56 protein-coding genes, 5 pseudogenes and 1 other annotated feature (1 of these 62 running past the window's edge) are annotated in these 56,585 nt (G+C 60.7%); of the genes and pseudogenes, 38 read left to right on the forward strand and 23 right to left on the reverse strand.

Translation table 11 applies throughout. From position 1 onward, the window contains the following. The 11 genes from ASG62_RS27385 to ASG62_RS12225 form a co-directional block, all read left to right on the forward strand. The coding region (locus ASG62_RS27385) for a hypothetical protein (protein WP_210168394.1) at window positions 1-416 on the forward strand (416 nt) is incomplete at its 5' end. Between the two features lie 34 nt (window positions 417-450). Next, window positions 451-717 carry a hypothetical protein gene (locus tag ASG62_RS12190; protein WP_056696006.1) on the forward strand — a complete coding sequence of 89 codons (267 nt, stop codon included), beginning with the start codon at window positions 451-453 and terminating at the stop codon, window positions 715-717. Window positions 718-762: 45 nt separating this feature from the next. Beyond that, a complete protein-coding gene (locus ASG62_RS26445) occupies window positions 763-1,395 on the forward strand; it encodes a hypothetical protein (RefSeq protein WP_156382099.1) in 633 nt (210 codons plus the stop codon). 448 nt (window positions 1,396-1,843) lie between these two features. Then, entirely contained in the window at window positions 1,844-2,875 is a 1,032-nt protein-coding gene (locus ASG62_RS12195; RefSeq protein ID WP_056696012.1) for an IS110 family transposase, read from the forward strand. 378 nt (window positions 2,876-3,253) lie between these two features. Next, complete coding sequence (locus tag ASG62_RS26450; protein WP_156382100.1) at window positions 3,254-3,709, forward strand: hypothetical protein; 456 nt, start codon at window positions 3,254-3,256, stop codon at window positions 3,707-3,709. 40 nt (window positions 3,710-3,749) lie between these two features. Then, window positions 3,750-4,214 carry a hypothetical protein gene (locus ASG62_RS12200; RefSeq protein ID WP_056696004.1) on the forward strand — a complete coding sequence of 155 codons (465 nt, stop codon included), beginning with the start codon at window positions 3,750-3,752 and terminating at the stop codon, window positions 4,212-4,214. Between the two features lie 28 nt (window positions 4,215-4,242). After that, a complete protein-coding gene (locus ASG62_RS12205) occupies window positions 4,243-4,467 on the forward strand; it encodes a hypothetical protein (RefSeq protein WP_057180411.1) in 225 nt (74 codons plus the stop codon). A gap of 1,027 nt (window positions 4,468-5,494) precedes the next feature. After that, window positions 5,495-6,127 carry a hypothetical protein gene (locus ASG62_RS26455; RefSeq protein ID WP_156382101.1) on the forward strand — a complete coding sequence of 211 codons (633 nt, stop codon included), beginning with the start codon at window positions 5,495-5,497 and terminating at the stop codon, window positions 6,125-6,127. A 427-nt stretch (window positions 6,128-6,554) separates the two neighbouring features. Further along, window positions 6,555-7,786, forward strand: a protein-coding gene (locus ASG62_RS12215) for an IS3 family transposase (RefSeq protein WP_156382102.1) whose coding sequence is annotated in 2 segments (ribosomal slippage) — window positions 6,555-6,846 and window positions 6,846-7,786 — 1,233 coding nt in all. Because the reading frame shifts where the segments join, the coding sequence is not laid out codon by codon here. After that, window positions 6,839-6,955, forward strand: a sequence feature (AL1L pseudoknot). It overlaps the preceding gene by 117 nt. A gap of 102 nt (window positions 7,787-7,888) precedes the next feature. Continuing rightward, window positions 7,889-8,230, forward strand: a complete 342-nt coding sequence (locus ASG62_RS12220) for a type II toxin-antitoxin system RelE/ParE family toxin (RefSeq protein WP_413814200.1) — start codon at window positions 7,889-7,891, stop codon at window positions 8,228-8,230. Then, window positions 8,227-8,508 (forward strand): helix-turn-helix domain-containing protein, encoded by a 282-nt coding sequence (locus tag ASG62_RS12225; protein ID WP_056695994.1) that lies wholly within the window; start codon window positions 8,227-8,229, stop codon window positions 8,506-8,508. The genes ASG62_RS12220 and ASG62_RS12225 overlap by 4 nt, the downstream gene beginning before the upstream one ends. A gap of 168 nt (window positions 8,509-8,676) precedes the next feature. Here ASG62_RS12225 and ASG62_RS27205 read toward each other — a convergent pair whose 3' ends face one another. From ASG62_RS27205 to ASG62_RS12235, 3 genes are all read right to left on the reverse strand, one after another. Next, complete coding sequence (locus ASG62_RS27205; RefSeq protein ID WP_164470480.1) at window positions 8,677-8,847, reverse strand: hypothetical protein; 171 nt, start codon at window positions 8,845-8,847, stop codon at window positions 8,677-8,679. Window positions 8,848-8,991: 144 nt separating this feature from the next. After that, the gene (locus ASG62_RS27575; protein ID WP_156382103.1) at window positions 8,992-9,288 is read right to left on the reverse strand and encodes an excalibur calcium-binding domain-containing protein; all 297 of its coding nucleotides are present in this window, start codon (window positions 9,286-9,288) and stop codon (window positions 8,992-8,994) included. Between the two features lie 27 nt (window positions 9,289-9,315). Further along, complete coding sequence (locus ASG62_RS12235; protein WP_082537306.1) at window positions 9,316-10,041, reverse strand: thermonuclease family protein; 726 nt, start codon at window positions 10,039-10,041, stop codon at window positions 9,316-9,318. Between the two features lie 193 nt (window positions 10,042-10,234). On the opposite strand from ASG62_RS12235, the gene ASG62_RS26465 reads away from it, so the two are divergent. The 4 genes from ASG62_RS26465 to ASG62_RS12245 all read left to right on the forward strand — a co-directional run bounded on the left by ASG62_RS26465 (window position 10,235) and on the right by ASG62_RS12245 (window position 13,809). Continuing rightward, window positions 10,235-10,390: a hypothetical protein gene (locus ASG62_RS26465; RefSeq protein WP_156382104.1), complete on the forward strand. Its 156-nt coding sequence runs from the start codon at window positions 10,235-10,237 to the stop codon at window positions 10,388-10,390. Between the two features lie 339 nt (window positions 10,391-10,729). Continuing rightward, on the forward strand, window positions 10,730-10,882 hold the full coding sequence (locus tag ASG62_RS25540) for a DUF1127 domain-containing protein (protein WP_413814201.1): 153 nt from the start codon (window positions 10,730-10,732) through the stop codon (window positions 10,880-10,882). Window positions 10,883-11,064: 182 nt separating this feature from the next. Continuing rightward, window positions 11,065-11,367, forward strand: coding sequence for a DUF1294 domain-containing protein (locus tag ASG62_RS12240; protein WP_413814203.1), 303 nt, complete (start codon window positions 11,065-11,067; stop codon window positions 11,365-11,367). A gap of 117 nt (window positions 11,368-11,484) precedes the next feature. Further along, window positions 11,485-13,809, forward strand: a complete 2,325-nt coding sequence (locus ASG62_RS12245; RefSeq protein WP_056695992.1) for a hypothetical protein — start codon at window positions 11,485-11,487, stop codon at window positions 13,807-13,809. A gap of 237 nt (window positions 13,810-14,046) precedes the next feature. Here the strand turns inward: ASG62_RS12245 and ASG62_RS12250 are convergent, their stop codons facing one another. From ASG62_RS12250 to repA, 3 genes are all read right to left on the reverse strand, one after another. Beyond that, window positions 14,047-14,823: a helix-turn-helix domain-containing protein gene (locus ASG62_RS12250; RefSeq protein WP_244488601.1), complete on the reverse strand. Its 777-nt coding sequence runs from the start codon at window positions 14,821-14,823 to the stop codon at window positions 14,047-14,049. Between the two features lie 561 nt (window positions 14,824-15,384). After that, window positions 15,385-16,419, reverse strand: coding sequence for a plasmid partitioning protein RepB (repB, locus tag ASG62_RS12255; protein WP_056695990.1), 1,035 nt, complete (start codon window positions 16,417-16,419; stop codon window positions 15,385-15,387). Then, window positions 16,416-17,627 carry a plasmid partitioning protein RepA gene (repA, locus tag ASG62_RS12260; RefSeq protein ID WP_056695989.1) on the reverse strand — a complete coding sequence of 404 codons (1,212 nt, stop codon included), beginning with the start codon at window positions 17,625-17,627 and terminating at the stop codon, window positions 16,416-16,418. Before repA ends, repB begins: the two co-directional genes overlap by 4 nt. Before the next feature lie 325 nt (window positions 17,628-17,952). Between repA and ASG62_RS28030 the strand changes: the two are divergent. Together ASG62_RS28030 and ASG62_RS25550 are read left to right on the forward strand one after the other, a co-directional pair. Beyond that, window positions 17,953-18,537, forward strand: a pseudogene (locus ASG62_RS28030) (transposase); the annotation flags it as partial. 967 nt (window positions 18,538-19,504) lie between these two features. Then, window positions 19,505-20,219 (forward strand): annotated as a pseudogene (locus tag ASG62_RS25550) (IS5 family transposase). Between the two features lie 1,195 nt (window positions 20,220-21,414). Here ASG62_RS25550 and ASG62_RS12275 read toward each other — a convergent pair. Further along, window positions 21,415-22,230 (reverse strand): annotated as a pseudogene (locus tag ASG62_RS12275) (oxidoreductase). A gap of 53 nt (window positions 22,231-22,283) precedes the next feature. Here ASG62_RS12275 and ASG62_RS12280 point away from each other — a divergent pair. Together ASG62_RS12280 and ASG62_RS26470 are read left to right on the forward strand one after the other, a co-directional pair. Further along, window positions 22,284-22,916, forward strand: a complete 633-nt coding sequence (locus tag ASG62_RS12280) for a TetR/AcrR family transcriptional regulator (protein WP_320409376.1) — start codon at window positions 22,284-22,286, stop codon at window positions 22,914-22,916. Between the two features lie 368 nt (window positions 22,917-23,284). Continuing rightward, the gene (locus tag ASG62_RS26470) at window positions 23,285-23,716 is read left to right on the forward strand and encodes a hypothetical protein (protein ID WP_156382105.1); all 432 of its coding nucleotides are present in this window, start codon (window positions 23,285-23,287) and stop codon (window positions 23,714-23,716) included. Window positions 23,717-23,778: 62 nt separating this feature from the next. Here ASG62_RS26470 and ASG62_RS26475 read toward each other — a convergent pair whose 3' ends face one another. The 5 genes from ASG62_RS26475 to ASG62_RS25555 all read right to left on the reverse strand — a co-directional run bounded on the left by ASG62_RS26475 (window position 23,779) and on the right by ASG62_RS25555 (window position 26,562). Beyond that, on the reverse strand, window positions 23,779-24,156 hold the full coding sequence (locus ASG62_RS26475) for a hypothetical protein (RefSeq protein ID WP_156382106.1): 378 nt from the start codon (window positions 24,154-24,156) through the stop codon (window positions 23,779-23,781). Between the two features lie 42 nt (window positions 24,157-24,198). Further along, window positions 24,199-24,852 carry an acyl-homoserine-lactone synthase gene (locus ASG62_RS12285; RefSeq protein ID WP_056695985.1) on the reverse strand — a complete coding sequence of 218 codons (654 nt, stop codon included), beginning with the start codon at window positions 24,850-24,852 and terminating at the stop codon, window positions 24,199-24,201. Window positions 24,853-24,931: 79 nt separating this feature from the next. Beyond that, on the reverse strand, window positions 24,932-25,672 hold the full coding sequence (locus tag ASG62_RS12290; RefSeq protein WP_056695984.1) for a helix-turn-helix transcriptional regulator: 741 nt from the start codon (window positions 25,670-25,672) through the stop codon (window positions 24,932-24,934). A gap of 48 nt (window positions 25,673-25,720) precedes the next feature. Further along, window positions 25,721-25,984, reverse strand: a complete 264-nt coding sequence (locus ASG62_RS12295; RefSeq protein ID WP_244487613.1) for a helix-turn-helix domain-containing protein — start codon at window positions 25,982-25,984, stop codon at window positions 25,721-25,723. A 290-nt stretch (window positions 25,985-26,274) separates the two neighbouring features. Next, window positions 26,275-26,562 (reverse strand): MarR family transcriptional regulator, encoded by a 288-nt coding sequence (locus ASG62_RS25555; RefSeq protein ID WP_320409377.1) that lies wholly within the window; start codon window positions 26,560-26,562, stop codon window positions 26,275-26,277. 155 nt (window positions 26,563-26,717) lie between these two features. On the opposite strand from ASG62_RS25555, the gene ASG62_RS25560 reads away from it, so the two are divergent. The 12 genes from ASG62_RS25560 (at window position 26,718) to virB11 (ending at window position 36,929) form a co-directional block, all read left to right on the forward strand. Further along, a complete protein-coding gene (locus tag ASG62_RS25560; protein WP_082537302.1) occupies window positions 26,718-27,245 on the forward strand; it encodes a hypothetical protein in 528 nt (175 codons plus the stop codon). A 3-nt stretch (window positions 27,246-27,248) separates the two neighbouring features. Continuing rightward, on the forward strand, window positions 27,249-27,932 hold the full coding sequence (locus ASG62_RS12300; RefSeq protein ID WP_056695980.1) for a lytic transglycosylase domain-containing protein: 684 nt from the start codon (window positions 27,249-27,251) through the stop codon (window positions 27,930-27,932). A 28-nt stretch (window positions 27,933-27,960) separates the two neighbouring features. After that, window positions 27,961-28,263, forward strand: coding sequence for a TrbC/VirB2 family protein (locus ASG62_RS12305; protein WP_056695978.1), 303 nt, complete (start codon window positions 27,961-27,963; stop codon window positions 28,261-28,263). 3 nt (window positions 28,264-28,266) lie between these two features. After that, entirely contained in the window at window positions 28,267-28,605 is a 339-nt protein-coding gene (locus ASG62_RS12310; protein ID WP_056695976.1) for a type IV secretion system protein VirB3, read from the forward strand. Beyond that, complete coding sequence (locus tag ASG62_RS12315) at window positions 28,577-30,964, forward strand: VirB4 family type IV secretion/conjugal transfer ATPase (protein ID WP_413814202.1); 2,388 nt, start codon at window positions 28,577-28,579, stop codon at window positions 30,962-30,964. Before ASG62_RS12310 ends, ASG62_RS12315 begins: the two co-directional genes overlap by 29 nt. 8 nt (window positions 30,965-30,972) lie before the next feature. After that, on the forward strand, window positions 30,973-31,668 hold the full coding sequence (gene virB5, locus ASG62_RS12320; RefSeq protein WP_056695971.1) for a P-type DNA transfer protein VirB5: 696 nt from the start codon (window positions 30,973-30,975) through the stop codon (window positions 31,666-31,668). Beyond that, window positions 31,665-31,907, forward strand: a complete 243-nt coding sequence (locus ASG62_RS12325; protein ID WP_056695969.1) for an EexN family lipoprotein — start codon at window positions 31,665-31,667, stop codon at window positions 31,905-31,907. The genes virB5 and ASG62_RS12325 overlap by 4 nt, the downstream gene beginning before the upstream one ends. A 2-nt stretch (window positions 31,908-31,909) precedes the next feature. Continuing rightward, window positions 31,910-32,851, forward strand: coding sequence for a type IV secretion system protein (locus ASG62_RS12330; RefSeq protein WP_056695967.1), 942 nt, complete (start codon window positions 31,910-31,912; stop codon window positions 32,849-32,851). Between the two features lie 341 nt (window positions 32,852-33,192). Continuing rightward, complete coding sequence (locus ASG62_RS12335) at window positions 33,193-33,864, forward strand: virB8 family protein (RefSeq protein WP_056695965.1); 672 nt, start codon at window positions 33,193-33,195, stop codon at window positions 33,862-33,864. Further along, the gene (gene virB9, locus ASG62_RS12340) at window positions 33,861-34,721 is read left to right on the forward strand and encodes a P-type conjugative transfer protein VirB9 (protein WP_056695963.1); all 861 of its coding nucleotides are present in this window, start codon (window positions 33,861-33,863) and stop codon (window positions 34,719-34,721) included. Before ASG62_RS12335 ends, virB9 begins: the two co-directional genes overlap by 4 nt. A gap of 10 nt (window positions 34,722-34,731) precedes the next feature. Beyond that, entirely contained in the window at window positions 34,732-35,913 is a 1,182-nt protein-coding gene (gene virB10 / locus ASG62_RS12345) for a type IV secretion system protein VirB10 (protein WP_056695959.1), read from the forward strand. Continuing rightward, entirely contained in the window at window positions 35,910-36,929 is a 1,020-nt protein-coding gene (gene virB11, locus ASG62_RS12350; protein WP_056695957.1) for a P-type DNA transfer ATPase VirB11, read from the forward strand. Before virB10 ends, virB11 begins: the two co-directional genes overlap by 4 nt. A 13-nt stretch (window positions 36,930-36,942) precedes the next feature. Here virB11 and ASG62_RS12355 read toward each other — a convergent pair whose 3' ends face one another. The 6 genes from ASG62_RS12355 to ASG62_RS12380 form a co-directional block, all read right to left on the reverse strand. Next, complete coding sequence (locus tag ASG62_RS12355) at window positions 36,943-37,242, reverse strand: hypothetical protein (RefSeq protein ID WP_056695956.1); 300 nt, start codon at window positions 37,240-37,242, stop codon at window positions 36,943-36,945. A 77-nt stretch (window positions 37,243-37,319) separates the two neighbouring features. Beyond that, complete coding sequence (locus tag ASG62_RS12360; protein ID WP_056695955.1) at window positions 37,320-37,637, reverse strand: AzlD domain-containing protein; 318 nt, start codon at window positions 37,635-37,637, stop codon at window positions 37,320-37,322. Then, complete coding sequence (locus tag ASG62_RS12365; RefSeq protein ID WP_056695953.1) at window positions 37,634-38,374, reverse strand: AzlC family ABC transporter permease; 741 nt, start codon at window positions 38,372-38,374, stop codon at window positions 37,634-37,636. Before ASG62_RS12365 ends, ASG62_RS12360 begins: the two co-directional genes overlap by 4 nt. After that, a complete protein-coding gene (locus ASG62_RS12370; RefSeq protein WP_056695952.1) occupies window positions 38,371-39,231 on the reverse strand; it encodes a class I SAM-dependent methyltransferase in 861 nt (286 codons plus the stop codon). Before ASG62_RS12370 ends, ASG62_RS12365 begins: the two co-directional genes overlap by 4 nt. Further along, window positions 39,212-40,096, reverse strand: coding sequence for a pyridoxal-phosphate dependent enzyme (locus tag ASG62_RS12375; RefSeq protein ID WP_056695950.1), 885 nt, complete (start codon window positions 40,094-40,096; stop codon window positions 39,212-39,214). The genes ASG62_RS12370 and ASG62_RS12375 overlap by 20 nt, the downstream gene beginning before the upstream one ends. Then, window positions 40,087-40,833, reverse strand: a complete 747-nt coding sequence (locus ASG62_RS12380) for a serine O-acetyltransferase (RefSeq protein ID WP_056695949.1) — start codon at window positions 40,831-40,833, stop codon at window positions 40,087-40,089. Before ASG62_RS12380 ends, ASG62_RS12375 begins: the two co-directional genes overlap by 10 nt. 147 nt (window positions 40,834-40,980) lie before the next feature. On the opposite strand from ASG62_RS12380, the gene ASG62_RS12385 reads away from it, so the two are divergent. From ASG62_RS12385 to ASG62_RS12400, 5 genes and pseudogenes are all read left to right on the forward strand, one after another. After that, window positions 40,981-41,811 carry an AraC family transcriptional regulator gene (locus ASG62_RS12385; RefSeq protein WP_200944722.1) on the forward strand — a complete coding sequence of 277 codons (831 nt, stop codon included), beginning with the start codon at window positions 40,981-40,983 and terminating at the stop codon, window positions 41,809-41,811. 193 nt (window positions 41,812-42,004) lie between these two features. After that, a pseudogene (locus ASG62_RS26480) lies at window positions 42,005-42,190 on the forward strand (DDE-type integrase/transposase/recombinase); the annotation flags it as partial. Window positions 42,191-42,859: 669 nt separating this feature from the next. Further along, window positions 42,860-44,776, forward strand: a complete 1,917-nt coding sequence (locus ASG62_RS12395) for a methyl-accepting chemotaxis protein (protein ID WP_056695944.1) — start codon at window positions 42,860-42,862, stop codon at window positions 44,774-44,776. Between the two features lie 381 nt (window positions 44,777-45,157). Next, complete coding sequence (locus ASG62_RS25570) at window positions 45,158-45,322, forward strand: HD domain-containing phosphohydrolase (protein WP_274532617.1); 165 nt, start codon at window positions 45,158-45,160, stop codon at window positions 45,320-45,322. Window positions 45,323-45,420: 98 nt separating this feature from the next. Beyond that, window positions 45,421-45,717: pseudogene (locus ASG62_RS12400) on the forward strand (IS66 family transposase); the annotation flags it as partial. A 25-nt stretch (window positions 45,718-45,742) separates the two neighbouring features. Here ASG62_RS12400 and tnpC read toward each other — a convergent pair. From tnpC to ASG62_RS12425, 4 genes are all read right to left on the reverse strand, one after another. Continuing rightward, window positions 45,743-47,302, reverse strand: coding sequence for an IS66 family transposase (gene tnpC, locus ASG62_RS12405; protein WP_056695940.1), 1,560 nt, complete (start codon window positions 47,300-47,302; stop codon window positions 45,743-45,745). A 55-nt stretch (window positions 47,303-47,357) separates the two neighbouring features. Next, entirely contained in the window at window positions 47,358-47,714 is a 357-nt protein-coding gene (gene tnpB, locus ASG62_RS12410) for an IS66 family insertion sequence element accessory protein TnpB (RefSeq protein WP_056695939.1), read from the reverse strand. A 471-nt stretch (window positions 47,715-48,185) separates the two neighbouring features. Beyond that, complete coding sequence (locus ASG62_RS12415; RefSeq protein WP_156382107.1) at window positions 48,186-51,911, reverse strand: hypothetical protein; 3,726 nt, start codon at window positions 51,909-51,911, stop codon at window positions 48,186-48,188. A gap of 82 nt (window positions 51,912-51,993) precedes the next feature. Further along, window positions 51,994-53,007, reverse strand: a complete 1,014-nt coding sequence (locus ASG62_RS12425) for a hypothetical protein (RefSeq protein WP_056695933.1) — start codon at window positions 53,005-53,007, stop codon at window positions 51,994-51,996. 181 nt (window positions 53,008-53,188) lie between these two features. Here ASG62_RS12425 and ASG62_RS12430 point away from each other — a divergent pair, with 181 nt between their 5' ends. Both ASG62_RS12430 and ASG62_RS12435 read left to right on the forward strand, forming a co-directional pair. Next, entirely contained in the window at window positions 53,189-54,580 is a 1,392-nt protein-coding gene (locus tag ASG62_RS12430) for a DUF4365 domain-containing protein (protein ID WP_056695931.1), read from the forward strand. After that, on the forward strand, window positions 54,577-56,040 hold the full coding sequence (locus tag ASG62_RS12435) for an argonaute/piwi family protein (RefSeq protein ID WP_056695929.1): 1,464 nt from the start codon (window positions 54,577-54,579) through the stop codon (window positions 56,038-56,040). The genes ASG62_RS12430 and ASG62_RS12435 overlap by 4 nt, the downstream gene beginning before the upstream one ends. 17 nt (window positions 56,041-56,057) lie before the next feature. On the opposite strand, the gene ASG62_RS12440 is transcribed toward ASG62_RS12435, so the two are convergent. Continuing rightward, on the reverse strand, window positions 56,058-56,585 hold the 3' end of the coding sequence (locus ASG62_RS12440; RefSeq protein WP_056695927.1) for a hypothetical protein. Its footprint extends 558 nt past the window's final position; the window shows 528 of its 1,086 coding nt (coding positions 559-1,086); its start codon lies off the right edge, out of view; the stop codon is at window positions 56,058-56,060.

Here is a 56,585-nt window from a genome sequence, read left to right on the forward strand (position 1 = left end):
GCCAGAACAGCGGCGTCGATCTTCTCCTCATCGATATCCATGCTCGCAAACTTATCATGCAAACCACGCAAACGCCGCGGTCTTCATCGGATGCGTACGCAGCTAACGGCCCCTTCCATCATTTAAGTCGCAGCGGGCACCTTCTGTGTGACTTGTTCGCCCGTGCCGTTAGATTCCGCCACAACGTACCCAGAACCGCATATCGTCGCGTGATCGTCTTCGTAATCCATTCGTGGCAAGCTGTAACGATGAGCAATGCCTTTTTTTACATTCTTGAAACGATCATTAACGGCTTTCCGCCTGGTGGTATGAAGCCAAGCCCTCGAATGGCTATCGCGAACAAGATTGCGAACTATCTTGCGCTAGGCCTTGTCGCGGCGGTTGGTGTTTGGATCGCATATGCAGCAATCAGCTAGCAGTGGGCGAATACCTGTATAAAGGGTCATCAACATGAAGGCGATCTGGCGGGCGTTGGGCTTTCTTTTCGGAGGTCTCATGATGTCGATGATTATCGTCGCGATACTCGGCGCCTTCATTGCGCTGTTTGGCGGAATGTTTGGCCTTGAAAAGCTTCGGTCGTTGGGTGCGAGCCTCGCAGGAGGGGGAGCGGCTGCATTCTTTCTCATCATATTGTCGCCGTTAGGCAGAGTGCTCTCTTTTGCTCTCCTAGCATTCAAGTCAGCTGCACGTGAAGAGCAGAAGACGGCGAAACACTAACGTCGTGGATGGATTAGCGTTTGACCAATCGTTGTCGGAGAGCCAATGAGCGAACGTTTTGCAGAAAAATTGTTCTACTGCGTCGCGTGGGGGGCTCCCCTTTTCGCTGCGCTATGGTTGCTTCCAGAACCCGTATACAACCTAGCTTCTCGTGCCTACTACGCGTCAGTTTGGGAACCTGCTGAAGCTCAGGTTATCGCGGTTGACCGCGACACACGCTGCGAACCTAGGTATCGAACGACCGGAAGGCGACACTGGACCATCACACTTGACCGGGTAAGCTGCAAAGAAGCCAAAGCGATTGAGGCAGCCAAACCCGACCGCGACTGGTTTAAGACCCGGGTTATTCCCTTTGCGCTAGTTGAGCTCCGCCTTGCCGATGTACGCTCACAACACAGTTTCGATTACGACGAAATTGACTGGCCCGTAAAGATAGGTGATTTCATACCTGTTGCCGTCGATCCTGCTAATCGAAACAATTTCATACCGCAATCGACAACAGCTTACGTTAAAAGGCTACAGGATCTCAGCAAGATGCTGGCATGGATGTTCCTGTGTTGCAGCGTCGTTGGTTCGTTCGGTATCTACGGTTTATTCCGGGCACGGGAGAGCCGCGTCAGACAGGATGAACGCTATCGGCAGATCGTAGCGGACGAGGTCAATGGTAATTACCGTTGATAACAGCGTGGGATAATGGTAAGAGAACTTCAATTTGACGCTAGATGACATACATCAGGCCGTTGTAATGAGCTTAGGATTGTCGGCAGCGTTCGTAGCCTACTACTATGATTTGTATAACGTAAATAGAAAGTATCATTGGGACTTCTCGCCCGACGCAAAAGCATCTCGCGGGTACAACATATTTTTCTCCCTGCTATTTACAGCGACTTTTGTCTTTTGGTTGCCGTTCATTTTTTGATTTAGGTTCCATAATGAGATTTTATGCCATCGTAGTACCGCAAGCGTCATTTTGACCGACAATGTCAGCTTCAGGGTGGTCTGGCAGCGGTCGCCCGCGTTGTGGGCAGGTCGACAGCAGAAGGGCGACCTAGGGTGATGGGGTGGACGCCCCCGACGGCATCGTTGTGCCAGAATGGGGTGTTTTAACCATTTACAGGAGGCGTCCGTGTCCGAGGTTACTACGATCGGCCTGGATATCGCGAAGACCGTGTTCCATGCCCATGGCGCCGACGAGCGCGGCCGCGGCGTGTTGTCCAAGCGCCTGACGCGGCCAAAGCTGCTGGCCTTTTTTGCCGCGCAGCCACGCTGCATCGTGGCGCTGGAGGCATGCGGCGGGGCCCACCATTGGGCTCGCGAGCTGACGGCACTGGGCCATGAGGTTCGGCTGATCCCGCCTGCCTACGTGAAGCCGTTCGTGAAGCGGCACAAGAACGACGCGGTGGATGCCGAGGCGATCTGCGAGGCGGCGCAGCGACCAACCATGCGCTTCGTGGCCGTCAAGAGCGAGGAGCAGCAGGCATCGGCGCTCGTGTTCCGGACCAGGGACCTCCTCGTTCGCCAGCGCACCCAGCTCATCAATGCCATTCGCGGTCACCTGACCGAGTATGGCTGGGTTGCGCCGAAGGGGCCTGCCTACGTCTCGATGCTGAGTGATCTGCTCGACGACGAGCTGGGGGCCTCCTTGCCGCCGGCAGCAGTCTCAATGTTCCGCGTCATGCTCGACCTCCTCGCCGATCTTGACGAGCGCATCACCGCTCTCGACAAGGAGATCGCCCAGCGCGTCCGCGAGCAGGAGACGGCGCGGCGGTTGATGACCATTCCCGGGATCGGGCCGATCACGGCGACGGCGCTGATGGCCCTGGCACCAGCAGCCGAAACGTTTGCCAAGGGGCGCGACTTCGCTGCCTGGCTCGGACTGACGCCGTCGCAGCACTCGACAGGCGGCAAGCAGAAGCTCGGCGCAACCTCTAAAATGGGCGAGCGAACGCTGCGGCGCCTTCTGATCATTGGGGCTAGCGCCGTGATCATCCAGGCCACGCGGCGCGGGACCGCGAAGGGATCGTGGCTGGAACAGATGCTGGCGCGCAAGCCGCGCATGCTGGTGACGGTGGCGCTGGCCAACAAGATGGCGCGTATCGTCTGGGCCCTTCTGGCAAAGGGCGGAACTTACCGAGCTCCGATGGCGGTCGCGGCGTAAGCCGGGGTCGTCGTCAGAGGCCGTCGGGACGCGAGGTCGGTCGAAGGAGAGCATGGCACAACAGTCGGCGAGACGGGGCCGGAAGAACCAGTGCTTTCCACCGTGCCATCGAGCACGCTCTGGGTGTTTTGGTTCCGGTCCGCGAACTCCCATACGGGCCCGCAGCGATACGCTGCATCAGAGGCCGGACAGATGGCAGCATCCGACATCGTGCCAACTCTACAGAAACCACTTGCGCCCAAGGGGGCGTCCACAGATGGAAAGCGGATGGTCGGCTTTGTGATAGGTATCCACGAAACCCGACACTAACGAACGGGTAATCTTCATAGCGGAGGATCGACCCCTCTCTATCAGATCGTCTTCTGACCCGCGGTTTCGATGTCAAGATTCTCAGGATACAATGAACTGTTCGGCGTAACCGATGAGGCAGCTATAAGCTCTGGTTTCATATTCTTTGGACTAGCTGGACTTGCTTTATCGCTTCGCATGGCTGTCGTGGTAAGGCGTCTTAAGCTATCTGAACAAGTGATAGGCAACGTAAAGGACTTTACGTTAAACTGTATATCTCCAACGGTAACATACACTTCACTTATCGTTGAGGTTAAGATGGCAGATGGAACGGTCAAGACAATTTCGGACGGCCGCAATATCGGAGGGCAGTTATTTTCAATAGGCCAACCGGTACCTATACTTCATCACGTTGCCAGTGGACAGTTGTTTTTGGTTCTCAACGATAAGCTAGAAAAAAGGCTTCAGAAGATGGCGATTGGGTACATTATAGGCAGCGCCCTTGCTTTTGCTCTAGGGCTGGGCGCATTCTACCGTGTCTTTTGACTATTTTGCCCATCGGGTTTGCACGTTGTGAAACCTAAATATGATTGGACTGCTGATCGCCCGCTTTCAGGCGAGCTTTCCTCGGTTAACACTGATAGTTCACAGCTTGGCTGTGGCGCTGACCGGGATCGCACTTTGTAAGGGCTGGTTCTCAGGAGATGTAAGCTCTTACAGATTGTCTGCGAAGCTCGACAGCGAACCTTTTGCGTTTTTGTTTGTCTTCCTTGGGACTCTGGCGATCGAGTGCATGCTGATCGGCTCTCTGCTGCTATCTATCTGTCCGGAGCGGCACCTCCGGCGTTTGCACCCAAAGCTAGCGGAGTTCAAGAGAAGGCGACAGCAGCGGATTAAGCAAAGACTCGGTTGTCTCAACGCCGAAGATATCGAACGCAGAGCATTCGACGAACCGCCTAGACTCATCATACCGCCGCAGAGGGGCATGCAGGTCACGGAGATTTATTCAGCTGAAAAGGCGCCAGCAAAGCCGGAAATAGAAAAGCGGTGAACCTATGATATGCCGGAATTTCCAAAGAATGGTTGTCTTCTATACTGCCTATGCAGTGAGCTTGGCTGCCGGGGTCCTGCAAATTTATCCCGCTGTCGTAAGTGGCATAGCGGAGTGGCCAAAGCAAAAGCTCATTAGCTTTTCAGAAACGCCGGTAGCGTTCATGGTTGCCTTGGCAATTTATAGTTTTGCGCCCTTAGCTGTGTCGTTCTTTACGTTCTGGAAAGCCGAGACGATCCGGCTTCGCCCGTGACACGACCGGCGCGAAGAGACCGGCGAATGTCAGCTTCCGCTTCAATCAGAAGGCCATCGGTCGGCTGTGAAGGGTCGACAGCGGATAGACCGCTTTCAGGCGGTCGCATCGTCAGCGCAGATCGGCTCGACCAAGCGTAGTTTCCGGTCACTGAATGACTTACGCGCCTATGGTCACCTCTCGTGTCTCTGCAGAGGCCGTTCGCTTCGCGATCTTAGCGACCGTCGCCCGCGAACACCCGAAGGCCTGCTGAACCGCTGTCCATGACGAGCCGCCCTTGAGCATGCCGGCGAAGCCGGCGTTGCGCCTGGTGTCCTCAGGGCGCCCCTTATAGACCCCAGCAGCTTTGGCCCGCTCCTGGCCCCGCGGCGGCTGGTGGCGTCTGGAACAGAGTAGAAGTTGCAGCCGACGCTGACCATGCCCTCGCGGCGGATGCGCCGCTTGAGCTTCAGGACCGATCGGAACGGGGCCAGCGCCTTCAGCCCACGCTAGATGTATTTGCGCAACGACTTGCGGTCGGCTCCCGTCGTCTTAAGCGATTGCCGAAACCGACCGGCCCTGCCGATGCAGCTACGGGATCACCATCTCCTCGCGCTTGATCACCGAAATCCATCTCCCTACCATCGGAAGAAGCATCGGCGAGTACCCCCTGCCGGTCTTCCACTACGAAAGCCATGATCAGCTTCGTGCGTTTCGCGTGGCTCAACCCACTCATCACCTTCTACGTCTGCTGCTTTCGCCGCCGTCGCTTCGTGGCAGGCCACTACGTTGGCTGCTCGCGCGGCACTCCCCCACTCCGTGGGCTCGTTGGTCCGCCACACTCACTGACTTCCAGTTTTGGGTTTGGTCGTTGGCTTGTCAGCCAACTCCTCGACCTTGTAGTCGTCCGGTGACGGGGAGCGCGGCGAACAAGCTGGGCCCCACGGCGCCCGTGTAGCAAGCATCTTAATATGAACGTGCATGTGTTCAAAATGACGCAGAAAGCCAGCTCATCCCGCTATTACGTTAGGTAAAACGGGAGGCCCATATGATCAGCTTGGCTAAGATTGGCGCGGGCGCGCTCTACGCTTCTGTAACGTTCGCACTGTCAGCTTGTGCAACACGGCCTATGCTGGAGAATGTTGTTCCCTACACCACCATCGATATCTCAACCAAAATCAGATGCGACGCAAGGCAGGCTCTTCTAACTCAGCTGCACGACTACTTCAAAAACTATCAAAACGTGGCGAGGACGACCAACCAGCCGTTAATCGATCGCCAAATATACGAGTTGGTTGAGAGCAAAGCGTTGGCTGTCAAAGACGTGCCTCTTAGTTCGCTGCCGCCAGAGCCACGAGAAAAGTTAGAAAGATTTCGGCAGGGCGCAATAATATATGACTTTGCATTTGACATTCATGAGCAGAATAATATTGATGCATCCGTGGGATACAATGATTGCTTCAATCTGAGTCGTGCATTTGGAACAGTTAGCGCTTCCTCGGATAGCACACGCAGAAACAAGCGCATGTTTAGACTTGAGGATAACTTTGAAACACTCATTCGAAATCTTCCTATAGAGTGTTTCAAGATAGATGCGGTAAAAGCAAACTCCAAAAAGAAGGGAAGCGCATACCCTATCGCCGATGATTTGAACCTCGCCGAAGCCATCGGCTCCTTCTAGTATCTTACAGACTACAGTAATCTGATTGCTCTCAGTGATAATGTTATCACCGCCAAAGGAGGCTCTGATAGCAAGTACAGCTGGCATGTTGATGAAATCACGTTCACGACTAAGCTAACAGGCACGATAAATCCGCAGTTTGAAGATACCGGGCGTATCGAGACGTTTAGGCTTGCTCCGGTGGGGGTCACCGCCACAAGCCTACGAGAAGACATTCATAGACTGGTGTTTGCGTTGGCAATGCCGGCCCGCAATACAAAGGGTGGGACATTTTCTGGTTCATCGATTGCCGCTCAAGGCGCAGCTGACACAGCCATAGTTCTCGGCGACGACAGGGTTTCACAACGTCAGCTGCGGGCTCTGGTCCGCTAAGTGTCTGAAACGCGCCGGGTTTGCCGGAGGCTCCCACTCTTGAGAGTATGGAGCCATGACAGCCAAGACGACGACGAAGTTTTCTCCCGAGGTGCGCGAGCGCGCCGTGCGGATGGTCCTCGACCATCAGGGCGAGCACGCCTCGCAATGGGCGGCGATCGGATCGATTGCGCCGAAGATCGGGTGCAGCGCGGAGACGCTGCGCGGCTGGGTCCGCCAAGCTGAGCGCGATCAGGGTCTTCGAGGCGGCACGACCAGCGAGGAGCGCGATCGGATTAAAGCTTTGGAGCGTGAGAACCGCGAACTACGCCAAGCGAACGAGATCCTTCGTAAGGCGTCGGCTTATTTTGCGGCGGCGGAGCTCGACCGCCCATTCAAACGATGAAGGCGTTCATCGACGACCATCGCGGCGTCTACGGGGTCGAGCCGATCTGCAAAGTGCTGCCGATCGCCCCCTCGACTTACCGTGAGTATGCCGCCCGGCGGGCAGACCCGAGCCGTGCGCCGGTTCGCGAACGCCGTGACGCCGGTCTTCGCGGCGACATCCGCCGCGTCTTCGAGGCGAACTTCGAGGTCTACGGAGTGCGCAAGGTCTGGCGGCAGATGAAGCGCGAAGGGATCGACGTCGCCCGTTGCACGGTGGCACGCCTCATGCGCCAGATGGGCTTGAAGGGTGCGGTGCGCGGGAGAACAGTGCGCACCACGGTCAGCCATCCCGCCGCCCCGTGTCTGCTGGATCGGGTCAACCGCCAGTTCAAGGCGCCATGCCCGAACGCCCTCTGGGTCTCGGACTTCACCTACGTCGCCACCTGGGCCGGCTTCGTCTACGTCGCCTTTGTGATCGACGTCTTCGCCCGGCGCATCGTCGGCTGGCGAGTGTCGCGCTCGGCCAGAACGGACTTCGTCCTCGATGCCCTGGAACAGGCGCTTCACGATCGAAGGCCTATCCGGAAGGGAGGTCTCGTTCATCACAGTGATCGCGGCGTCCAATACGTCTCGATCAAATACACCGAGCGCCTCGCCGACGCCGGCATCGAACCATCGGTCGGAAGTGTAGGCGATTCCTACGACAACGCCCTCGCCGAGACGATCAACGGCCTCTACAAGACCGAAGTGATCCATCGGCGTGGACCATGGCGAAGCTGCGAGGCCGTCGAGTTCGCCACCCTCGAATGGGTCGACTGGTTCAACAACCGCCAGCTCCTCGAGCCCATTGGAAACATTCCGCCAGCCGAGGCCGAAGAACACTACTACGCACAGCTCGAGGCGATGAAGATCGCCGCGTAGGACTCAATCCAACCAGCCTCCGGCAAACCCGGCGCGTTTCACTTTCCCTTCTGCGCTCTGCCCGGTGGAAGCAGTCCGGTTGCAACATATACAAAACTTTGTATGATGCGCCATGCCGAAGGATCTGGAATTTCGTGGAAGTGCTTTGGCCGATCTATGCGCCTTCCCTCTCTGATCCGCCGGGAAGCGGGCTATCAGCTCGATAAGGTCCAGAACGGCCTGGAGCCGGACGACTGGAAGCCGATGACGACGATCGGCTCAGGCGTTCAGGAAATCCGGATACGGGACGAGGCCGGCGCGTTCCGGGTGATCTACGTCGCCAAGTTCGTCGGCACCGTCTACGTCCTGCACTGCTTCCAGAAGAAGACGCAGAAGACAGGAAAACAGGACCTGGACCTCGCCTCGAAACGCTATCGCGATCTCGCACAGGAGCTTGAGCAATGAGCGGGCAGACCTTCACCAGCGTTTGGGACGCGATCGAGCCGACGCCGCAGGAAGCCGAGAACATGAAGCTGCGCTCGTCGCTGATGATAGCGTTGGAGCAGCACATTCGAGCTCAGGCCTGGACGCAGGGACAGGCAGCCAAGCGCCTCGGCGTCACCCAGCCGCGCATTTCCGATCTGCTGCGCGGCAAAATCAACCTTTTCAGCCTCGACATGCTCGTGAACATGGCCGTGAGCGCGGGTCTCCATGTCGAAATGCGGGTGCAGGACGCGGCCTGACGGCCAAGCGCTTTCGTGCAAGGAGCCATGGCTAATTGTTACGACGGAGCTCACATCTCCAGGCCGTAGCCGAACCGATGGCGGTACCGTAGAACTGCGATAGGCGGGAGGGCCCCGCCTATCAGTTTCGTTCAGTCACTGACTTTTCAGCAGCGACAATAGTTTGATTTAGCAGATGCCGCCGCGGCCGCCGGGCTTACAGCCGGATGCACGGTCGCCGCAGCGCGAGCCGTCGGAAGCGCGATCGGAAGAGTTCGTGCAAGCCTTCGCCGAAGGCACGATGGCGAAAGGCGAAAGCGCAAAGGCAGCCGTGAGGATGGCAGCGGTCAGGAGCTTCATGGTGGCGGATCCAGTCAGGGAGTCCACAGTCGTAGGCCGCTGCGGTGCTTTCATGAAGCACAAACTCGGGTTGCGTAACATTCGACTTTAGCGAGTTTCTTCATAAGGCTGCAGACACATGCCGAAAGGCAACAGATTGCCTCTTCAGCAGCCGATACGTGCGCGGATCTCGTCGACCTGGGCCTTTGATCGGCAGACGGTCTCACATGGGATGCCGTCGTTGTCGCGATCGGCGCCGGCATAGCCATCACACCACATCTGGACGGCTTCCTCGCAAGTCGACGCGGTCTTGCAGCTCCGGCGCTGGGCGACTTGGAACTCGCCTTCGACAAGCAAGCGCTCGAGCGCGTTCGGCTGGCTTTCCCGTGCGCGGGACAGCTCAGCGAAGGCCGGGTTGGGCAAGGCCGCCAGCGCGGCCCCGATAATGATCGTTCGAAGCATTCTCATTCCCCCTCTGTTTGATGGTCTTCAGCCGCGCACAGCGCGCCAGCCGGCGGCGACTGCCTCGGCCTCGCTGCAAAACCAGCGCTCCCCGTCAGCCTCGTCGATCTTCGTCTTGGCGTAGGAACGGCTCCCCGGCAGGTGATAGATCTTGCCGCTCTTGCTGATGTTGCCCTTGATCTGGCAGCCGCTTGGTCCCTTGGCGGGTTGCTCTTCCGAGGCAAGGCGCTCGCCGCGGCGCCACTCCGCCGGCGGCACGAAGGTTCCGGTCCACATGCCGGCCTTTGCACGCTTTGCAGCGGCTTCCTCGTCGCTGTAGCGGCCGTCACTATACTGCTTGTATTCGACAGCCCAGCCGGCTCGGACGAGCTCCGCGTTCAGCACCTTGCCGTTCGACTGACATTCGGCAACGATCCGTCCATAGCGGTCCCGGTCCTCTTCCTGGCACGTTACACGACCATTTCGGCCGATAAGTGAGGCCAAGGCATCCGCGGCGCGCGAGCCGCACAGGTAGCGCTTGCCGCTGGCGTCGTTGCAGGTCTGGCCGCTTTCGGGCGTGTCGACACCATAGAGCCGGATCCGCTCCTTCGTGCCCTCGACGGCGATCGTGTCTCCGTCAACGACCGTCGCGCGTCCCGCAATCTCATCCGCGGCAGCCAGCGAGCTGAGGTTGGCAGACATGCCGAGAGCGAGAACGATCGTGACAGATCGGGCAGCGATAGCGGCCCGTCGCAGCGTGTGGAGTTGGCGCATTCGAAGGGCTCGTCACGTCCAGCGTTTCTTGCCAACCGCTAAACCTTAGCGCGCAATTCCACACAACCCTACGAAGGTCGGAGTGCACCGGAGTTTTTCGTCAGCCGAACGTGTAACGGCTTCCAGCTCCAACTATTTGATAGCTCGCGATCCCGCTTGTCATCCTGCCTGCTCACGCAAAAAGGAAAACAAAATGACAGAAGCGAAGGCTCGAATGGCTGCCTACATTGCACAGGAGGCCGCTGCCTTGGTCGAGATCGCGCGGAAGGGTAATGCCCCCATGCTGGCCTATCTCGCAGGAATGCTCGCCGCCGAAGCCGCGGAGTTGGTGAAGAGGAGAAAACCGTAGCTTAAAGGCGCCTAGCCGGCCGCCGTCCAAAAGCCAGTTGCGACGAGCGCTCAGCCGGCGACGGCGGCCAAGGTCAAAGCTGAAGGCGGCGGGATGCAGATCATTCGTCCGCCGGAAGATGCTGTTTCAGAAAGTCGGGCAACGAGCGTCGCTGCAGGCCAGAGCGCCGACAGTTTGCATGAACTCGACGCAGGTCTGTCCCCCCTTGCGGACATAGCGAAAACCACCATGCCTGCCATGCGGTCTTAGCGCTCCTCCCGAAGGCGGGGAGATCGTAAATGGAGCTTGTCGAAACGACAGACGTAACGAGCCGCTCCCACCGACGAGGAGCGCTGAAAGATGGACACGATGAACCTCTCCCGCACCCTTCGCACCTGGCGCCAATATCGCGACACCGTTTCCGAACTGAACGGTCTTTCGCAGCGCGAACTGTCCGACCTCGGCATCTCGCGTTCGGAGATTCCGGCCATCGCCCGTCAGGCGACCCGCTGAATTTCAAAGTTTCGCTTCGATCGATTTCCTCCCATAGGTCGAAGCGGATCAGCCTCGCGGTTCCTCCCACCGCTGCAGGCACAAGATGACGCCCTGACCGGTCCTCCCCCGGTCAGGGCGTTTTCGTTTGGGAATCGCGTGGTCGCTGGTAACCGGCAATCTCACTGGCGGGCTATGTCCTCATCGTCAACGTCCTCGCCTATGGAGCCATGGTTCTGGATAAGGCAAAGGCCTCCAGAGGCTTGCGGCGTATTCCCGAGCGAACGCTTTTGAGGCTGGCCTTGGTGGGAGGAAGCGCCGGAACCGTGCTGGCCCAGCGGATGGTCCGTCACAAGACGCGCAAGGAGCCGTTCCGCTCGCAGCTCATTCGCATCATCGCCCTTCAGATCGTTGCCATCATCGCCTTGAGCATCGCGATGATCGTCGTGGAATTGCCGGAAGCCCTCTGGAACTCCATCGTTTCTCTGACGCGCGGCGGTTCGTAACCCTCACTGAAGAAACACCTTTCTTCGGTGGAAAGGACAACCAGCCGGACCTTTGCGATCGGCAGGGCGCCCCGAATTTGTCAGGAGCACGCCGTTCATCAACCGAACGAGGCCTTCATGAACGCATCCGCCTACCGCCTGACATCGCAGCGCATCGACCTCTACTGCAAGGTTCGGCTTGCCGATCTCCTGCCCCCGGACGACCTTGACCGCCTTCGCCATTACCTCGACGATTGCCTGACCCGGAGCCTCTTCCCACCCTATCGCGGACGGGCGATCGACACCGCCCTGATCGCCGACGCCGCCGGCATCGAGCCTCGCGTGCTTGCCTCGGCTCGAGCACAGATCCAACCCATCTGCGACGCCATCTGCCGGGCCTTAGCGGATCAGCCGCTTACCTCCCCTACTCGCAAACAAGAACACCGACGCCGAACATCACCGGCACATAGGACGGCAACGACGGCTGATCGCGCGGGATCGTCGGCAACAAGGGCCAAGCCTGGTCCAAAGCCTTGGTCGATCGAGGAGCATCCCGAACCGCTGTGGAGCGAATGGGAGGATCCCGAGGAACTCGCTGACGCGCTGGCGCTGCACATCACGCGCCACGGCGAGACCATCGGCCGCCTCGCGCGGGCGATCACCGCCACCGGGGTCTTCCTGGACCGGATTACTCTGGACAAATGGGTGAAGGGCACCTCCTCCCCGAGCTCGATCACCAGCCTCCAGGCCCTCGACCGGATCGAGCACCGCTATCGCCTTCCGACTGGAAGCCTGCGCGCAAAGCTGCCTCGGTCGGGACGAGCTACCCGCGGTAACGTCCTCGACGACATTCCCCGCCCCGAGCGGCGACGCCTGGCCTGGCACCTGCCGGAGGATTTCAGCAGGCGGCCGATCGCCGAGCAGGAGGAGATCCTCGCCTGGGTGCGTACCACCATCATCAGCGGAACCACCGACTACCGCCGCTATCAGGCCGCTGCCCAGCGTCAGCGTTTTGCCGTGCGCTTCGTCGGCCTCGACGGCGCTAAACGCCGGACCAAAAGGGCGGCGGCATCGCCGACCTCCAGCCCTCTCCATCCACGCTTTGCACTGGCAGCCAATGCCAACGACGAGGACACCGAACCCGGCATGGTGGTGGATGCCCCTGCCCGTCTTCGGCGCGAGATGACGGATCTCCTGCGCTTCAAGACCGCGACCCTCACCGCCTTCGGCCTTCGTCGCTCCGGCGTCTGGAACCCTGAGACGGCCTCGCAGAAGGTGGAGCATTTCGGGCTGATGTTCGGGGCCTTCGCCGCCTCGCCGACCGGCGAGATCCGCGGTCATGGCGTCGATCTCTGCGCCCTCACCTTCGCCATGCTGCTCTTTCCCCGGGTCTGGGACTGGTACCTGCAATGGCGCGAGGAACGGCGCGGCTTCTACACACGCTGGGAGCTCGACCTCCTCGCCGTCGGCCTGTCCCTCCTGCAAAAGGAAACGGGCTGGATCCGGCAGATGCCGCCCCTCGGCGACCATCTCGTGCCGATCCCCGGTCTTGTCACCGAAGACGACATCGCCACCGCCCGTGCCGACTGGAACGCGGCCTGCGATGCCATGCATGGTCATGCCCGCCATCGCTCGCGCGAGATCTCCCGCGTTGTCCGGATTCACCGCGATCCCTTCGAGCCGATCCTGCCCGTGCTCGAGGCCAAAAGCCCCGTCGGCGAGTACCGCAAGATCACCGAGGAGATCGTCCGCCGCATGCCGGACGAGCGGCGCTATCCCAAAGCTGCCGCCGAAGCGGTCCGCTCGTTCCTGATCCTGCGGCTCGGCCTCCACACCGGTCTTCGCCAGAAGAACCTGCGCGAACTGCTCCTGTGCCCGCCCGGACGCATCCCCACCTCCGAGCGCACGCTCGAGGAGCGCAAGCGCGGCGAGCTGCGCTGGAGCACGCGCGACGGCGGCTGGGAGATCCTGATCCCGTCCGTCGCCTTCAAGAACGCCAACTCGTCCTTCTTCGGGTCGAAGCCCTTTCGCCTGATCCTGCCCGATCTCGGCGATCTCTATGCCATGATCAATGCCTGGATCGATCGCCACCGTGCCCGGCTGCTCGGGCCAGCCGAGGATCCCGGCACCTTCTTCGTCAAATCGGTGAAGCAAACCAGCGCCAACGCGGCCTATGATCAGAACACGTTCTTCGAGGCCTGGCGCCTGACGATCCAGCGCTATGGGATCTACAATCCCTACACGGATCGCGGCGCGATCGTCGGCCTCCTGCCCCATGGCCCGCACAATGTGCGCGACGTGCTGGCGACCCATATTCTGAAGCAGACCGGGTCCTACGAGCAGGCGAGCTACGCGATCCAGGACACGCCGGAGATGGTGGCCCAGCATTACGGTCGCTTCCTGCCCCAGGACAAGGCTGAGATCGCCGCGCGGATTCTGAACCAGGTCTGGGAAGCGGCCTGACGCGAGCCGAGCCATGATGGCTTCCTGACGAAAGCGCTTGGCGGCAACACCGATCGTCGCCGGGCGCCGGCGAAAGGGCATTGAGGCGCGATCGGCCGCCATTCTGGCAACGACCGAATAAAATCAGGCGAGCGACGGAATCCCTACCAGCGCACCCCCTCGTTTCAGCGCCCTGGAGGCTGCTGGAGCGGGGTCTATCGAGGCCGCCACTTTGGCGCAGACGGGATCAGGAGGGCACTAGCCGGCGCCCACCAGACCATTCTTGGCCGCTTTGAACCGTCTGAAGGGATGATATTGATGGATCTGGTTTTTGAGTGACAGTTTTGTCACCCCATGATTTCCAAGGACACGACCGATGAAGGCGGTGTCGATAGCTGCCGGCGTTTCGGCGAGCCAGGCGGCAAGGCCCTTGAGGTCCTCGTAGAAGGGGGTGGTCTTTTCGGTAATAGTGACGACGAGGCCGGTGTGAAGCCCCCTCCCCGTCTTGCGGATCGCGGTCTTGATGTAGCCGAAGCGCTCGAGGTCGACGATGTAGCGCCGGATCGTGCGCGCTGAACGGCTCATGACGGCCGCCAGCGTCGCCTTGGCGAACTCGGTCGATCTCCCCTTGCCGCAGCGGGCGCGCAGCACCTGCAGGAAGCTCTTGGCGTTCGGCGTCAGGCGATCGTCGCGCGCGGCCGTGGTCGCCATCTCAGGGGCGTACTGACGGCTGTCGTTCGGCGCGGGGCGCGAATGCCGAGGGCGCACCGATGGCTTGAGGGCTGCTGGAACGGCGACAAGAGGTTTTGGGACGCCGACCAGCGCCGAGCGCCGCTGCGCCTCGGCGACGGAGATCAGACCCTCGCGCTGCTCGCGCCAGATGGCGGCCCGTGCCGCGAAATCGGGATGAGGACCCGCGCCGGCGAACTGCGCGTCCGTTGAGAACAGATCAGCCGGGGGCGTTGCGTCGGCCGAGTAGGCGACGCTCAGGTGGGTCCGCATACCTCCAGGCATGCGGGTTCGTTCGGTCGCCATGGTGCTCCTTGCGCGAGGCAAAAGAAGGCCGTGGCGGGAAGCCGCGTTTCACTTGACGATGTGGTTGAAAGGGCCTAATTCTGAGGTTGCTAGACGACTAGAACAAGGCTCCAGGCGGCTCCCGCTTCGGGGCCTTTTCTTTGCTTATCGCTTCTCCGTTGGAATGATGGATGGATCCGGCACCAGCCGAGACCTCGATTGGGTCTCATGGCAGGCGTCGGCATAACGGGGAATGGCACCGTCGTTTCAACCAAAGACACACGACGACAATTACGGGCGAGCCTAAGGCTCGGCTTCCGCTCCGATCGCAGCGCCGCTTCCGCGTCTCCTTGTTCCAGAACGGCGTGAGCACGTCTTTGTAACGCAGAGCGCAGGTCCGTCTTCTGTTGGTCAGCCGTTTTCATCCCGATCCCGTGTCGGGGCATAAGAAATCACCCGCCGAAAGGCGTCCGCGTCTTGCAGAGCCCGCTGGAAAATGCGATTCTCGAGTTGCTACACGACGAGAAGGGCTTCCGGGACGGACTGTTTCGGGGGCCTTTTTCTTACACCACTCGGTTCCCCTTAATCTTGTTGCGTTGAACGACCGGACGAAGCGTCCGATGACGGTTGCACACCGCTGGCGGCGGCATAGTCTTCGTAGAGAGCCGGCAACCGCTCCGCGAGAAACTCGGCGAAGGCTGGACCGAGCTCTCGGTCGATCACCAATCTTGCATCTTGGCCGCCCGAGAAAAGCGACGCGATGCGTCGGCCGGAGACAGCGAGCACCGAACGCTCGGCTGCTCCTGCTTTTACGGTCTTGGCTGCAGCATTCAGGATCGCGACGAAGCGCAGGTCCGAGGATGGCTCGGTACGATCAGTATCCGTGATCACGCGGTGGACGCGACCGAGAGCCCCTTGCCCTTTCAAGGTTTCGGACAGCGCCTGCCATCGTCCCCGCCCGACCTTCGGAGCCCGCCCGATGTAGCGCAGAACATCCGCTGGAATGGCGTTTGCGATTGCGATGAGCTTCGACGCCTCAGCTTTGTCCACGCTGAGAGCCTGCTGAACGACATGTCGGCTTTGGCCCCGAGCTTCCAGACGTGCAGCGAAGACGGCACGCTCTATAAAGGTTAGGTCTTGGCGAGCGGAGTTCTCGATACCCTGCGCCAGCGCCAGAGCCTCATCATCTAGTGAACGCACGATAGCACGCACCGGGCGCTCCAAAGCCCGCGCCGCACGAACGCGCCTGTGTCCGAAGGCGACCTGAAAGCGAGCCTCGTCAAGGGGGTGGACGCGCAGGAGAACGGGAACCTCCTGCCCGTTCTCCGCGATGGACGTTTTGAGACGCTCGAAGGAAGATGGGTCGTCGGCGTCGTCAAATCGATCCGCGAAGGGCGATGCGTCGATGTCAGCAGGATCTACCTCGACGATGCGCAACCCATCCTGCAGGCTTTGCCGCAGGGTCTCGTTCTCGCGCTCGACTTGGCTGAAGCTCTCCTTCATCGAACGAACAGAGCCAGCGGCGACGCGGGTGACGCGGGAGTTGTCAGCTGACAACTCCGTCTCGGCTGGGCGGGTGGCAAAAATGGAGGCGACCGATTTCGAACGCTTGTTCATCTCTCCCAGACCTTTCCGATCAGGCCCTCGATTTCGGAATTGACTGCATTCAGGCTCTCCAGAGCCCGGTCGTAGGCTGCCCGCCCGACCGAACCCCGATCCAACTCGAAGAGGGATTGCTTCGTCAGACCGGCATTGGCGATCGCAGTTGACTTCCAGGCTGTCGCATCCAGGACATCGCTTGCAAAGAGCCCGCGAAGAAGGGCAACGATTTGTGCCTCTGGTACGTCGTTAGGATCATGGCGTGTCACGACATATCGAACGAAGTCGAAGTCGAGCGTCCCGCCGGCTTCCTCGATGACGGCCATAAGGTCTGCCGTCATCAAAAGGAACTGGCTCATCGAAGCGACATCCACCATTTGCGGATGGATAGTTACCAGCATTGCCGTCGCGGCGTTTAAGGCGCCGACGGTCAAAAAGCCCAGTTGGGGAGGACAGTCGATTACAACGACATCGTAATCCGCCTCCACATCAGCAATTGCCCCAGAGACCCGGCGGAAGAACATGTCCCGTCCCCGTCCGCCTTGCAGCATGGCGCGGGGCGTCTCGTGCTCGAACTCCATGAGTTCGAGATTTCCTGGGACGAGATCGATCCCGTCGAAGTAGGTCTTCTTGATCACTTCGCTGACGGGACGGCGGTCGCCATCGTAACGAATTGCGCCGTAGAGCGTCTCGTTCTCTCCGATATCGAATTCTGGCTGATAGCCGAACATAGCAGACAAAGACGCCTGCGGATCAAGATCGATCGCCAGGACCCGGTAACCGTGCAGCGCAAGATATTGCGCAAGATAAAGAGAAGACGTTGTCTTGGCCGAGCCGCCCTTGAAATTTGCAACGGCGACGACCTGCAACTTTTCACCGGCACGTCTTCGTGGCAAAAAGCTTACGGCCTCCTTTGGCCGGTGAGTTGAGAGGAACTTTCTAAGCTCATTTACTTGGCCAAGCGTGTAGGATCTCCGCCCACCAGATGACAGGTTCGGCGCTGGGCCGAGGCCGTCCAAAGACAGTTGACGGAGATATCCGTCGGAGACACCTAGAAAACGAGCGGCTTCCCCCGACGAAAATGAACGCAGACTCTTTTGAGCCTCAGGCGGAAACATCGCGCTTCGCATGGATCGCAATTGCGAGGATAGGACTTCCGCGTGACGCGCAATTCGCCCAGAAGCGGAAAACGGCACCATTTTGTTATTTTGCTGAAGCGCGACCATATCTCTTTCGACCCTAAGACGGAATTCGAGCGCTAGACGCTTCCTTTCCGTCTCGGAGAATGGTCACAATCCTGTCTGAGTCGCAAGCTCCGTCGTAAGGGCCTTACCTGCTGAACGAGTGTCTCCGCATTTTAGAGCTCCAAGATCGAAAGAAGTTTGGTTTTGCTCTCAATAGAACGCAGCCCGTTTTGACCGGACAGGCAGCATAGCCAATAAGGCATAGGCTCTCGCCGATGAAAACGACTATGCGGAGGCTCCCGATGTCCGTTTCGCGGGTCGAGGTGATCACCTATGTTAGCGCTGGCGGGAATGTTCGACGGCCGAGAAGGTCCGTCCTGTCGAGGAAACGATGCAGCCGGGCATGAGCGTGTCCTTCGTGGGACGCCCGGCAGGCGTCTCACCGTCTCAGCTCTTTAACTGGAGGCGCCGGATACTGGAGGGCGAACATGCTGCCGTCCAGATGGACGAGGACGTGGTCGGCACATCGAGGATTCACGATCTGGAGAAGCGGGTCCGCGACCTCAAGCACCTGCGCGACCGCAAGACGATAGAGAACGAGATCCTAGAAGAGGCGCTCGATCTCGTCCGCCCAGAAAACGGTCGTCGCCTTTGTTGTCCTGGCGCAACCAGACGGACGGTTCTTGGGTCGAGCGCCGTGGCACAGTCGCTTGACGTCGCTTGCTCCCGCAGCAGGGAGCGACGTGGCAGGACGGTGACGCCGCGGAGGTCCATACCCCAAGGCCGAGGAGGCCGAGTTCCCGGGGCCGATCTGGGCTATCGTCGATGCTCGGCTAACTTACGGCTACCCCTGGCCGACAGGCGATTGCTTGCAATCGATGAGAGGCGGCGTTTGACGGTACTGCTAAAACGTTGCCGACGAGCTGAGAGGCGCTCGACAGTTAATGAGTAGCGGGTTCTGCGGATCACGCCTTACCGCTGGAGCGCCATACTGCCCGGCGGCTTGGCGGAACGCATTACGGCGTGGCCGTCGCGCTGCTTTCAGACGTGCGTCGGTGTTCCGACCGTCTGGAGATTCATGGCCGCATCCGCGGAGTCGCGCGCATCTCGTTCGTGCTTGATGCCTGCGACCGCGGAATCATCGCCTGGTAGGCCGTGGCACCGGCCGGCATCTTCGATAAGATGGTTTGCGGAAGTCAAACGTCGCTTCGGCATGACCAAGGCGCCGCATGCTGCCGAATGGCCGTTGGACGACGGCAGCGCCTAAATCGCGAAGGACATTGCCAACACCGCGCGACCCTTGGCCTGAAGCTGCTTACCACGCTCGTCCGCAGCCCGGAGTTGAACGGCGTGTCGGAAGCCCTCGTGAAAACTCTGAAGCGCGAATACGCCAGCATCTTGATCCTGCACGACGGCCCTGCCATCTGCGCATTGCTCTTTGACAGGAACGAGGACTATCGCGAGGTACACCTACGCTCAAGCCTGAAGTTAGCCGCCACGCGAGTTCATCAGACGTAGCGCCCAAACCCGACCGCCGCCTCTCCGACAAAACGGGGTCCACTCCAGTTCAGAGCTCAGGTGGTTGTCAGCTGACAACTCTAGCTCGATCGCTGCTTGCCGGAGCAGGAAGACTACTCGGTCCAGAAATGTCTCAGAACGGCGACACGCAGGGCAGTCGGAACTTTGGGTGCTGGGCACCAACCATCAATTATAGCGTAGTCGTGGATGCGAGCAAACATTCTCGAAATCGTCGGAAGTGTGCGAATGTTTTGTACGGCAAGTCGTCCTTTCCAGCGGCGCATGCGGTTTATGCCAGATCCGACTCGTTCACGATCACGCTCCCTCTGCCCGTCCGCCAGCCGAAACAGATCGCTTATAATCAGGCTCCTCACGGAGCTTGGGTAAGATCGCCGCCCTGGCTGCGTCCGTTCTCTCTCAGGAGCCGTGGCAAGCCCAGGGTCGATGACCGGCGGGTTCTGAGCGGTATCACCTTCGTCAATCGCGACCTGCTCTGCTGGCGGGATGCACCGAGGGACTATAGTCTCGCCAAGAGGCTCTACAATTGATGGAAGCGCTGGAGCACGATGTGCATCTTCGTACGCATGATGGAAGGGTTGGCTGCTGCGGGGGCCGAGCCGAAGACGGTGATGATTGACGCGACCTGCGTAAAGGCGCACCGCGCGGCGTCGAGCTTGGCGGTCAAAAAAGGGGCTTGGGCGACTGATCGGCCGCACCAAAGGCGGCATGAACACCAAGGTCCACGCCGTCACGGATGCAAGCGGTCGCCCCTTGAGCCTCTTCATGACCGCCGGGCAAGTTAGCGATTACACGGGAGCGGCCGTTCTGCTGGACGATTCGCTGAAGTCGCAGTGGCTGCTCGACAATCGCGGTTATAATGCGGACTGGTTCATAGATGCCTCGCCGGCGAAACGCATCCGGGCCTGCATTTCCGGTCGCAAATCGCGGTTTGAGCCCGTCAAATACGACAAGCGCCGCTACAGGCGCCGCAGCCGCATCGAGATCATGTTCGAACGCCTAAAGGACTGGTGACGCGTCGCCACCTGTTACGACCGGTGTTCGACCGTCTTCTGCTCGGCCATCGCGCTCGCGGCTACCGTTCTGTTTTGGCTCTAACCGATGACCTGACCCTTGTCCGGATCGGCGGCTCGGCCTCCATGAAGTTAAACATTCCGTCGATCGTATTAACGATGTAGGCGCCGATCTGCTCGACGATGAAACCTAGCGGCATCATTGCGAAAGGCGAGCCGCCAGTCAGGCGACAAAGCGGTGGACCTCATTAGAATACAGATATGTCGACATCAAACCGGGCAGTCGAAAATCTTGAGGGCGTCTGATACGCAGCAGACATGGAAGCAAAGTCGCGGATCCGTCTCAAATGATCTGGCCGCAGTGCAAATGCTCCACGAATGACGTCAACGGAGGGCGAAGGGCTTTCGGCCTGGTAACAAACAAGCCGATCGACAACAGGCAGCCGCCTCTCAACCAAAGATCCCATATCATTACCGCGGTCGGACTAAATCTCAGTCAGCCGGCTTTCAGTTTAGGCCTTTTACAGACAGTGGCCGCGTTATCGTCCCGCACGCTCTGGAGCGTTCGTTATTCATGCAAATTTTGGGGCACTCTCAACCCTGTTGGGTGAGAACTAAGGAGTGTGCTCATGCGAGCCACAGGACGATTGAAATCGGCGCCTATGGCCCCGCGGTCCCGCGATCTGCATCATTCTGTGAACCAACTTGAGCGGCCCCAAAGTGTCGCTCGGCGGAATGTCGATGCAGGATTGCAAGCAGTTGCGGACGTTGCTCACCGACGGGGTTGGCGAAAAAAAGCGTCTACTAAGGCTTGGCGATCATAATGCGCGCTTGGCGCAATATAGACTCCGGCCTGCCGATGCTGAGCGGACGGCACGGTGAGATTTCCTATCGAACCCTAAGGACCGATCAGTCAGCGCGAGCTCGGCATTGAAACAGTGCTCCTAACGGCGCGCGGCTTTGATCGGATCCCATCCCTCGCAAGCGGCCTGAACTGCATCAACAGGCTGGAAACGTAACCGCACAACGCGGCGACGAATGGAACGACAATCACTGTGCCACTGAGCGGAGCGACCTATGACACGGTAGCGATACCGCTCGTGTTCTTACATTCAATCTGACGTTCAGTCGGCTGCTCTTAGAAAGCAATGCTCTCCGTTGCTTGGGCTCCCCCGTTGGAACCATGCCAGGATTGTCGAAGGCTGTTCAGATTGACGCCAATAAGGCGATCAGGATCGCCTCGGGCGATGCGCCGTCAGCGACTCCGGGGGAGGGGGCAATCAGTTCGGCATGCCGAACTGCTGGCGTAGGGCCTTGTCGAACAGCCCAGCGGGCATGAAACGGCGGAGCAGGCCCACCTGCCACGCAACCTTGCCGACGGGGTAGCGCAGCCGCTGGCTCCGGGCCGTGGCAGCGAGTAGAACGGCCTTCGCGACGTCCTCGGGCGTATCGGCCGTGAGCTTGGACTTCTGGTAGAACTCGTGAACCCAGGCGCGCCCCGCGTCGTAGTCACCGATCTTGGAATCGGGCTCGAGCGAGCTGCTGTCGAACGAGCCTTGGACGGTGCCGGGCTCGATCAGCGAAACGCGCACGTTGAAGCCGCGGATCTCGTGGTCGAGCGATTCCAAATAGCCTTCGACCGCATATTTGCTGGCGCCGTAATAGGCCGAGAACGGCGCCGGCACGAAGCCGAGCGCGGAGCTGAGATTGATGATGCGGCCTTCGCGTCGATGCCGCATCGACGGCAGGACCGCGTTGGTCATCCGCATGACGCCGAAGAGATTGACGTCGAACAGGGTCTTGATCTGATCGATCGAAGACTCTTCTGCACCCCCGAACAAGCCGAGGCCAGCATTGTTGACAAGAACGTCGATCCGCCCGGTCTTCGCGATAACCGTCGAGACGATCGATACCACGGAGGCTTCGTCCGTCACATCGCAGGGCAGCATTGTGATCGGGCCCGTGCTCTAGCCAACGGTCTTGCGGCTTGTGCCGAAGACCGTGAAGCCGGCCCGCGCCAACTCGCCCGCACTCGCTCGTCCGATCCCGGACGAGGCACCTGTGACAAGAGCGACCCTATTAGAACTGAAGGCCATCGCACTCTCCAAAAGGCCGGAGCTCCCGACCGAGACCCAGCATTGGATTATGATTGCTTATTCTTATTATTTACGTAATGCAACGACCCGAACCTGGAGGAGCGAACATGCGTTATGAGAAAGGCCGCAAGGACGCCTCCAAGCGCCGGATCTTGGAGGTCGCGGCGCAGCGGTTTTGCACCGACGGCATCGCCGCGACGGGCCTTGCCGGCATCATGAGTGATGCGGGCCTGACCAACGGCGCCTTTTATCCGCACTTCAAGTCGAAGGCGGCGCTGGTCGGCGAGAGCATCGCGTCCGGCATGGAGGGTCAATCGGCGTGGCTGAGCGATCACTTGGCGGCCGGCGGGATCGAGGCGGTTATCGCAGCTTATCTGTCGCCCGAGCACCGCGACCACCCGGGCCTCGGATGCCCGTCCTCCGCCCTTTTGCCGGAGCTCGGCCGCGAACCGCCCGTGACACGCGCGCTCTACACCGATCACTTCCTCGCCCTCGCACGGCAGATCGCCGGAAAGCTCGACCCGGATCTGGCGAACCGGGACGGGACGGCGATCGCCCTCTTCGCGACGCTGATCGGCACGATGCAACTGGCCCGGGCCATCGACCGGCCCGACGTCTCGGATCGAATCCTCGCCCACGGCGCAGACGCCGCCCGCGCGCTGGCGAGGCAAGGTATATTCGCATGACGGTATCGCGACCGGCGGATGATGATCCAAGCGGCGAGGGCGGGTGACTGTACGGACCGACCGACGACCCGGAAGATTCGTCGGCCTCGACCTTGGATGCCGGCTCTTGGCTGGGCAGAACCGACTGGAGCTTCCCTTGAACACTTTGACAACGCTGCTACGTCGCCGAGGTAAAGTCCAGCGGCGGTGCTCGATAGAGCTTCCTTTCAACCCACATGAGGCAGAAGACGCATAGGATCTACTGCGAAAGGGAAGGATAATAAATTATCGTTGGGGTGCGATCCTCGCGAGCGGACACACACCGTCAAGCGGCTCGCCGGGCGGTGCGTGGAGGATCTGATGGTTGCCCCCGCGCGCAAGGCGGGGGCATGGCGCAAGAAGCCTTCGCCCCCTCGCTGATCTTCGAGGCCTTCCCCGAGCTTCGGTTCAAGCCGGCGACGCGCTGCGAGAATGCTTGCGCCTCCGGCACGGCTATTATCCCTGCCGACATCCCGGCCATCAAAGCGGGGCATACGCAAACCGTTCTCGTGATCAGTGCGGAGACGATGACCTTCCAACTTATCCCTAGACGTGATCCGCGCACTTGGCTGCGCCGGCTATTAAAACGATCCGGCGGAGGCCAAGCTAAGCCTCCCGCAGTTCTACTACCTGGACATCGACGCCTATTCCGGACCCTCGGCGATGCGTCCGCGACCCTGACCACCACCGCCGTCAAGAACCATGCGAAAACGCTTCGCAATTCGCGCGCCCTGGATGCATTGCGACGTCAAGCTTGCCCTCTGCAACACGGTTTCGAATGAGAAGCCGCTGGTCGCCGCGCCTTCAGACGAACATCGTTTCTATCTCATTCGATCTGTATCACTTACCAATTACGCGTCGCCCGCCGCCACGCCTCCAGAAAATATTGCTCAGCGACCGCGACTTTCATGATCCCGCCAGTCATCTGCGAAGCGCGCTGAATTGAGATCAACCCAATACTCTGGAGAGCGTCCAGTTTGTCTTGTTGTGATGCAATCGGACCAACAGCCCGTTCCAAATCATCGATAATGACGCAACCAGATCGGGTTTCCAGATCTGCAATTGTAAGAAATAGGCCGATCGCTTCGCAGGCAAAGTTAGCACTGACAAATTTGCTACGTAGCATCGAGAAAGCTGAACCTATAAGTTCATGGCTGATGCGATACGATCTCGTTTTGTCGAATTCTGACACAGCACTTTCCTCAGCGTGGAACTTCAGCACGGTAAAGCTCCGCGCTATAGGAGGATGCTTAGAAGATTACCGTCAGGCGGCGTGTTCGATTTCGCTGTAGCCATCTTCGAGAACAGTCACTGGAAGCGCGCCAGCGCGCCTTAGACTGCTACGCATATCGTCGTCGGTGCCAAACAAGCCGGCGTAGGTCATCACCTTTCCGATGCGTGTCGGCACTCCGATCACCTCCGCCGTACAGTCTGCCGACCTGAAAATCCGTGCCATCCTGGCATCGTAGACTGACACAACAAACTCAACGCCGGCCATTTGGCACACTTCCACAATGCCGTAGAGTAGCTCCAGTGTGACTCGATTCAGCAGCTTACCCGCTACTCCGTCAGTCGCCCTGTTCGAAAGGGTCGGATCGATCGAGAAGCGCGAACTCTCCCATATGACGGGGCTTTCGACGATTTGTCCGCTGGGAAGTAGCTGCGGAAAGACATCTCGAAGCATGTTCGGCCCGGTCGTCATCAGCAGCCGGACCGACCCTCGCACCACGCCAGTCAACGGATCGATAGAAAGTAGATACAGCGGCTCCTCATCGTCGAACTGATCCACCTCACGGCCATTTACGACATGAACATCCCATCCGAGCCGCTCATGGAAAACGGCGGCGCGGATGCGATGCATCTGGTCCAACGCCTCAGCGTGAATTTTCTGCTGTCCGGGTTTCACAACTCTGATCAACGTCGCATCTCCTTGGTTAAGTGAGCGACGTCATTTCGATCCGTTCATGTCGTAAGAAAACTCGGCGAAAACGCCAAGTTTACAGCCGGGGCATAAGCAGATTGTAATTCAAGGCTTTTGCAACCGCTTGCGTCGTTGTCACTACGTTCAATTTCTTGCGAGCATTCTCAAGGTAGGCGCGGACTGTTCGATCTGAAAGATTCAGGATTGTGGCGCAATCTTCTGCTGACTTACCTTCAGCGGTCCAGATTAGGCACTCAACCTCTCGGCTGCTGAGAACGATGTCGTCCTGCTCTGCATGTTGAAGGCGCAGCACCATCTCATGAAAGAGCATGGCAAGAACTTGGAAGTCACGCATGTAGAGTACTCGCATCTCCTCCCAAGCCGCTGCGGACAGATCGCTGGTAATCGAAAACAATGCGCGCTCTCCCCGTCGGCCGCGAAGAGGGATGGTCAGTCCGCGTTTTCCGATGCCAAACTCAGAGGCCTCGCCGAAAAACCGTTTGAGCTTTGCCTCTCCGTTTGAGAATTGTCCCCAATCAAATGGCAACATTTGTATGAATCCATTCCGGATCGCGGGATCAATATCGACGAAACGTCGCGCCTTGTAGTGTTCCACCCAGTCTAACGAATACGTAACTTCAAGATAGGGTTCGCTGAGCGGCGTTCCCGGCATATTGACCGCGAGGTATGCAATATGGCGCAGCTCATAGAGCTTGATAACTTGTCTGAGGAATGCCTGAACTCCATCCGCAGAGTCGATGGATGCGAGCTTTTCCAACATCAAGAAATACGTCTGATTGCGCGGCGCGACGACCATCCTAAACTCCCTAGTCGCGGATCATACGCCGTGAGCCGTCAGAGATGGCTACAATTGATCTTTATCCGTTTCCGTCAGCAACGCGGCCGGGGTCACGTTCAGATTGATAGCAATCTTGACAATCATATCCAATGACGGATTGCGGACGCCGCGTTCAATGCCGGATATATAGGTCCGATCAATCTTCGACTCGTCGGCAAATGCCTCTTGCGACATTTTCAGAGCTAGTCGGGCCGATCTGACATTCTTGGCTATGATTTTCCGATACTTCTCCATTCCGCGATTCCCATAGAATGCATCCTCATCGTCCACAGACTGATCGTCTCATTTTTAAGGGTAGGGCTGACGGAGGCCCCCATCCACCTTCACCAAATTGAATGCGCGATCGCGAGCCAAGACCCTCGCAGCGTCAGACAGACCGATCTCAGCGGCAACTAACGTGGGTCTGGAAAATGGATGCGCCGCGAGATTCTGCGAAGCAGTCCTCGCTGCCGCAAAATGCACCCACAGCTCCAAAATCGAGTATCTTGTCTGGAAATGAACCCAGCCGCAGCATCACAAAATAGCTCGGCACTACTGTCTTAAGCCTGCGCTGGCGTAATTTACACGTTATCGAAATGGCGCAAGCGATCAAAGATCGATTCAGGAATATGAAACAGTCGTGCCCTGCCGCGACCCATAGAGTTCGTTGTTTTGGTTTCCACTAACAGTCCGCGTAGAACCAGAAAAGCCACAGCTTCATCAACGCCACCGCGAGTTAACCCCGTCGTTTCCGTAATGTTGGCGACCGTCAACGGCTTATTGCCTATGTGCATATCATACAGCACCGTCATCATTCCGACTTGCTTCAGCCTCGAAGAAGCTGTCTCGTCGTCGAGCGGCTTATTCATAATCTCCCGTAAGATAATCGCTGCAAACGATAGGCTATGCCACTGGCCGTCGAATTGACTTGGCATCGGTTTAAGCGCCCTGTATGAAGCGATTAAGAGGGCTGCAAAATGCTAGGTCTCTGGTGGTTCTGAGGTCTTCCGCAGGGGTGTCGAGCATGAAATTCACCGGTGTCCGAACTTACTTCGCGCTTGTCGTGGTCGCTTCAGCCTACATGATTCTGAGCAGTCGTGCGCATGCGGATGAATGGGGCTGCGAAGTTATTCTTTGCCTTTCGAACCCCGGCGGGCCAACGCAGTTCGCCGCCTGCCGCCCTCCCATCGAGAAGCTCTGGCACGAGCTCGCCAAAGGCCGTTCGTTCCCGACCTGCCGCGGCGTCGGCTTCTCCGCATCACAGCCAGGCGATGAGCCTTACTACTGCAACACGGGTTTCCGCCTGACGTCCCGCTACGGTGTAGAAAACCGAGAAGCCGCGTGCGTTTCGCTCGCGCCTCGTGAGGTCAGCAGTTCGCGATGCGCCTTACGCGATAGCGGTAGGGAACGCCGGATGCCGGCTCGCTGGGTACGAGACGGGGATCGCCTAGTTTGCAAGGCGACGGTTACGACGGCGCCGAACCGCCGCGACAAGCCCCGCTTTATCGACATCACCATCGAAGGCCAAAGTCGGCAGCGCGTCTGGTTTTAATCCATGCCGATAGCCTTCGCAGACATTGCGCAGAGTTGCGCGCCCCTGATCCAGATCGAGATCCTCGCCGCCGTCGTCGGTGTCGAGAGCGGCTTCGATCCACTGGCCATCCGGATCAACACCGACGCGCCGCGCCCCGAACGACCGCAAAGCAAAGCCGAAGCCATCGAGATCGCCACGACGCTCGTTGCAGAAGGGCAAAGCGTCGATCTCGGTCTTGGCGGCGTCAGCAGCTACGATCTGCCCAGCCTCGGTCTTTCGCTAGCCGATCTCTTCGATCCCTGCCTCAATCTCAAAGCCACGGGCACGCTTCTTGATCGCTATTACCGTGCCGCGGTCGCGACCGGTGCGATGGACGGGGAGGCCGAGGTCGCGATGCTGCGGGCCTACTATGGACAAGGCGACGCACAGATCGGTGCCATGGTCGGCTACGACCGGCGGATCACTGACGAACAACGGCGTCTGGCCGGCAGGCTTTCATCGCTGGAGCTCGAGAACAGCGGTGGAGCAGGGAAATTGCCGACCCGCGAGGCTCAGGACCAGACCTCACGCGGTTCGCAAGGACTTAAGGAAATCGCGGCGGCCGCGAGCGCGGATGTGCAACCGCCTGATCCGACAGCCCCCATCCAAACCTGGGACGTGTTCGGCCAATCCCGGCAATCCATCGTCCTGATATTTTCTCGATAGCGTTCAGTAGCAGAAGGAGTGAGCACCCATGGTGCAGAGAACCCGAGCACGATCGTTCGCCGCCGTCGCAGCGACGACCATCCTTGTCAGTGCCGTCATGATGGAGCCCGCCTTCGCGCAGGCCGGCGGCGGCATCGAGACGACGCTGCAGAACATCGTCACGCTTCTGACCGGCAACGTCGCGCGCCTGCTCGCGATCATCGCCACCATCATCGTCGGCATCGCCTGGATGTTCGGCTATCTCGACCTGCGCAAGGCCGCCTTCGTGGTTCTCGGCATCGGCATCATTTTCGGCGCGACCGAGATCGTCAACACGCTGGCCGGTGGCTGACCCATGACGGTAAGGATCGCGCTCGAGGAGGACACGCTGTTCCTCGCCTGCACACGGCCGGCGATGATCGCCGGCGTCACGATGGAGGCAATGGGGATCAACATGATCCTGACGACGGTGCTGTTCATCGTCGCGGGCTCGGTCGTTTACGCGCTCGTTGGTGTCGTGCTTCATCTCATCTTCAAGGCCGTCGTCAAGCACGACCACAACATGTTCCAGGTGCTGCTGGCCTGGATCGACACGCGGGGCAGGGCGCGTAACGGCGCGATCTGGGGCGGCTCGACGGTGACACCCCTCAAACTCGTCCGCCGCTATGACGCAAGGGATCTCGCCCTTGCCTAGAGCTGCGATCATCAGAGCCAGAGAGATCGAGCCCGAGGCCTTCATCCCGTATGTCCGGCATGTCGACGACAGCGTGATCGCACTCGACAGCCGCGCGCTCATGGTGATGATCGCGATCGAGGGCGTCTCGTTCGAAACCGCGGACGCAATCGACCTCAACGCGCTCCACCGCCATCTCAATACGCTCTATCGAAACATTGCCGACGAGCGCCTGGCGCTGTGGACCCATGTCATACGCCGCCGTGACAACACCTATCCCGACGGCGCCTTCGCCAATCAATTCGCAGCGCGCCTCGATGCCCGCTACCGAGAAAGCATGATCCGCGAGGAGCTGTTCCGCAACGACCTCGTCCTCACACTCATCTGGCATCCCGGCCGTGATCCGGCCGAGAAACTCGCAAGCCTCATGTCGCGGCTGCGCGGCGCCCGCCGACAGGGGAAGGAACTCGATCAGGACGCGCTGAAGAAGCTGCGCGATGCCGTGATCGACATCACCGCCGGACTGAAGCGCTTCTCGCCGCGCGTCCTGTCGCTGGTCGAGATCGACGGGATTGTCTTTTCCGAGCCGAGCGCGGTCCTCCATCAACTCGTCGGTGGCAGACCGGAACCCGTACCCCTCACCGAGGGCCGGATCTCGTCGGCCATCTATTCCGACCGGGTCATCATCGGCCGCGAGACGATCGAGATCCGGCATGAGGGCACGAGCCGCTATGCCGGCATGTTCGGCTTCAAGGAATATCCAGCCCGCACTCGCCCAGGCATGCTCGACGGTCTCCTGACCGCGCCGTTCGAGTTCATCCTCTCCCAGAGCTTTGCCTTCGCGTCTAAATCGGACGCTAAGGCGATCATGGCGCGCAAGCAGAACCAGATGGTCAGCGCCGGCGACCGGGCGAGCTCCCAGCTCGACGAGCTGGACGATGCCCTCGACGATCTGGAGTCCAACCGCTTCGTGCTCGGCGAGCACCATCTGTCGCTCGCCGTCTTCGCACCGAGCGTGAAGGCGCTCACCGACCATCTGGCGAAGGCCCGCTCGCATCTGACCAATGGCGGCGCGGTCGTCGCGCGCGAGGATCTGGGTCTCGATGCGGCCTGGTGGGCGCAGCTGCCCGGCAACTTTCGGTTCCGGGCCCGCTCCGGCGCGATCACGTCCAGGAACTTCGCGGCCTTCGCGCCCTTCCATGGCTATCCCACCGGAACCGCCGATGGCAACGAATGGGGCCCAGCCGTCGCCATGCTGAAGACGGCGTCGGGCTCGCCCTTCTACTTCAACTTCCATCATGGCGATCTCGGCAACACCTTCGTCTGCGGCCCGTCCGGCTCGGGCAAGACCGTGATCCTCAACTTCATGCTGGCGCAGCTCCAGAAGCACGATCCGCACATGGTCTTCTTCGACAAGGACCGCGGCGCCGATCTCTTCGTGCGCGCCGCCGGCGGCACCTATCTGCCGCTGAAGAACGGACAACCGACCGGCTGCGCGCCGCTCAAGGGCCTCGACTTGACGCCGGCGAACCGGATCTTCCTGGCGCAATGGGTCGGCAAGCTCGTCAGCTCGCGGTCGCGCGAGCTGACGGTCACCGAGACCCGAGATATCGCTGGCGCGATCGACGGTCTCGCAGACCTAGTCCCGGAGAACCGCACGATTGGTGCGCTGCGGAGCTTCCTCAACAACACCGATCCAGAAGGTATCGCTGCCCGGCTTCGGCGATGGGAGAGGGGAGGGCCGCTCGGCTGGGTCTTCGACAATGAGGCCGACGAGATCGGCATCGGCGCGAAGTTCCTCGGCTACGACATGACCGACTTCCTCGACAACGACGAGATCCGCACGCCGCTGATGGCCTATCTCTTCCACCGCGTCGAGCAACTGATCGACGGGCGGCGGATCATCATCGTCATCGACGAGTTTTGGAAGGCGCTGGCCGATGAGGGCTTCCGCGATCTCGCGCAGAACAAGCTGAAGACCATCCGCAAGCAGAACGGCCTCATGCTGTTTGCGACCCAGAGCCCGCGTGACGCAATCGCCTCGCCGATCGCCCACACAATTATCGAGCAGTGCCCGACGCAGGTGTTCATGCCGAACCCGCGCGGCAACCGCGCTGACTATGTCGAGGGCTTCAAGCTGACGGAGACGGAGTTCGAGCTTCTGGCGCGGGAGCTGTCCTCCGATAGCCGGCGCTTCATCGTCAAGCAGGGGCACGACAGCGTTGTTGCCGAGCTGAACCTGTCCGGCTTCGACGACGAGCTCGCGATCCTCTCGGGGCGCACCGCCAATGTCGAACTCGCCGAGACGATCCACGCCGAGGTCGGAGACCGACCGGAGGACTGGCTGCCGCTGTTCCAGCAGAGAAGGTGTGCAAGCTGATGCGACGAATGAAGGGTTCCCTCGTCGTGGCTATGATGGTCGCGACCGTCACCGCTCCGGTCAAGTCCGCCGCTGCCCAAGGCATTCCGGTCATCGACCAGACAGCGATCCTGAAGCAGATCGAATCCATCACGCAGCTCAAAAGCCAGCTCGACGCGCTGAACCAGCAGATCAGCCAAGCCGAGCAGCTCTACGGCTCGCTGAACAAGCTGACCGACATGGCCGACGTCGCCAACCTCCTCAACCGCCCGGAGATCCGCAAGGCCTTGCCGGAGGACTTCGCCAGCATCGAGGGCCTCCTGAAGGGAACCGGCGAGGGCGTGTTCGGCGAGAGCGCCACCCGGCATCTCGATGAGAACACCAGCTACCGGTCGGAGGCCGAAGACTTCTACGCCAAGGAGCTGACCCGGACCCAGAAGCGCAATGCCGGGCAGATCACGCTCGGCGAGCAGATCTACGATGCGGCGACCAAACGGATCGATGGCATCGACCAGCTGCGAAAGAAGATCGGGTCGGCGGGCGACGCCAAGGAGATCGCAGACCTGCAGGCCCGCCTTCAGGCCGAGAGCGCCTTCCTGCAGACGGACGTCCTTCGCATGCAGGGCCTGCAAATGATGCAGCAGGCGCAGGTCCAGGTCGACGAACAGCACAAGGCCGAGGACTGGCGAAAGCGCATGGACACGATCGGGGCGGCCCTCAAATGAGAACGCTTACCACCATCGTCATGCTCGCCATCGGGCTCGCCGGATGCTCGGAGGCAACGCCGCCGGAGCGCATCTACACGGTCGACGAACTCGTCGCGGATCAGGCGCTCGTGGCCGATCAGATTGCGAAGTGTCGGAACGATCCGGGGGCGCTCCGTAACACGCCGAACTGCGTCAACGCCGAGGCCGCCGACGGCAAGTCGCGTCTGGAGCGCATGCGCAAGGCGCTGGAGGGTTAACGATGTACACCGTCTTCGCCTTCCTTGACGATCAGTTCCGAACGCCGCTGGAGACCTTCGTGTCATCCGGCACGTCGAACATCGCCGCCTGGATCGCGGGACCGCTGACCGTGGCGCTAACGCTCTATGTCGTGCTCTACGGCTTCCTGATCCTGAGGGGCTCGATCAGCGAGCCGATCATGGACTTCGCCTTCCGCGCCATCAAGCTCGCCATCATCCTCATGCTCGTGCGCAACGCGGCCGACTACCAGGCCTATGTGACGGATGTCTTCTTCGACAGCCTGCCGCGCGGGATCTCAGCTGCGCTGAACTCCGGCACGGCGCCGAACGCCAGCACCTTCGACAGCCTGCTCGATAAGGGCCAGAAGTCTGCCTACGACATCTGGTCGCGCGGTTCCTGGCCGGTCGACATCGTGACGGGCATCGGCGGGATGCTAGTGATCGGGGCGAGCTTCGTCGTCGCCGCCATCGGCTACATCGTCTCGCTCTATGCGCGCCTGGCACTCGCCATCGTGCTTGCGATCGGTCCGATCTTCGTCGCGCTCGCCATGTTCCAGGCGACGCGCCGCTTCACCGAGGCCTGGATCGGCCAACTCGTCAACTTCGTCATCCTGCAGGTCCTCGTCGTCGCCGTGGGGTCGCTGCTGATTTCCAGCATCGACACGACCTTCACCGCGATCGAGGCCTATAGCGACGTGCTGATGCGGCCGATCGCGCTCTGCGCCATCTGCCTTGCCGCCCTCTACGTCTTTTATCAGCTGCCGGGCATCGCCTCGGCGCTCGCGAGCGGCGGCGCGTCGCTGACCTATGGCTACGGCACGGCCCGCGATGCCCACCAGGGTTCGATCGCCCGCAGCGCGGTGCTGGCGGGCCGTGGCACGGTCATGGCCGGTCGCGGAGCCCGCGCGGCCGTCCGCAAACTCCTCACCAAGGGGGTTGCCTGACCCCATGCCAACAGTTCGAAGTCCAGAGTCCCTCATGTCCTTTTCAAAAGTTCTCATCCTGTGCGTTGCAGCCACGCTCACTGGCTGCGCGTCGATCTCCTATCCGCTTCCCAAATGCGATGGTGCCGCGAAGCGGCCGCTGAACCGATCCATGTGGCAATGGCAGGAGGAGAGGGCAGGGGTCTCCCGCCAGGCAGCGCAGACAGCAGAGACAGCGCCGGGCGTTGCGGTCGCGCCCCTCCATTACGCGGCAATAGTGCCGACCCCGGCGGCCGACCATCCAGCCCTTACCACCTTCGATGAGGCAGGCTCCCGCCGCGCCTGCAGGGCGGGGTAGGGCGATGGTCACCTCCGACACCCTGAAGGCCTATTTCGACAGAGCCCGCCGCTTCGATCAGGACCGCCTCTTGCGCGTTGAGCGTTCGGCGCGGATCGCCTGGGGCATCGCGACCGCGGCCAGCACCGTCGCGGCGCTCGCCGTCTTCTCGGTGGCGGCACTGACCCCGCTGAAGACGGTGGAGCCCTTCGTCGTCCGCGTCGACAATTCGACGGGCATCGTCGACGTCGTCTCGGCCCTAACCTCGACGGCCGGGACCTATGACGAGGCCGTGACCAAATACTTCGCCGCCGGCTACGTCCGGGCGCGAGAGGGCTACGTCCAGTCGGAGGCCGAGGAGAACTTCAGGACCGTCTCGCTTCTGTCGAGTGCGGCCGAGCAGACCCGTTTTGCCAGCCTTTATCGCGGCGGCAATCCGGACTCGCCGCAGAATCTCTATGGCCGCGGCGCGACTGCAGAGATCACGGTGAAGTCGATCTCCTTGATCTCCACCGAGGTCATTTCCGTCCGGTACATTCGCACCGTCGCGCGCGGCGAGGAGACCACGACAACCCACTGGGTCGCGACGCTGACCTATGCCTATACCAATGCCCCGATGTCCTCGACGGACCGGCTGACGAACCCGCTCGGCTTCGTCGTCAGCGAATACCGGGCCGATCCGGAGGCCATCCAATGAGACCATCCCGCTTCATTCTACGTTTCCTAGCCGCTGTTCTCTTGCCTGCGACAGCCAATGCCCTGGAGGTGCCACGGGGCGCAGACGGAGACAGCCGCGTGCGCTTCGTCAACTACCAGCCTTACGACATCACTCGCATCGTTGGTTCGCTGCGCTCTTCCGTGCAGGTCGAGTTCTCCCCCGACGAGGAGATCGCCCATGTGGCGCTCGGCAACACGGTCGCCTGGGAGGTCGCGCCTGCCGGCAACATTCTCTTCCTCAAACCCCGCGAGAACCAGCCCGTCACCAACATCTCGGTCGTCACCACACGCCGCGACGGCTCCAAGCGCAGCTACCAGATGGAGCTGATGGTCCGCGACGGATCGGTCGAAGCCGGGCAGAACACATACTTCTACGTCAAGTACCGTTATCCCGCCGACGAGGCCGCGCAGAAGCGCCTGGCCTCCGCCGCGCGCGTGGAGGCCGCGAAAGCCGGTGAGGCCGACGCCGTGCTCGGGATCCATGAGCAGTACGGGCCGCGCAACTGGCGCTATGCGGCGCAGGGCTCGGTCGCGATCGAGCCGCAGGCGGTCTACGACAACGGCAAGATCACCACCTTCGCCTTCTCCGGCAATCAGGAGATGCCGGCGATCTATATCGAGAACAGCGATGGCGCCGAGACGCTCGTGCCGAAATCCGTGACCGACGATCTCGTGCTCGTTCACGCCGTCAGCCGCAAATTCATCCTGCGTCGCGGCGGCGACGTGCTGTGCATCTTCAACGAGGCCTATTCACCGACCGGCATCAATCCCGGAACCAACACGACGTCGCCCTCGGTCGAGCGCGTGGTCGCCGTGCCGGCGTCAGCGCCACGATAGGGAAGGGATCATGGCAGACGAAACCGAAACACGGATCGAAGGCGAGCGCGCCGAGACGCCGACGGCGAGACCGGCCGAGAACCAGCTGGCGAAACGGGGACTCGTCGTCCTTGCCGTCGTCGCCTTCATGGGCTTTGCCGCTTGGTCGCTGCGCTCGGGGACGCCTCCGGCAAACGACGCGCCGCCCGAGCGGGTCGTCCAACGCCAGACCCGCGACTTCGAGCCGGCAAAGCCAGAACCTCAGCCAGCCGTCCAGCCGGTACTCCCGGTTCCGTTACCGACGCCGATGGAGCCGCAGAGTGCGCCCGTCACGGATGAGCTGCTCGATTCCGCCCGGCGTGCCCCTGTCATGGCCTTCGGCGGTGGCAGCGCCGGCAGTTCGTCCCGACGGGATGCCACACCCGTTGATGCGGACGAGAGCGCCGATGGTGCCTTCCAGCCTTTCCGGGCCGCCGGCTTCGGGGGCCAGGGGCAGGCCGAGAACGAGGACCAGCGCTTCAACCGGATGCTGACGCCGACGCAGCTGGAGGGCTCACGCGCCGGTTATCTCGGCAACCGCAACTTCATCGTCGCCATGGGCACCTCGATCCCCTGCGTGCTCGAGACGGCCATGGCCTCCGACCAGCCGGGCTTCGTCAGTTGTGTCATCAATCGCGACATCCTCTCCGACAATGGCCGCGTCGTGCTCATGGAGAAGGGCACCCAGATCGTCGGCGAGTATCGCGGCGGTCTACGCCGTGGCCAAAACCGGCTGTTCGTGCTGTGGAACCGTGCCAAGACCCCGACCGGCGTGATCGTGACGCTCGCCTCGCCCGCCACCGATGCGCTCGGCCGTGCCGGCTTCGACGGTCATGTCGATACCCACTGGTGGGAACGGTTTGGCAGCGCGCTTCTCTTGTCGATCGTCGGGGATGCCACATCCGTTCTGTCGCAGCGGCTGCAGGACCAGGATATCGACATGGAGGGAACGACGAGCGCCGGCAAGGATGCAGCAGCCATTGCCGTCGAGCAGTCGATCAACATCCCGCCGACACTGAACAAGCATCAGGGCTCGCTGGTCTCGATCTTCGTCGCCCGCGATCTCGACTTCTCGGGCATCTACCGCCTGCGCATCACCGAACCGCGCAACACGGTCTACGACCGCGCGGTCTCGGGCGACTTCCGCCGCCATTCCGATCTCGTCACCAAATGACGGGCGGGGCTTCGGATGCGAGCGTTGTCCGGCAGTTGCTCGCGCCATTGTCGGTGTTCCTGAACGATCCGTCGCTCTACGAGATTGTCGTCAATCGGCCGGGTGAGGTTCTGACCGAGGGCGCCGGTGGCTGGGCGCGCCACGAGGTGCCGGAGCTGACCTTCGACAGACTGATGCGGCTGGCGCGGGCGGTGGCCAGCTTCTCCAGCCAAGCGATTGACGAGGCGCATCCGCTTCTGTCCGCCACCCTTCCGGACGAGGAACGCATCCAGATCGTCATCCCGCCAGCGGTGACCAAGGGGACCGTCAGTCTCACGCTCAGAAAACCTTCTTCGGTCTCCCTCAGCCTGAGCGAGCTCGACGATGCGGGTCTGTTCTCGGACATCGTGCCCATGACCACCGGGATCGCCGGAGACGACGCCGAACTCCTCGATCTTCACCGATCCGGCCGGGTCGCGGCCTTCCTCGAACAAGCCGTTCTGGCCCGCAAGAACATCATCATCTCAGGGGCGACCGGCTCGGGCAAGACGACGCTGTCGAAGGCCTTGATCCAGCATATCCCGACGACCGAGCGGATCATCACCATCGAGGACACGCCGGAGCTCGTCGTGCCCCAACCGAACCATGTGCGGCTGTTCTATTCCAAAGGCGGGCAGGGGTTGTCGAAGGTCGGACCGAAGGACCTTCTGGAATCCTGCCTGCGGATGCGCCCCGATCGCATCCTCCTGCAGGAGCTGCGTGATGGCACGGCATTCTACTACATTCGCAACGTGAACTCCGGCCATCCCGGCTCGATCACCACCGTCCATGCGGACTCCGCTCGGCTCGCGTTCGAACAGCTGACACTTCTGGTGAAGGAGTCCGAAGGCGGGCGCGATCTCGCGCGCGACGACATACGAGGCCTTTTGAAGGAGCTGGTCGATGTCGTGGTTCAGTGCAAGCGCGTTGGTGGGCACTTCCGGGTGACCGAAGTCGCCTTCGATCCCTTACGCTCAAATAAGCCTGTCGGCGACTGACTGGGATCAAATGTTACGGTTCGTATTTCCAGGCTAACATCAGGGCCGGCTCGGCGAGAGAATCGACGAGCGTCACCGCCAAGGCCACCTTGATCCCCATGAACACCTCGGGATCCTCAGCCTTGATCTCGATCCAGAGGGTTGATCCCACGCATCGCAGCTTCGCCTGACCACCCGCGAACCTGACACGATAGCCGAACACGTCGAACTGGACATCCTCGGCAACGGACGGGACCATTCCATGGAGCCGTTCGAGCCGGACTTCCGTCGCCTGGCAGTTCAGTTCTATGGAGAACTCGACGGCGTCGGTCATAGCGCCTCCTTATCGTTGGAGCGGAAACGGCGAGGGTGCTTGGACAGGGAAAGCGCGGCGGCACACAGCCCTCAGGTTCACAGAACCGCGCTGAAACCCATGAAACCAGCGACGCCAACGGCAACCGTCAGAAACAGGCTGCGCGAGACGAGACCGACGATCCCGGCTGCCACCGCGGAAACCAGCGTAATGCTGACGCCGGAGGGTGCGATTTCCGGGTTGGAGAGCAGGTCGGCGACAATCAGGGCGGTCATGATGGCGACCGGGATGAAGGCAAGCCAACGCCGGATCAGGATCGGCATCTCGCAACGGGACAGGAACACGATCGGAAGCGAGCGGACAGCGATGGTCACAAGCGCGCAGGCTCCGATGACGGCGATCATCGACATGTTCATGCGGAGACATCTTCTTCGCGGCGAAGACCGATTACGACGGCGGTTCCGGCCGTTGCAGCCAAGATCGTCGCGACCAGGATCGTGGCGTTGGCATCGATATGGCCATGCATGACCGCGACGATCGCCATCGTCACCAAGATAACAAGCATGTCGACGAGCTTCGTCCGGCTTGCGAACCAAGTGACCGTCAGCAGACCGACGAACATCGCAGTCAGGCTGAACCCCAACCCCTTCGTGATCGCCTGCGGGATCGACGATGCGAGCACGGCGCCGCAAAGGTTGGCGAAGATCCAGTTCCCGTAGGCCGTGACGTTGAGACCAAGCAGCCAGGAGAAGGGAATTCGGCCATGCGTCTGCGCGCGCTGGGCCGCCACGCCGAATGTCTCGTCCGTCAGCAGCGCTCCGGCCAAGAACCGTTCGAACAGCGGGCGTCCCTGGAAGAAGGTGGCAAGATGGGAGCTCATCAGGACGTAGCGCAGGTTAACCAGCAGCACGCTCATGACGATCGCCCATGCGCCAGCGCCTGCCGCGTAGAGCGAGTAGAACATAAACTGGGCCGAGCCGGCATAGAGAAGCCCTGCCAGAACACCTATCTCCATCAGGGAAAAGCCAGCGACGGAGCCGATGGCACCGGCGGCGAAGCCGATGCTCCAGTAACCGAGGATGGTCGGGCCGCAGGCGACAACGCCAGATTTGAACGAGCTCTCATGGGGGCGGGTTTGCTCGGCGACTGTCATGACAGTCTCCCGACGATGATTTGGGCCGCCATCGGCAGCTCGTACCCCCCGCCCACGATCGAGAACCGTTCCGCGATCATGGTGGCCATGGACGTTCGGATGCGGGCCTGGACTTCCGTCGTTTGCTCACGTAGACGGGCGCCCGACCGCACCGATCCTTGGATCTCGGCGTTGAACAGATCATCGACGTGGGTGAGCGACCACGGTAGCGTGACGAGCGACGAGGCCTCTTGGCATTCCTCGAACCCGGCGTGGCGAAGCCGATCGCGACGAGCTTCCGTGTCCGTCAACTGATGATAATTCGGTCCGACCGGAACGGCGGTCTGGCCCTCCGCTTCGAGGGCCAGCGCGCGATCGAGAACATCACCGGCGCAATTGACGTCGTTGCCGGCCCAGATCGTGAACGCGCAGATGCCACCGGGACGAAGGACGCGCGCGAACTCGCTCAGAACCCTCCCGGGATCGGAGAAATGCTGCATCCCGAAGTTCGAGACAACGGCATCGAAGCTGCCGTCGGGAAACCGCAGGCTGTGGGCGTCGCCGACCTCGAACCGGATGAACGGATGGAGCCGGCTGGCCTGCCGGATCATCGCCGCGGAAAAGTCGATCGCGGTGACAGTGGCACCGAGCTTGCGGGCATCACGGGCGACGTATCCCGGTCCCGTCGCCACGTCGAGCAGGTCGCGGTGTTCGATGGACCCAAGCGCAGCGAGCAAAGGCGGCACGAAGGCGCCCGTGACGTGCCCCCAGACGTGGTGATAGGGCGTCGCCAGCGTCTCCCAGCCACGATGCTCGAAATCCCGGAACGCATCGAGGCCAGTGTGATGTTCGGCGATATCAGGCAACCTGTGCGACATCGAGATATCCTTCTCCGCCGTCATAGGCGATCGTGACGATGAGCTGGTCGGGGTGGTCCGCTGCCAGCCGCTTTGCGAGAAAATAGTTTCCGCCGGCCGACGGGCCGGGATAGAGGCCGGTGTTGCGCGCAAAGAGCCTTTGCCCCGTTGCAGCCTCGGCATCGGAAACGGGTGCGATCTCGTCGATCAGTCCGAGATCGAGAAGCGGCGGCATGACGCCGACGGCCGTGCCCTTCTGGATATGATCACCGAAGACGCCGCCTCGGTAGCAGCATCGCTCGGGCTGGTTCAGGACGATGCGCACGTTTGCAAAACGCGCCTTCAGGCAACGCCCGATTCCGTTGGCGCTGGCGCCGGTGCCCGCCCCGACGACGAGAATGCAGCCCGTGAAATCGTTGATCTCGGAGGAAAGCTGAGCCGCCAGCTCGGGCCCGGTCTCCAGAAGATGCGCTTCGAGATTGGCGGGATTGTTGAACTGATCCGTGAAGCAATAGGTCTCCGGCTGGTCGGCCAGAAGCTGGGTGATCACTTCGCGCGGCTGAAAACCGGCTTTGAGAAGATCAACACCGACGAGGTTCGCCCCGTATTCGAGGCAGAGCGCGCGTTTCAAGGGCGAGAAGCTGAGCCCGACGACCAGATCGACGGCGATGCCGTGCTTCTGTGCCTCGAACGCCAGGCCGACGCCAAAATTGCCGCCGCTCTTCTCGAGGATTCGCCGGCTCCCGCCGGGAACCAGATCGCCAAGCTCCATCGCACGACGGATGACATGGCGGGCCGCGCGAGATTTGTGGCTCCCTCCGAGATTGAAGAGCTCGAGTTTCGCCCGAATGTTTCTCTGGGGCGATATCAACGGCGTTACGGGCATCGCTCGGCTCCCGCGCTGGAGAACGTACCGATGATCGCTGGGGAGGAGGCAGCGTAGATCGCGTGAGCCGGCTTGTTGACCACCCGGCTTCCGGCAGGAAGATCCGTGGTCAGGGTAACGTCCGAACCGATGAAGCAGTCGTCGCCGATCACGACAGGCCCGAGGATCCGGGATCCACCGGAGATCTGGACACGGTCGCCGATCGTCGGATGGCGCTTGCCATCAGATGCGTCTCCGATCGCGCGGCCGCCCAGAATGACGTTGTTGAGGATGTAGGCGTCGTCCCCGAGCTCAGTGGTCTGGCCGATGACGGTGCCCCAACCGTGGTCGATGCAAAGGCGGGCACCGATGCGCGCCTCCGGATGGATCTCAATGCCGGTCAGGGACCGGGCGGAAAAGCACAACCGCATGGCGTCGACCTGAAGCTGGTCCCAAGGCTGGTCCAGCTGCAGAAGCCCGCTCGCGAGGCGATAGTGGAGGACAGCGCAGAAGGTCGAATGGATCGAGATCTGGCATTCGATCGGCTTGTTCCGTATGGCTGGATCGCGCAACCGGGAAGACATGAGGTCGTCGATCGCAGCGCGGCAAGCCGACGCCACAGCATCCGCGTAGCGATCGACCTCGTAAATGCCTGCGTTGCGGAACGCGACGAACGCAAAGTCCCCGATGATCTTCCTGGCATTGCGGGCCTCTTCTTCCGCTGTTCGCCGGATGGATATGTTTCTCCGTTTCAACATTCGCCCCCACTGATCAAAATCACCCTCAGGAGTTGTCAATATAGCTACGACTGTATCGCCGGGATTGGACAATCCTGCTATCGGTGCAACCGATGCGACGTGCCGGAGAGTGCGGACAGGCCAGGAAAAGCATGCGGGAGGATGGAGATGGGAAAGGATCGACTTCGGCTATGGCGAGACGGCGGGGTGTTCGGGAAACTGGAACTCCTCAGCGCGCGGTGTTTCCGACATCGCTATCCGGCGCACAGCCATGACGAGTTCGTCATCGCCGCTTTCCGACGGGGAGCGCAGCGTCATCAGATCGTCCGGCATACGGGGATCGCCTATGCCGGAACCGTCATGATCATCCCGCCGGGCGCGGTGCATACGGGAGAAGCTGCGGAGCGGGATGGCGGGTGGGAGTATTGCGCGTTCTATCCGGAGGCTTCCGTCCTTGAGCGTATCGCGGACGAATGGCTTGGCCCCGGAACCGGCACGCTAGATTTCGGGCGAGACGTGATCTTCGAGGACCGCGTCATGACGGGACATCTGCTGAACGCCCATCGCATTGCCGAAATGTCGCCCGACCCGATCGAGCGCCAATGCGCGTTGTTCGATGCGTTCGGCCTTCTGATCCGTCGCTACGGCCAGCGCACGCGCGAGCCACGTACCTCACCCATCCTCGATGCGAACATCGCTCCGGCCATCGAGTTTTTGCGAGAGCATTTCGACCGGCCGCTGATCGTTCGCGAGATCGCGCGCGTCGTGGACTTCAGCGAGTTCCACTTCATGCGGCTCTTCCGGGCAAAGACCGGCCTGACGGTCCATGCCTACCTGACGCAGCTTCGCCTTCAACGCGCGAAGGATCTATTGCAGCAGGGCACGCGCCCCGTCGACATCGCGGTCGATGTCGGATTTTGCGACCAAAGCCATATGATCAAAAGGTTTCGGGCGCATTTCGGCGTGACACCGGGTGATTTCGCATCGGCCTGCCGATGACGGGTCGCCGGGTGGCCGGCGTCGGAACACTCAATAAGTCGGCGGTCGAGAAACGATGGGTTTTGCGCTTCAGCACTGAGAACCATTTTTGTCGGCCGCGGCCGCTAGGCCAGTCCGATACAGGCGAATTGGACAACTCATCGACCAGCCTGCGCGTCCTCAACGCTAGCTTCAGGCGGAGGACGGGGAAAAGGAAGGACGCCTGGCGCCGACTTGCCAGCATCGGCAGGTGAAGTTCTTGAACAATCGCCTCGAGTCCGACCACGGGAAGCTAAAGCAGCGGATCCGACCGGTGCGAGGGTTCAAGTCGCGCAAGACGGCGCACAATACAATCCAAGGGTTCGAAGTCATGCGAATGTTCCGGAAGGGGCAGTTCCGTTCCATGGTCGCCAGCCTCGCTGGCGGATCGGAGGCTTGGACCATTGGAAGGCTGTTCCAGGTCTTCATCACCTGAAAATGGAACAGAAAGGGATCATTGCGTCCCGAAATGCTTTTGCAACAGCGCCGGATTTTTCCAACGGAGCTCTCTGGATTCACATTCTAGAATCGGAACAGCGTGGCTGGAAGGCGGGTGTCCAGCCTGACTCGCCGCCAACTCCATAACTCCCTCGCATACCCGGTGTATCTTATCTGCGGTATCTCTCGAAGCCTACGGTGGATCATCAGCGCAAATGGACGGAGGGGACGCTCCATCAGGCTTGGCTATCGCCTGCGTGGCCTCTAGGTTGTACGGGAGGGGGCGCACTTGTTCAGAATTACCGCACGCACAGTACTAGAGCTCGGCGCCGAACTGATCAGTTCGGACATCATCGCGTTCTACGAGCTCATTAAGAATGGCTTCGACGCAGTTACGCGCCGTGGCGTCGAGGTGCGCTTCGACATCCCCATACCGCGCCATAACTATCCTGTCGCATAAACGGTCATTTATGAGACGTTAGAAGACAAGTCGGTTATTTTTCCTGAAACGGCTTCCGCTAAGGAAATTTTCTATAAACTTATTGAGAGCACCATGTGTTGATTGTTTCAACGCGCTTAATGGGAATCAGTCATGCTGAGCAAGATGAGTATCGGGATCAAGGTCGCGGTCATCGCTGGGTCTATCAGCCTTATCGGCATTCTGGCATCCGCCTATGCGAGCAAGGTTCTGCATCAGGTCGACAGCGAATACACGTCGATGAACGAGAACCTCAGCGACTCGGCCCTTTATCTCGCTAGGCTCAACCGTACGATTAACGCGATGGGCTACGGGACCTATCGTTCCATTGCCTATGACGACGTTCGGGCCGAGAAGGGCAAAGAAGCCGCTCTTTCTGCAATTGACATCGGGACAGAGGCCATAGACCTCATCATGCCGCGTTTGTTAGACCGGAAGGGCCAACTCGGAGAGATCCAGAGCGATTTCGTTATGATCTCGCAGAGTGTCCGTAAGGCTGTTGATCTGGGCGTTTCCAACGATAACGCCGGCGCGCAGGCGGTCATGGGCGAGACTGACGCTAAGATCCTTGAGGTGACGACAAAGATCCAAAATCTCGCGGACGAGACGAACAAGCGCGTCGTTGATCGTGCGCACGAATTGAGCGCGTTGTCGTCCTCTACGATCTATTTTTTGATCGGAGGCACGGTGGCTTGCGCCATTCTGGGTCTGATCGCAGCGTTGTTCGTTTCCGCCAAGGGCATCACCGGACCGCTAAATGCGCTGCGTGATCGAATGGGCGAACTCGCTGGCGGTCGCCTCGATGTCACGGTGGACGGACAGAACCGGGGCGATGAGGTCGGCGCGATGGCGAAAGCCGTGCAGGTCTTCAAGGACGCGGCCAATCAGAATAAGGAGTTGGCAGCCGCCGCCGCAGCGGCCGAGTCCGCTCAGGTCGCCCAGCGCGACCGCCAATCCGCCATCGACAATGCCAAGGCCGAAGACCTCAAGGTCTTCGTCCACCACGTCGAGGCAGGCTTCGACGCGCTGTCCAACGGTGATCTGACCGTGCGCATGAACGGGGTCGTTGCGGCCGAATTCGAGCCGATCCGTGCCAAGTTCAACAGCTCCGTCGCCCAGCTCGAAGACACGATCGGCTCCGTCGTCACCGCTGTCGGCACGATGAAGACCGGCCTTGCCGAGATCACCATCGCTGCTTCAGATCTATCCCAGCGTACCGAGCAACAGGCCGCCAGCTTGGAACAGACGGTCGCCGCCTTGTCGGAGGTAACACGCGGCGTCGGCCAGACCGCACAGAGCGCTGACGATGCGAAGGCCGCCTCGTTCCTGGCGCAACGAGAAGCAGAAAAGGGCGGAGAGGTCGTCAACCTTGCCGTCGCCGCCATGTCGGAGATCGAAGCCTCCTCAACCAAGATCGGGCAGATCATCGGCGTCATCGACGAAATCGCTTTCCAGACGAATCTCCTGGCGCTCAATGCCGGCGTCGAGGCGGCGCGGGCGGGGGAAGCGGGTCGCGGCTTTGCCGTGGTGGCGCAAGAGGTGCGCGGTCTCGCCCAGCGCTCGGCTGAGGCGGCCAAGGAGATCAAGGCGCTGATTGCCACCTCTTCGGCGCAAGTCGAGCAAGGCGTCGATCTGGTCACGGCCTCGGGCCATAGTCTGGAGCAGATCGTCGGCCAGATCGGCGGCGTTTCGACCATCATCACCGAGATGGCTCGGTCCGCCCGCGAACAGGCCATGAGCTTGAAGGAGGTCTCCATGGCGGCCGACAACATGGACAAGGTCACGCAACAGAACGCGGCCATGGTGGAAGAGACGACGGCGGCAGCGCAGACGCTTTCCGCCGAAACGGACGAGCTTGCCACCATGATCGGCCGCTTCAACACCGCAACCGCTCGAAGCACGGGCCCAGCGCGGCGTTCGGCTCTTGCGGCGCGCAGGCCCTCCATGCCCGTCGTTCAGATGCGCAGCACCGGCTCCTCCGGCACGGTTCGCAAGCCGGCGCTCGCAAGCGAAGAATGGGCCGACTTTTGATGAAACACGCGGATCATCAGGTTGGTTTGCTAAATTTAGGGGTCTCGGATGAGCTGAAGACGAGCGATCCCGACCCTCTATTCCTAATGCAGCTAGAGGGTTCATTCCGGAAATTAGGGGAGGCCGTTTTAGATCTTGAGAGCATGGCTCGATGCTTGAAGGCCGACCGGCGTCGATCGCAATTTCGTTTAATCAGTTGAGCCATAAGAGGAAGGCGCCTCCCCCAAAGGGAAGCGCCTTTTCGTTTGCAATGCTCTCGGTCGCTTAAACCGCGGATCGCGTTCGATCCGGCGCTCGGGGAAATTACCGTAGTCCTTCCGCGCATCGCGCCATCGCCGTCGCCCATCGCGGCTGACGAAAAGTAATGCCGCCCAGAACCTGTTGGTTATCCTTGAGCGAAGCGACTTTCCCGAGATGGTACTGGATGTGACGATGCATCATCACGAGAAGATCGATGGAAGCGGCTACCCCAATGGCGTCGGCGCAGAACTCAGCGCCTATGCGCGTATCGCGTACGCCTACGGTCCAAACCGCCTTTCGAACTGACCGGCGGGGTAATAGACTGCGCGTATGGACGTCCATAAGCACAGTACCTTCGAGCGGTTGGAGATCGTGGAGACGGGTCATCGTCGCCGTTGGAGCGAAAGCGCATCGACGCCCTGTTCGCCATTGAGCGCGAGGCGAACGGCTTGCCTGCAGACGAGCGCTTGGCGATCCGCCGCGAACAATCGCTGCCGCTTCTCGTCGATCTGGAAAGCTGGATGCGCACCGAGAGGGCGCGACTGTCACGCCATGCCGACACCGCCAAGGCGATGGACTACATGCTGACCAAGTGGGACGCCTGCGCCCGCTTCGGCACCGACGGGCGCATCTGCCTGTCGAACAACGCCGCAGAGCGGGCCCTGCGCGGCATCGCACTCGGCCGACGCTCACGGAGCTTCGCCAGCTTGTAGGTAACCGTCGTCCTCAGGCCACGGCGGCGAGATCGGCTTCCGCAGGCTTGAAGCGCCAGGGCATGAGCTCATCGATCTCGCGGTTGGGATGTGCCTGAACGATCATCGTGATGACGTCGGTGAGATAGGCCAGGGGATCGACGCCGTTGATCTTGCAGGTCTCGATCAGCGAGGCGATGACGGCCCAGTGTCCGGCGCCGCCGTCGGAGCCGGCGAACAGGGCATTCTTGCGGGTCAGGGCCAGCGGGCGGATGGAGCGCTCGACGGTGTTGTTGTCGATTTCCAAACGGCCGTCATCGATGAAGCGGCAGAGTCCCTCCCAGCGTGAGAGCGTGTAGCGGATCGCCTCGGCCAGCTTGGTCTTCTGGCTGATGAGCTGAAGCTTCTCGCGCAGGAACGGCTCGAGCGCGTTGAGGACGGGCTTGGTTCTCTCCTGGCGTGCGAGGCGGCGGACCTCGGCCGGTCGGCCGCGGATGCCAGTCTCGATCCTGTAGAGCGCGGCGATGCGTTCCAGCATCTCGGTGGCGATCGGCGCGGGGCCGGCGGCGGCGAGTTCGTAGAACCGCCGGCGGACATGCGCCCAGCAAAAGGCGAGCCGGACATCCCCCTTCTCGGCCAGCACCTTGTAGCCGCCATAGCCGTCGACCTGAAGGATTCCAGTGAAGCCCTGGAGATGAGCGATGGGTCGCTCGGCCTTTCGGTCTGGCGCATAGACATAGGCGACGGCAGGCGGGTCGCCGCCCTGCCATGGCCGATCGTCCCGGGCGTAGGCGAAGAGCTGGCCGGTCTTGGTCCGACCACGGCCGGGATCGAGCACCGGCGCCGTGGTCTCATCGGCAAAGAGCTTCGTCGAAGCCTTCAAATGTCCGAGCAGCCGCTCGTGGATGGGCCGCAGCAGGAAGGCAGCCCGCCCGACCCAGTCGGCGAGCGTCGAGCGGTCGAGATGGACGCCCTGGCGGGCGTAGATCTGCGTCTGGCGATAGAGCGGCAGATGGTCGGCATATTTGGAGACAAGCACGTGGGCGACGGTCGCCTCGGTGGGCATGCCGCCCTCGATCAGCCGCGCCGGTGCCGGCGCCTGGACGACGACGCCCTCGCAGGCCCGGCAGCCATAGCGGGGACGGCGGGTGACGAGAACCCGGAACTGGGCCGGCACGATATCGAGGCGCTCGGCGACATCCTCACCGATGACATGCAGGGCATGGCGACAGCACGGACAGGCCTTTTCCTCGATGTCGACGACGGTCTCGATCCGCGGCAGATGGGCGGGAAGCGAGCCCCGGTTCGCACGGCGTCTGGTGATACGCTCGGCCTTTGCCGTCGGAGCGTCTTTCTCCTCGGCAGCCTCGTCGGCCGCGACGCCTTGCTCGACCTCCTCGAGCCCGAGCAGAAGCTGGTCCTCGGGCAGCGTCTCGGCACGTCGGCCGAAGCGGTGACGCTGCAATTCCTTGATGATCTGCTCGAGGCGCTCGGCCCGCAAACGCTCGGCGATCAGCATCGCTTTGTCAGCGCAAACGAAGTTTGTCGCGTGCGTGCCGGGATCGTTGGGAAGCGTGTCGGCCACCAAGGTCATGCGAGAAGTGGATCACCTCCTCATGCCGGCGGCAACAGACATTGCCGCCCTTCCGTTATCCCGGCAGAGCCGGCACTCGGGTCTCGCGCACAGCGTGGACGCGGCGCCAGTCGAGCCCTTCCAGAAGGGCCGAGAGCTGCGCCGCCGTCAGGTGCAGGACGGCGTCCTCGGCCTTCGGCCAGCGGAACTCGCCGTCCTCCAGACGCTTGGCCACCAGCACCACGCCGGTGCCGTCCCAGAACACCAGCTTGATCCGATCGGCGCGCTTGGCGCGGAAGACGTAGACCGCGCCCGAGAACGGATCGGCGCCCATCGTCTCGCGCACCAGAGACGCCAGACCCTCGGCCCCTTTGCGGAAGTCGACGGGCTTGGTCGCAACCATCACGCGGACCGCGCCCGTCAGCCCGATCACGATGTCGAGATCACCATAACCCTAAACCACGATGCCCTTAACAATCTGGATCAAAACGAGTTTCGCAAGCGTGTTCTTCCTTGACCACCAATGATCGTGTTTTGCGACACCAAAAACCAGAACCAGACGCTGGACCCCAGACGCCATCGGTCGCGACTGGGAGCGCGCTATCCGCATGGCCCTGGTCAAATGCTTCCATCAGGAACGCCTCGCCGAGGCCGATTCCGTCGCAGTCCTCCACGGCGAGGGCTCGCGCTGGCTTATAAGGTCTGGACGCTGAAGAGCATGTTGGCTTGAAGCGGGAGCCTACCGCTGCCGACGGAAGCGTTCACGATAAGTCAACGCGAGACGAAGCGGCGCGTTTTTCTAATGACGCCGTCGCTTACGCAGTCTGCGAGCAGGACAAGGTGACGAAGGGAACCGAGTAGGGAAGTCATTATAGATGACCATCCCCTTGTAACGCCACGCTGATCACAATCCGGCTGGAGGATACTTCCACCTTTCGGCTGCATCACTTCCGTAAGCGCCGCGAGCCGCCCCAACCCTATTCACCATCTCCTTCGGATCGTCGATCTCGAAGAATGAAATCGACGCCTGCGGTTGGCCATGGTCATGGAAGACCTGCTTCTTGTAACTCTTCTTCGGGGGAAGGTAAGCATTGCTGCCTCCGTAGCACCCATTGTTCGCGATCACGACCATCTGGAACATGTGGTAATGGAGTGCCAAGGCCATCTGATCAAATGTGCCTACGTCCTGATTGTAGGCGCTGATCGCGTAGACGTCCGATCGGCCTCGAAGATCAGACGGGACTGCAAGGTCCGTGGCGTCGTAGCAGATCGATCCGCTCAAGGTAAGCGTTTCCAAAGGGCGATCCCGGAAGGGGTAGGGCACAAGCCACTGACACGGGCGGAACTCTCGTATGGCGGCGCCGTTCGCAATAAGATCCTTCTCAGCTTTCGCGAGATGTTGCTTCCCCTGACGGCGAGTGATCATCCTCAGTCCGCCGTTCGGCGTCCTGGTGGGTATGACCCACTTGGCAGAGTTAACCGAAGGTTTGCCTGCTTCGATCTCCTCGTAAGCTAGTCCGGCAAATATGATCGCCTTATAGGCCCGTGCGAACGGCACAAGGTGAGTACGGACGTCCATTGGGTGAACTGAAAGCTCAGGCAGGATCAGCCAGTCCAGCCGAGCGCTTCGAGGATGATGAGTCTCGCGAAGGTCGAGCGCCTTCGCTACCGCGGCGAGTGCCGTTGCCAGATGATTCCGGTGCTTTCTGCGAAGGGATGGCTCCGAAAGCCCGATATCGGCTGCCTCAACCTTATGCGGCATTGTCAGCTGCACCACACAGCCCCGAAGAGGACGGAACTCGTTCTTCGGGTGAATGAAGGGAAGCTTTGGCAGTGGAAGGGGCAGGAAAAGTACGTTGGATGCCGATCCCTTCCTCTGAACCGCTCGGGATAGAACTTCTTCGAACGCCTTCTTCGATCGACTTAAATCGGACCAATCGAAGGGACCGGGTTGGGGTCCCCGGCATCCCGGCCAGGCCAAAAGGTCAAACAGCAGTCGCTCTATTTCATCCGAGATCGGGAGCCAGTCGTCGCCGAACGCCTCATGCCCGTTGTAGAAGCCATGGAGACGTTGATACCAATGACTTTTGGAGGCTCGATAAATCGAGTTTGAGTCCCGCCAGGAGGACGTTCGAACGGTTTCGGTGAAGTCCCGACGTGCCGTTAGAATGAAGCGGAGAAGGTATCCGATCTGGAACCGCCACCTTTCGTTCGGCGGACACCATGCCGGCGGCTGGTACAGAGACCGTTCTCCCTCCTTCGTTCGTACCGAAACGAGCCGTAGGGCTTTGACGAACGTGAAGCCGTCCCTCTCTTCGGTCTGAACCAGCACGTTCGGCGGCGTCAGCGCAGCATACGGTTCAGGCAATGCGAGCATCGCTCCCGCAAGAGCGTTCGTGAAACTCACTAGACTGATCTCGTTGCGCAGCGGCGACGATGGGTCTTCGAGAACCAATTCTGCCAGCGAACGGTATCCGGCCTCTTCGACCCGCTGTTCCAGACATAGATCGTTTGCGATGATTTCCGGCACTCGAAGCTCGGGCCGCGCTCCCGACCCGACGATCTCTGCTGCAAAGGCGGGATCCCGTTCGGCAATCTGAGCAAACCTCAGATCGTTGAGGTCGTTCGCGATCAGCGCGATGGAGGCCTCACGGTCGAGGAATGATCGCCGCGCAACGATAGCCTTCGTTGCGAACTCGGCAGATGTGCCGAGATCCGTCTCTCCTCGCAGGAAGCGGATCATGTCACGGTAGTGCTTGGTCTCCGAGACGCTTCCAGTTCGTGAAACTGGTGCTGCCGCGGGGGAAACCGCTGCGAGGTAAAGGTAGGCCTGTTGCTTCAAATACCACGGAAGGCTGTTCGAGGATGAGAGGAGCCTAGTCGCCTCTCGTCGAAGGCGATCGCGGTAGGCTTGAACATCCACACCCGCCGGCAGGCAATCGGGGTCTTCGACGAATGCCGTTTCCGTCGCACCCGCCCGCAGGATTTCGGCCAAGCAGTAGAGTGCGACCTTCCGATCATCCCCACGCCTATCGCCGACTGTATAAGGCTCTATGATTCTCAGAATATAGTCGAGCGCTTCATGGGAAGGCCAGACGTCCAGCCCTATGCGTAGTAGCCGGACGTTGGATGGATCCTCGATCCAGCTCTCGATCAGCCCGTAGGCAAACGATCTCGCCTCGTCATCGAGTTCACCTTGAGTTCGAGATCTCTGCCGAATGGCGTCTGAACCGTCGTCGTCGGCGGGTGCGTCTGTGATCAAATCACGGCCAGACGCGTACAAGAGGGGGCGGAGAGATCGGTAGACGCTTCTGAACCGTGCGGCAGCGAAACGCGTAACGGTCCCGTCGCCAACGTCAGGGACCGACGCGAATGGGCTTTTGAACTTTCCTTCGCTGCTTGCCAACCGCTCTGAGAAGCGCTGCTGGGTTCGAACGAGACCTTGCACGGCCTCAATGATCTCTTCGCCGGCCTCGGCATCGAAACCACCCGACACGGCGGACTGAATGCGTGCCATTTTCCGACTTTGTCGTATCAGGGGTCGCTCTTCACCGCGAAACAGAGCCAGCTTGGTCTTCTGCTCCGATGCCATCATACCCGGGGCGTGTTCTTCGAGAACGCGTTCCAACCCGCTCATGACGAGGCTTCGGACCGCTTCCGGCTCCTTGTTCCCACGCCAGGAAAGGACGAGACGCAGATCGTCGACGTAGCGAGCGGCGTCGTGGAATTTTATGCCGTCATTCTCTTGCCCGGCAGAAGCGAGGAGGGCGCGATCTAGATCCAGCAGCACGACATTGGCGAAGAAGCCAGCAGCGACAAGACCCTGGGGCAGAGCTATTTCGTCAAACCCATCGATCTCGTTCCTCACGCTATAAGCAAGCGCAGTTTTTCGATCGTCGAGATGCCATCGCCAATTGAGAACACGTTCGATCAGACGAACAAAACCTGGATCTTGAACGCCAGGCAACCCTGCGATCTTCACATGCAGGTTCGAGGGTCGCACGCGATCGTAGAACTGGGAGAGATCGGTTTGGACAATTGCCTTGACGCGTTCATCGTCCTCAAGCTCGCTGGCGACGAGTTCAGGTCTGCTTAAGAAGGATCTGTAGTCTTGAAAATAAGCGCGGTAGGTCGTGGTTGCGCCCCATCGATGATGAAGCTCTTCACCATCGGCATCGCAGAATAGTCGATTTCCGTAGGATACGATCTTGGCTCGACCGGACTGATCGGTCACAGGCGTCCGTGGATCGCCCTGCATTGTTTCAACGGTATTGGCGAGGCACATCATCAATGCCGTCGCCGCCACCTGATCTCTCAGAGCGACATGAGCGAGAGGGCGTAACGGGGCGTCTCCTCTCTTTTCGGGGCGCCATTCGCCCTCTTGGTCCACCCAACGCTGACCCTTCGGCGCAGGCACCAAACGAAGCGGGGTACTCTTCCAACTTTCCGGTGACCGCATGTCCGCCGCAAGTTCCGCGATGAATGCAGGAAGGTTGGCGGTGGCCTGATCGAGTTCCAACGTGTCCGCGAACCAGTTGTGGGTTCTGATATGGCTGACGGTCTTCTTCCACGCCTGAAGCAGAACGTATTCAGCAACGGCGTCTTCAAGGAGGGGTCGAAGATGCTTCATCCGGTTCTCGTTCGGCTACAGAGCGCGGTTGCTCTATGCACTAGGCAGGCGCGGATCGTTTCAGCGCCGTTGTTAAGCGTATTTATTCGAATGTTCTGGTCTTCAGCCTCGCCGCCAAGACCGACGTGGACAACCCGCGGACGTTCCCCACATCCGGGGCCAGTCTGGTGATGTCCAGGTACCGATGCCCAAGCATCCCACCGGCCGACACCTTGCGAAGGTCGGTCTCTTCGAACCGGTCGACGACGTACATTCGATGCGGGTCGGCAGCGAAGTTCCCGTAGTAGGTCGCCGAGCCGATGACGTCGACGATTCGGTCTTTCTGGACCTGATCCAGCGTCCCGAACTCGGCGTTCTCGACCGTCAGTACCGACCCTTCGTATGAGCAGACCGCTGCGGCGACGATCCGGCCGACATGGCTGATCTGCTTGTTGTGATACAGGCCGAGGAAGGCGCTCTCCCACTTCGGGTTCCGGCTCGCAGGCTCGTAGTAGACGCCGTGCTGCGCGTTCTCCTTCCACGAAGTCCCGCACGGGAATGCGACCATCCACCGGTCGCGGTCGACCAGCAGGCCTTCGCCGGCGATGAACGCCTCGTAGTCCGCGAAGATCTCGGAGAGGAGAGGGTGGTTCGAGCAGATAATGCGCAGGGCCTCGATCAGGTCTCCGTAGGTCTTCGACGCGGATTGGATCTCGTCCGCCTTGCCCATGGCGCTGAACCGCTCGCGATCGGCGAGCGGTGGCTCATCCTTGGTCAAGCCGATCAGGAAGGCCGAGCCGGCGGGATGCTTCCGATCGACGACGGAACGGAGATGGCGCTGCATCTGGTCGTCGTACAGGCCGCCACCACCGTGCTTCGCTTCGAAGTAGACGAACATCGGCGCTTGGGTGATCGCCGCATCCGGGATGCTCTCGAGCCCGCGTTCCTGCTGGGCGAACTCAAGCCCGACCGACACCTCGGTGTCGAGCAGGGAGGTCAGGAGGCGAGCGACGAGGAGCGGTGACACCCGGTAGACGTGGCGCATCATCAGCATCGTGTTGTTCGTGACGTGGTTCTCGCGCCCCGAATAGATCTGGAAGTGGTTGATACGCGTCATCCATGCCCCCCTGCGTACGGCTTACCATGCAGCCGATGCGTCCCGGTCTTGCGAGACACATCTAGGATCGGTCGGTCCGCAGGGAATGCGGATCTTGCAACTCGATCTCCCAAGCGCGACATTCATCCTACTACCGCAAGTTCTCAAGAACTGCGGCTCGCTGGCGGAGCCCTGACATCGGATGCAACCCCGAGACTTCGCCTCCGGCAAGAAGGTACCGAGAGCCAGCGTCATCGGCGATCGCGGCGTCGCCCGCACGATCGACCAAGCTCTGAAGATCGGCTTCCTGTTCCATGAGACCCGGCCTACGGAGGTCGGAGTCGACGGCTACATGGAGTGGGTAGATCCGGCTACCGGCAGCGGAACGGGGCTCACCGTAGCCGTACAGATCAAGACCACCGAGAAGAAGATCTACGACGCGGAAACCGATGTCAGCTTCAAGTGGACAGCGAAGGAAGCGGACTACGCCTACTGGGCGCAATCGAACCTGCCGGTGATCCTGCTTCTGATCCGGCTCTCCGACGATACGATCTATTGGAAGGAAATCGTCGATCCTCAGGCCGGTGGGAATCGTCAGCTGTCCGTTTTGAAGGCCAAGGACGGCTTCGACCAGGCCGCGGCCGAAACCATCGCCCAACTGGCAGTCGACCGCAGCCGTCCCGGCGTGTTCCTGCCACCGGTTCCAGAGGGGGAAAGCTTCTGGATCAATCTCTTGAAGATCGACCTACCGTCCCGGATCTGGGTCGCGCCCCGACGCGTCATCGAGAAGACGTCGGCGATCAACATGATGATGCGCCGTGGGAAGGGCGTGCACGAAGATTTCGCCTTCATCTCCGGTCGGCGCATCATCTCCTTCCGGGCGCTGGACGAAGGACCGTTTTCCGCGATTGTCGAGGCGGGTGCTGCCGAGGAGGTCGAGACGACGGCTTTCTCGCTGACCGACGATCCGGCCGAAAGAGGAGGTTTTATCGAGCTGCTTCGTCGCACCCTTCAGGAGCAGTTCGCCGGGCAACTCGAATGGCGCGAGGACAGGAAGGTTCTGTTCTTCGTCAATGCCGGCGGTGTCGATCGAAGCTACCGATATCGGACGCTGACCGGACGCAAGCAATCGCGAAAGGTCGTCGCAAAGATCGAAGCCGCGAAGGAGGCCGTCAAGCACATCGGCTTCAGACCCAATTTCTTCCGGTTCGGCGACGACTGGTTTCTAGCGGTCGAGCCCGACTACGTCTTCACCCACGATGGATCGAAACCGCACAAGTGGGAGGATCTCTGGATCTCCAAGACGAAACGCCTGGACAAGTCGCAGAGCGTGTCCGGTCAGTTCGGTGCCTGGGCGCACTTCCTCGTTGACGGAGATCTGTTCCAGGGTGCGGGCAAGGGACCTCTCAGGTTCTCACGTCCGATCGAACTGAAGAGCGGCTTCAAGGTCCCCGAGGACACGTGGATCACCCGAGAAGATCAGGATCTCGACGACCCGGATGAGGCCGAGGTCGACGAAGCGCGGCCGGCCGGCGTGAAGAAGGCAGCCGGAGGCAGTCTTCAGATGGCCTTGGACCTGGAAGGCACACGATGATGTTCGAACCCTTCGACGTAGGCGAGCCGCTTCTCGAATTCGGGGGAGGAGGTCGGCACGTCGATGTACGTTTCGGCCTGATGAACCATGGACCGGTGACGGGGCCCGACCACGGCAGCATCCGGCTCGGAATCGTCGGCACCGGCGCCGCCATCGCCGGATTGAAGAACTGGTTGGAGCAATGCGAGACGGAAATCCCGGGAAGGAAGAGTAGGCTCACGAACCTGGCGATCGCATTTCCCGGCATCGGAGCGGAAAGTCCTTTCCGTTGCGGGTTCCGAGTCGCGGACGACGATACCCGCCGGATCCCGCCTCTCGCCATCGAACGGATACAGCAGGCCAAAACCATGGAGGCCGCGATCGACCTGGCCGCCGACGTCTTCGTCAGCGAAATCGAAGCGATCGAGGAGTCGTCGTCGCGACCGGACGTGATCCTCGTCGCCTTGACTGCCGACCTGATAGAGAGGCTGGTGAACGACACGAGCGTCGGCGACGGCGAAGACGTTCCCGACGCAGGCCTGCAGCCGCGACGCCGGAAGACCGGCGTGGATTTCCGAGACATTCTGAAGGCTAGGGCACTCCGATGCCACACCCCTCTCCAGATCGTCTGGGAGACGACCTGGAACGATGACAGGACAATCAAGCGGAAACTCGCCACCCGGTCCGTCAGAACGAACCAGGACGAGGCGACACGGGCTTGGAACCTCTTCTCCGGGCTCTTCTACAAGGCGGGCTACACGCCGTGGCGGCTGCCCAGAACCGACACCCAACTCGACACGTCCTACATCGGCATCTCGTTCTTCGAGACGGGCGACAGGGGCTCGATCCAGACCAGTTGCGCCCAGATGTTCGACGAGCGGGGACAGGGTCAGATCCTCCAGGGTGCCAGGCCTCGGACAGATCACAAGGGCCGCAATCCGTACCTTGCGGAATCCGACGCGTACAATCTCCTGAGCCGTTCGCTCGAGCAGTTCCGAAAGCATCACAGGCAGGCGCCGGCCCGCGTCGTTCTCCACAAGACGTCGCCATTTCGGGATGAGGAGCGTTCAGGCTTCAAGCAGGCGCTCGCGGAGGAACGGATCGATGACGCCGACTTCCTCTGGATCAAACGTAACACCTCGATCCGCCTGCACCGCTCCGGTCGATACCCGGTGCTGCGAGGGACAAGCGTCAAATTGGGCAGCGAATTCGTTCTCATGACGAAAGGCAGCGTTCCTTTCTATCAGACCTATCCGGCCGAATACGCTCCTCGGCCGCTCCATGTCGTGCACGACTATGGAAGCGCCTCAGCCGAGGAACTCGCTCGTGAAATCATGCTACTGACGAATATGAACTGGAACACGACGCAGTTCGATGGTGGTCAGCCGATAACTATCACTGCGTCAAAAGAGGTAGCAAGGATACTTCGCCACATGAACTCAGATAATCAACGGACATACCGCTACGCGTATTTCACATGATCTAGTCAAATCGGAAATCAGTCGCTGTAGCTCTCCGCGCCGAACATGCCTTCGTTAGGAAAGTGCTTCTGAAGGGTCGCGGCCGCCGCTGTGCAAGCCGCATCGTGGAAGGCGACTAGACCGGTGTTGGTGAGGTTCGAGAAGCGGTGGATTTTCCAGTAGCCCTTTTCGACCCTTCGGATGCGGCCAAACTCGCGGAACGCGGACCAGAGACTTCGATCGAGACCCAGAACGTAGACGTTCGCGAAGCCGAAGCCGCCTCTCGGATGCCCGCTAGGTCCTCGCTCGCAATTCGCTTCGTATGCCATCGCGGCGGCTCTGGCCGCGTCTTCGGCTTCGGCCAGAGCCGCCTTCACACGCATTTCGGTCTCGCGCTTCCGAAGGGCCTTCTTCGACGAGGCGCTTGCGACTCTGGGAACATGGACAAGCTCTGCCGCCTCGCCGCCATGCGACGGAGAACCTGCCAAAGCCAAGGCATCAGTCGACGCAACCGTTTGCTCCGGCGCTGGAGGACCTGCGTTCGTCGCCTGAGGCTCCAGCTTTTC

Source organism: Aureimonas sp. Leaf427 (assembly GCF_001425485.1).
GTDB lineage: Bacteria > Pseudomonadota > Alphaproteobacteria > Rhizobiales > Rhizobiaceae > Plantimonas.

Coding starts and splice junctions, on each gene's coding strand:
- ASG62_RS12190 (WP_056696006.1), top strand. CDS start 451: ATGAAGGCGATCTGGCGGGCGTTGGGCTTTCTTTTCGGAGGTCTCATG.
- ASG62_RS26445 (WP_156382099.1), top strand. CDS start 763: ATGAGCGAACGTTTTGCAGAAAAATTGTTCTACTGCGTCGCGTGGGGG.
- ASG62_RS26450 (WP_156382100.1), top strand. CDS start 3,254: ATGTCAAGATTCTCAGGATACAATGAACTGTTCGGCGTAACCGATGAG.
- ASG62_RS12200 (WP_056696004.1), top strand. CDS start 3,750: ATGATTGGACTGCTGATCGCCCGCTTTCAGGCGAGCTTTCCTCGGTTA.
- ASG62_RS12205 (WP_057180411.1), top strand. CDS start 4,243: ATGGTTGTCTTCTATACTGCCTATGCAGTGAGCTTGGCTGCCGGGGTC.
- ASG62_RS26455 (WP_156382101.1), top strand. CDS start 5,495: ATGATCAGCTTGGCTAAGATTGGCGCGGGCGCGCTCTACGCTTCTGTA.
- ASG62_RS12220 (WP_413814200.1), top strand. CDS start 7,889: ATGATGCGCCATGCCGAAGGATCTGGAATTTCGTGGAAGTGCTTTGGC.
- ASG62_RS12225 (WP_056695994.1), top strand. CDS start 8,227: ATGAGCGGGCAGACCTTCACCAGCGTTTGGGACGCGATCGAGCCGACG.
- ASG62_RS27205 (WP_164470480.1), bottom strand. CDS start 8,847: ATGAAGCTCCTGACCGCTGCCATCCTCACGGCTGCCTTTGCGCTTTCG.
- ASG62_RS27575 (WP_156382103.1), bottom strand. CDS start 9,288: ATGCTTCGAACGATCATTATCGGGGCCGCGCTGGCGGCCTTGCCCAAC.
- ASG62_RS12235 (WP_082537306.1), bottom strand. CDS start 10,041: ATGCGCCAACTCCACACGCTGCGACGGGCCGCTATCGCTGCCCGATCT.
- ASG62_RS26465 (WP_156382104.1), top strand. CDS start 10,235: ATGACAGAAGCGAAGGCTCGAATGGCTGCCTACATTGCACAGGAGGCC.
- ASG62_RS25540 (WP_413814201.1), top strand. CDS start 10,730: ATGGACACGATGAACCTCTCCCGCACCCTTCGCACCTGGCGCCAATAT.
- ASG62_RS12245 (WP_056695992.1), top strand. CDS start 11,485: ATGAACGCATCCGCCTACCGCCTGACATCGCAGCGCATCGACCTCTAC.
- ASG62_RS12250 (WP_244488601.1), bottom strand. CDS start 14,823: ATGGCGACCGAACGAACCCGCATGCCTGGAGGTATGCGGACCCACCTG.
- repB (WP_056695990.1), bottom strand. CDS start 16,419: ATGAACAAGCGTTCGAAATCGGTCGCCTCCATTTTTGCCACCCGCCCA.
- repA (WP_056695989.1), bottom strand. CDS start 17,627: ATGGTCGCGCTTCAGCAAAATAACAAAATGGTGCCGTTTTCCGCTTCT.
- ASG62_RS26470 (WP_156382105.1), top strand. CDS start 23,285: ATGGCGCAAGAAGCCTTCGCCCCCTCGCTGATCTTCGAGGCCTTCCCC.
- ASG62_RS12290 (WP_056695984.1), bottom strand. CDS start 25,672: ATGGTCGTCGCGCCGCGCAATCAGACGTATTTCTTGATGTTGGAAAAG.
- ASG62_RS25555 (WP_320409377.1), bottom strand. CDS start 26,562: ATGAATAAGCCGCTCGACGACGAGACAGCTTCTTCGAGGCTGAAGCAA.
- ASG62_RS25560 (WP_082537302.1), top strand. CDS start 26,718: ATGAAATTCACCGGTGTCCGAACTTACTTCGCGCTTGTCGTGGTCGCT.
- ASG62_RS12300 (WP_056695980.1), top strand. CDS start 27,249: ATGCCGATAGCCTTCGCAGACATTGCGCAGAGTTGCGCGCCCCTGATC.
- ASG62_RS12305 (WP_056695978.1), top strand. CDS start 27,961: ATGGTGCAGAGAACCCGAGCACGATCGTTCGCCGCCGTCGCAGCGACG.
- ASG62_RS12310 (WP_056695976.1), top strand. CDS start 28,267: ATGACGGTAAGGATCGCGCTCGAGGAGGACACGCTGTTCCTCGCCTGC.
- ASG62_RS12315 (WP_413814202.1), top strand. CDS start 28,577: ATGACGCAAGGGATCTCGCCCTTGCCTAGAGCTGCGATCATCAGAGCC.
- virB5 (WP_056695971.1), top strand. CDS start 30,973: ATGAAGGGTTCCCTCGTCGTGGCTATGATGGTCGCGACCGTCACCGCT.
- ASG62_RS12325 (WP_056695969.1), top strand. CDS start 31,665: ATGAGAACGCTTACCACCATCGTCATGCTCGCCATCGGGCTCGCCGGA.
- ASG62_RS12330 (WP_056695967.1), top strand. CDS start 31,910: ATGTACACCGTCTTCGCCTTCCTTGACGATCAGTTCCGAACGCCGCTG.
- ASG62_RS12335 (WP_056695965.1), top strand. CDS start 33,193: ATGGTCACCTCCGACACCCTGAAGGCCTATTTCGACAGAGCCCGCCGC.
- virB9 (WP_056695963.1), top strand. CDS start 33,861: ATGAGACCATCCCGCTTCATTCTACGTTTCCTAGCCGCTGTTCTCTTG.
- virB10 (WP_056695959.1), top strand. CDS start 34,732: ATGGCAGACGAAACCGAAACACGGATCGAAGGCGAGCGCGCCGAGACG.
- virB11 (WP_056695957.1), top strand. CDS start 35,910: ATGACGGGCGGGGCTTCGGATGCGAGCGTTGTCCGGCAGTTGCTCGCG.
- ASG62_RS12355 (WP_056695956.1), bottom strand. CDS start 37,242: ATGACCGACGCCGTCGAGTTCTCCATAGAACTGAACTGCCAGGCGACG.
- ASG62_RS12360 (WP_056695955.1), bottom strand. CDS start 37,637: ATGAACATGTCGATGATCGCCGTCATCGGAGCCTGCGCGCTTGTGACC.
- ASG62_RS12365 (WP_056695953.1), bottom strand. CDS start 38,374: ATGACAGTCGCCGAGCAAACCCGCCCCCATGAGAGCTCGTTCAAATCT.
- ASG62_RS12370 (WP_056695952.1), bottom strand. CDS start 39,231: ATGTCGCACAGGTTGCCTGATATCGCCGAACATCACACTGGCCTCGAT.
- ASG62_RS12375 (WP_056695950.1), bottom strand. CDS start 40,096: ATGCCCGTAACGCCGTTGATATCGCCCCAGAGAAACATTCGGGCGAAA.
- ASG62_RS12380 (WP_056695949.1), bottom strand. CDS start 40,833: ATGTTGAAACGGAGAAACATATCCATCCGGCGAACAGCGGAAGAAGAG.
- ASG62_RS12385 (WP_200944722.1), top strand. CDS start 40,981: ATGGGAAAGGATCGACTTCGGCTATGGCGAGACGGCGGGGTGTTCGGG.
- ASG62_RS12395 (WP_056695944.1), top strand. CDS start 42,860: ATGCTGAGCAAGATGAGTATCGGGATCAAGGTCGCGGTCATCGCTGGG.
- tnpC (WP_056695940.1), bottom strand. CDS start 47,302: ATGACCTTGGTGGCCGACACGCTTCCCAACGATCCCGGCACGCACGCG.
- ASG62_RS12415 (WP_156382107.1), bottom strand. CDS start 51,911: ATGAAGCATCTTCGACCCCTCCTTGAAGACGCCGTTGCTGAATACGTT.
- ASG62_RS12425 (WP_056695933.1), bottom strand. CDS start 53,007: ATGACGCGTATCAACCACTTCCAGATCTATTCGGGGCGCGAGAACCAC.
- ASG62_RS12430 (WP_056695931.1), top strand. CDS start 53,189: ATGCAACCCCGAGACTTCGCCTCCGGCAAGAAGGTACCGAGAGCCAGC.
- ASG62_RS12435 (WP_056695929.1), top strand. CDS start 54,577: ATGATGTTCGAACCCTTCGACGTAGGCGAGCCGCTTCTCGAATTCGGG.